Annotated in this window: 57 protein-coding genes (2 of these 57 only partly in view); 28 read left to right on the forward strand and 29 right to left on the reverse strand. The window is 44.0% G+C overall.

Going from position 1 to position 57,671, the window contains the following annotated elements; translation table 11 throughout:
• Positions 1-891: the 3' portion of a thioredoxin-disulfide reductase gene (gene trxB, locus QGN29_RS13985; protein WP_310798494.1), read on the forward strand. Its footprint begins 63 nt before the window's first position; only the last 891 of its 954 coding nucleotides appear in the window; its start codon lies off the left edge, out of view; it ends in the stop codon at positions 889-891.
• A gap of 60 nt (positions 892-951) precedes the next feature.
• On the opposite strand, the gene QGN29_RS13990 is transcribed toward trxB, so the two are convergent.
• Both QGN29_RS13990 and QGN29_RS13995 read right to left on the reverse strand, forming a co-directional pair.
• Complete coding sequence (locus QGN29_RS13990) at positions 952-1,998, reverse strand: cysteine synthase A (protein WP_310798495.1); 1,047 nt, start codon at positions 1,996-1,998, stop codon at positions 952-954.
• 111 nt (positions 1,999-2,109) lie between these two features.
• Positions 2,110-2,847, reverse strand: coding sequence for a DUF748 domain-containing protein (locus QGN29_RS13995; protein ID WP_310798496.1), 738 nt, complete (start codon positions 2,845-2,847; stop codon positions 2,110-2,112).
• Positions 2,848-3,038: 191 nt separating this feature from the next.
• Here QGN29_RS13995 and QGN29_RS14000 point away from each other — a divergent pair, with 191 nt between their 5' ends.
• Positions 3,039-4,430, forward strand: a complete 1,392-nt coding sequence (locus QGN29_RS14000; protein ID WP_310798497.1) for a cytochrome P450 — start codon at positions 3,039-3,041, stop codon at positions 4,428-4,430.
• Positions 4,431-4,481: 51 nt separating this feature from the next.
• Positions 4,482-6,089: a GMC family oxidoreductase gene (locus tag QGN29_RS14005; protein WP_310798498.1), complete on the forward strand. Its 1,608-nt coding sequence runs from the start codon at positions 4,482-4,484 to the stop codon at positions 6,087-6,089.
• 3 nt (positions 6,090-6,092) lie between these two features.
• On the opposite strand, the gene QGN29_RS14010 is transcribed toward QGN29_RS14005, so the two are convergent.
• The 5 genes from QGN29_RS14010 to QGN29_RS14030 all read right to left on the reverse strand — a co-directional run bounded on the left by QGN29_RS14010 (position 6,093) and on the right by QGN29_RS14030 (position 10,253).
• A complete protein-coding gene (locus QGN29_RS14010) occupies positions 6,093-6,851 on the reverse strand; it encodes a response regulator (RefSeq protein WP_310798499.1) in 759 nt (252 codons plus the stop codon).
• A 172-nt stretch (positions 6,852-7,023) separates the two neighbouring features.
• Positions 7,024-7,524, reverse strand: coding sequence for an RT0821/Lpp0805 family surface protein (locus QGN29_RS14015; protein WP_310798500.1), 501 nt, complete (start codon positions 7,522-7,524; stop codon positions 7,024-7,026).
• Positions 7,525-7,638: 114 nt separating this feature from the next.
• Positions 7,639-8,988 carry an ATP-binding protein gene (locus QGN29_RS14020; protein ID WP_310798501.1) on the reverse strand — a complete coding sequence of 450 codons (1,350 nt, stop codon included), beginning with the start codon at positions 8,986-8,988 and terminating at the stop codon, positions 7,639-7,641.
• Between the two features lie 5 nt (positions 8,989-8,993).
• Positions 8,994-9,665, reverse strand: coding sequence for a response regulator transcription factor (locus QGN29_RS14025; RefSeq protein WP_310798502.1), 672 nt, complete (start codon positions 9,663-9,665; stop codon positions 8,994-8,996).
• A 42-nt stretch (positions 9,666-9,707) separates the two neighbouring features.
• A complete protein-coding gene (locus QGN29_RS14030; protein ID WP_310798503.1) occupies positions 9,708-10,253 on the reverse strand; it encodes a PepSY domain-containing protein in 546 nt (181 codons plus the stop codon).
• Between the two features lie 156 nt (positions 10,254-10,409).
• On the opposite strand from QGN29_RS14030, the gene QGN29_RS14035 reads away from it, so the two are divergent.
• From QGN29_RS14035 to QGN29_RS14065, 7 genes are all read left to right on the forward strand, one after another.
• Complete coding sequence (locus QGN29_RS14035) at positions 10,410-12,506, forward strand: NAD-dependent epimerase/dehydratase family protein (protein WP_310798504.1); 2,097 nt, start codon at positions 10,410-10,412, stop codon at positions 12,504-12,506.
• A 1-nt stretch (position 12,507) separates the two neighbouring features.
• Entirely contained in the window at positions 12,508-13,638 is a 1,131-nt protein-coding gene (locus QGN29_RS14040; RefSeq protein WP_310798505.1) for a glycosyltransferase family 4 protein, read from the forward strand.
• Between the two features lie 70 nt (positions 13,639-13,708).
• Positions 13,709-14,656, forward strand: a complete 948-nt coding sequence (ispH, locus tag QGN29_RS14045; RefSeq protein WP_310798506.1) for a 4-hydroxy-3-methylbut-2-enyl diphosphate reductase — start codon at positions 13,709-13,711, stop codon at positions 14,654-14,656.
• Complete coding sequence (thrB, locus tag QGN29_RS14050; protein ID WP_310798507.1) at positions 14,656-15,609, forward strand: homoserine kinase; 954 nt, start codon at positions 14,656-14,658, stop codon at positions 15,607-15,609. Before ispH ends, thrB begins: the two co-directional genes overlap by 1 nt.
• Complete coding sequence (gene rnhA, locus QGN29_RS14055; protein ID WP_310798508.1) at positions 15,599-16,036, forward strand: ribonuclease HI; 438 nt, start codon at positions 15,599-15,601, stop codon at positions 16,034-16,036. The genes thrB and rnhA overlap by 11 nt, the downstream gene beginning before the upstream one ends.
• A 41-nt stretch (positions 16,037-16,077) precedes the next feature.
• Positions 16,078-16,578 (forward strand): protein tyrosine phosphatase family protein, encoded by a 501-nt coding sequence (locus QGN29_RS14060; protein WP_310798509.1) that lies wholly within the window; start codon positions 16,078-16,080, stop codon positions 16,576-16,578.
• A gap of 101 nt (positions 16,579-16,679) precedes the next feature.
• The gene (locus tag QGN29_RS14065) at positions 16,680-17,144 is read left to right on the forward strand and encodes a Dps family protein (protein ID WP_310798510.1); all 465 of its coding nucleotides are present in this window, start codon (positions 16,680-16,682) and stop codon (positions 17,142-17,144) included.
• Between the two features lie 30 nt (positions 17,145-17,174).
• Here QGN29_RS14065 and QGN29_RS14070 read toward each other — a convergent pair whose 3' ends face one another.
• From QGN29_RS14070 to QGN29_RS14080, 3 genes are all read right to left on the reverse strand, one after another.
• Positions 17,175-18,473 carry a DsbA family protein gene (locus tag QGN29_RS14070; protein WP_310798511.1) on the reverse strand — a complete coding sequence of 433 codons (1,299 nt, stop codon included), beginning with the start codon at positions 18,471-18,473 and terminating at the stop codon, positions 17,175-17,177.
• A 123-nt stretch (positions 18,474-18,596) separates the two neighbouring features.
• On the reverse strand, positions 18,597-19,079 hold the full coding sequence (locus QGN29_RS14075) for a peroxiredoxin (protein WP_310798512.1): 483 nt from the start codon (positions 19,077-19,079) through the stop codon (positions 18,597-18,599).
• 50 nt (positions 19,080-19,129) lie between these two features.
• Positions 19,130-19,924, reverse strand: coding sequence for a protein-disulfide reductase DsbD domain-containing protein (locus QGN29_RS14080; protein WP_310798513.1), 795 nt, complete (start codon positions 19,922-19,924; stop codon positions 19,130-19,132).
• Between the two features lie 259 nt (positions 19,925-20,183).
• Between QGN29_RS14080 and QGN29_RS14085 the strand changes: the two genes are divergently transcribed.
• Positions 20,184-22,568: a TonB-dependent receptor plug domain-containing protein gene (locus QGN29_RS14085; protein WP_310798514.1), complete on the forward strand. Its 2,385-nt coding sequence runs from the start codon at positions 20,184-20,186 to the stop codon at positions 22,566-22,568.
• A 51-nt stretch (positions 22,569-22,619) separates the two neighbouring features.
• Here QGN29_RS14085 and QGN29_RS14090 read toward each other — a convergent pair whose 3' ends face one another.
• Both QGN29_RS14090 and QGN29_RS14095 read right to left on the reverse strand, forming a co-directional pair.
• Entirely contained in the window at positions 22,620-23,423 is an 804-nt protein-coding gene (locus QGN29_RS14090; protein ID WP_310798515.1) for a beta-keto acid cleavage family enzyme, read from the reverse strand.
• The gene (locus tag QGN29_RS14095; protein ID WP_310798516.1) at positions 23,416-24,738 is read right to left on the reverse strand and encodes an aspartate aminotransferase family protein; all 1,323 of its coding nucleotides are present in this window, start codon (positions 24,736-24,738) and stop codon (positions 23,416-23,418) included. The genes QGN29_RS14090 and QGN29_RS14095 overlap by 8 nt, the downstream gene beginning before the upstream one ends.
• Before the next feature lie 155 nt (positions 24,739-24,893).
• Between QGN29_RS14095 and QGN29_RS14100 the strand changes: the two genes are divergently transcribed.
• Positions 24,894-25,454 (forward strand): YqgE/AlgH family protein, encoded by a 561-nt coding sequence (locus tag QGN29_RS14100; protein WP_310798517.1) that lies wholly within the window; start codon positions 24,894-24,896, stop codon positions 25,452-25,454.
• Between the two features lie 195 nt (positions 25,455-25,649).
• Positions 25,650-26,591 (forward strand): MBL fold metallo-hydrolase, encoded by a 942-nt coding sequence (locus tag QGN29_RS14105; RefSeq protein ID WP_310798518.1) that lies wholly within the window; start codon positions 25,650-25,652, stop codon positions 26,589-26,591.
• Positions 26,592-26,700: 109 nt separating this feature from the next.
• Here QGN29_RS14105 and QGN29_RS14110 read toward each other — a convergent pair whose 3' ends face one another.
• Complete coding sequence (locus QGN29_RS14110) at positions 26,701-27,237, reverse strand: hypothetical protein (protein ID WP_310798519.1); 537 nt, start codon at positions 27,235-27,237, stop codon at positions 26,701-26,703.
• Positions 27,238-27,425: 188 nt separating this feature from the next.
• On the opposite strand from QGN29_RS14110, the gene efp reads away from it, so the two are divergent.
• On the forward strand, positions 27,426-27,989 hold the full coding sequence (gene efp / locus QGN29_RS14115; RefSeq protein ID WP_310798520.1) for an elongation factor P: 564 nt from the start codon (positions 27,426-27,428) through the stop codon (positions 27,987-27,989).
• A 34-nt stretch (positions 27,990-28,023) separates the two neighbouring features.
• On the forward strand, positions 28,024-28,833 hold the full coding sequence (locus tag QGN29_RS14120) for an inositol monophosphatase family protein (protein WP_310798521.1): 810 nt from the start codon (positions 28,024-28,026) through the stop codon (positions 28,831-28,833).
• A 51-nt stretch (positions 28,834-28,884) separates the two neighbouring features.
• On the opposite strand, the gene QGN29_RS14125 is transcribed toward QGN29_RS14120, so the two are convergent.
• Complete coding sequence (locus QGN29_RS14125) at positions 28,885-29,391, reverse strand: NTP transferase domain-containing protein (RefSeq protein ID WP_310798522.1); 507 nt, start codon at positions 29,389-29,391, stop codon at positions 28,885-28,887.
• A gap of 70 nt (positions 29,392-29,461) precedes the next feature.
• Between QGN29_RS14125 and QGN29_RS14130 the strand changes: the two genes are divergently transcribed.
• Positions 29,462-31,588 carry a molybdopterin-dependent oxidoreductase gene (locus QGN29_RS14130; protein WP_310798523.1) on the forward strand — a complete coding sequence of 709 codons (2,127 nt, stop codon included), beginning with the start codon at positions 29,462-29,464 and terminating at the stop codon, positions 31,586-31,588.
• Positions 31,589-31,707: 119 nt separating this feature from the next.
• A complete protein-coding gene (locus QGN29_RS14135) occupies positions 31,708-31,971 on the forward strand; it encodes a hypothetical protein (RefSeq protein ID WP_310798524.1) in 264 nt (87 codons plus the stop codon).
• Positions 31,972-32,000: 29 nt separating this feature from the next.
• Here QGN29_RS14135 and QGN29_RS14140 read toward each other — a convergent pair whose 3' ends face one another.
• The 3 genes from QGN29_RS14140 to QGN29_RS14150 all read right to left on the reverse strand — a co-directional run bounded on the left by QGN29_RS14140 (position 32,001) and on the right by QGN29_RS14150 (position 33,704).
• Positions 32,001-32,888 carry a dienelactone hydrolase family protein gene (locus QGN29_RS14140; protein ID WP_310798525.1) on the reverse strand — a complete coding sequence of 296 codons (888 nt, stop codon included), beginning with the start codon at positions 32,886-32,888 and terminating at the stop codon, positions 32,001-32,003.
• Between the two features lie 74 nt (positions 32,889-32,962).
• Positions 32,963-33,451 (reverse strand): molybdenum cofactor biosynthesis protein MoaE, encoded by a 489-nt coding sequence (locus QGN29_RS14145; RefSeq protein WP_310798526.1) that lies wholly within the window; start codon positions 33,449-33,451, stop codon positions 32,963-32,965.
• A gap of 1 nt (position 33,452) precedes the next feature.
• The gene (locus QGN29_RS14150) at positions 33,453-33,704 is read right to left on the reverse strand and encodes a MoaD/ThiS family protein (protein ID WP_310798527.1); all 252 of its coding nucleotides are present in this window, start codon (positions 33,702-33,704) and stop codon (positions 33,453-33,455) included.
• Positions 33,705-33,822: 118 nt separating this feature from the next.
• Here QGN29_RS14150 and QGN29_RS14155 point away from each other — a divergent pair, with 118 nt between their 5' ends.
• A complete protein-coding gene (locus QGN29_RS14155) occupies positions 33,823-36,201 on the forward strand; it encodes a S9 family peptidase (protein ID WP_310798528.1) in 2,379 nt (792 codons plus the stop codon).
• Positions 36,202-36,227: 26 nt separating this feature from the next.
• Here the strand turns inward: QGN29_RS14155 and hisI are convergent, their stop codons facing one another.
• Genes hisI through folE form a run of 3 tightly spaced genes read right to left on the reverse strand, consistent with a single transcriptional unit; the run spans position 36,228 to position 37,673 of the window.
• Positions 36,228-36,635 (reverse strand): phosphoribosyl-AMP cyclohydrolase, encoded by a 408-nt coding sequence (gene hisI / locus QGN29_RS14160; RefSeq protein WP_310798529.1) that lies wholly within the window; start codon positions 36,633-36,635, stop codon positions 36,228-36,230.
• A gap of 2 nt (positions 36,636-36,637) precedes the next feature.
• Positions 36,638-37,015, reverse strand: coding sequence for a VOC family protein (locus QGN29_RS14165; RefSeq protein WP_310798530.1), 378 nt, complete (start codon positions 37,013-37,015; stop codon positions 36,638-36,640).
• Positions 37,016-37,031: 16 nt separating this feature from the next.
• Positions 37,032-37,673 (reverse strand): GTP cyclohydrolase I FolE, encoded by a 642-nt coding sequence (folE, locus tag QGN29_RS14170; RefSeq protein WP_310798531.1) that lies wholly within the window; start codon positions 37,671-37,673, stop codon positions 37,032-37,034.
• Positions 37,674-37,889: 216 nt separating this feature from the next.
• On the opposite strand from folE, the gene QGN29_RS14175 reads away from it, so the two are divergent.
• Positions 37,890-38,318 (forward strand): iron-sulfur cluster assembly scaffold protein, encoded by a 429-nt coding sequence (locus tag QGN29_RS14175; RefSeq protein ID WP_310798532.1) that lies wholly within the window; start codon positions 37,890-37,892, stop codon positions 38,316-38,318.
• A gap of 4 nt (positions 38,319-38,322) precedes the next feature.
• On the opposite strand, the gene QGN29_RS14180 is transcribed toward QGN29_RS14175, so the two are convergent.
• Positions 38,323-39,270: a carbon-nitrogen hydrolase family protein gene (locus QGN29_RS14180; RefSeq protein WP_310798533.1), complete on the reverse strand. Its 948-nt coding sequence runs from the start codon at positions 39,268-39,270 to the stop codon at positions 38,323-38,325.
• Between the two features lie 134 nt (positions 39,271-39,404).
• Between QGN29_RS14180 and QGN29_RS14185 the strand changes: the two genes are divergently transcribed.
• The 3 genes from QGN29_RS14185 (at position 39,405) to QGN29_RS14195 (ending at position 42,848) form a co-directional block, all read left to right on the forward strand.
• Positions 39,405-40,541 (forward strand): glycosyltransferase family 4 protein, encoded by a 1,137-nt coding sequence (locus QGN29_RS14185; RefSeq protein ID WP_310798534.1) that lies wholly within the window; start codon positions 39,405-39,407, stop codon positions 40,539-40,541.
• A 91-nt stretch (positions 40,542-40,632) separates the two neighbouring features.
• On the forward strand, positions 40,633-41,574 hold the full coding sequence (locus tag QGN29_RS14190; protein WP_310798535.1) for a hypothetical protein: 942 nt from the start codon (positions 40,633-40,635) through the stop codon (positions 41,572-41,574).
• A gap of 2 nt (positions 41,575-41,576) precedes the next feature.
• On the forward strand, positions 41,577-42,848 hold the full coding sequence (locus tag QGN29_RS14195) for a glycerate kinase type-2 family protein (protein WP_310798536.1): 1,272 nt from the start codon (positions 41,577-41,579) through the stop codon (positions 42,846-42,848).
• Positions 42,849-43,038: 190 nt separating this feature from the next.
• Here the strand turns inward: QGN29_RS14195 and QGN29_RS14200 are convergent, their stop codons facing one another.
• Entirely contained in the window at positions 43,039-43,875 is an 837-nt protein-coding gene (locus QGN29_RS14200) for a sugar phosphate isomerase/epimerase family protein (RefSeq protein WP_310798537.1), read from the reverse strand.
• Positions 43,876-43,906: 31 nt separating this feature from the next.
• Positions 43,907-44,821 carry a sugar phosphate isomerase/epimerase family protein gene (locus QGN29_RS14205; protein ID WP_310798538.1) on the reverse strand — a complete coding sequence of 305 codons (915 nt, stop codon included), beginning with the start codon at positions 44,819-44,821 and terminating at the stop codon, positions 43,907-43,909.
• A gap of 141 nt (positions 44,822-44,962) precedes the next feature.
• Here QGN29_RS14205 and QGN29_RS14210 point away from each other — a divergent pair, with 141 nt between their 5' ends.
• From QGN29_RS14210 to QGN29_RS14230, 5 genes are read left to right on the forward strand one after another with little or no spacing between them, the layout of a single operon-like run.
• A complete protein-coding gene (locus QGN29_RS14210; protein WP_310798539.1) occupies positions 44,963-46,207 on the forward strand; it encodes a nucleoside permease in 1,245 nt (414 codons plus the stop codon).
• Between the two features lie 2 nt (positions 46,208-46,209).
• The gene (locus tag QGN29_RS14215; protein WP_310798540.1) at positions 46,210-47,208 is read left to right on the forward strand and encodes a LacI family DNA-binding transcriptional regulator; all 999 of its coding nucleotides are present in this window, start codon (positions 46,210-46,212) and stop codon (positions 47,206-47,208) included.
• A gap of 26 nt (positions 47,209-47,234) precedes the next feature.
• Complete coding sequence (locus QGN29_RS14220) at positions 47,235-47,765, forward strand: gluconate 2-dehydrogenase subunit 3 family protein (RefSeq protein WP_310798541.1); 531 nt, start codon at positions 47,235-47,237, stop codon at positions 47,763-47,765.
• Between the two features lie 10 nt (positions 47,766-47,775).
• The gene (locus tag QGN29_RS14225) at positions 47,776-49,470 is read left to right on the forward strand and encodes a GMC oxidoreductase (protein WP_310798542.1); all 1,695 of its coding nucleotides are present in this window, start codon (positions 47,776-47,778) and stop codon (positions 49,468-49,470) included.
• Positions 49,470-50,237: a 3-keto-disaccharide hydrolase gene (locus tag QGN29_RS14230; RefSeq protein WP_310798543.1), complete on the forward strand. Its 768-nt coding sequence runs from the start codon at positions 49,470-49,472 to the stop codon at positions 50,235-50,237. The genes QGN29_RS14225 and QGN29_RS14230 overlap by 1 nt, the downstream gene beginning before the upstream one ends.
• A 56-nt stretch (positions 50,238-50,293) precedes the next feature.
• On the opposite strand, the gene QGN29_RS14235 is transcribed toward QGN29_RS14230, so the two are convergent.
• The 3 genes from QGN29_RS14235 to QGN29_RS14245 are packed head-to-tail and all read right to left on the reverse strand — an operon-like array spanning position 50,294 to position 53,734.
• The gene (locus tag QGN29_RS14235) at positions 50,294-51,370 is read right to left on the reverse strand and encodes a glycoside hydrolase family 5 protein (protein WP_310798544.1); all 1,077 of its coding nucleotides are present in this window, start codon (positions 51,368-51,370) and stop codon (positions 50,294-50,296) included.
• Positions 51,371-51,382: 12 nt separating this feature from the next.
• Entirely contained in the window at positions 51,383-52,744 is a 1,362-nt protein-coding gene (locus QGN29_RS14240) for a GntP family permease (protein ID WP_310798545.1), read from the reverse strand.
• Positions 52,745-52,750: 6 nt separating this feature from the next.
• Positions 52,751-53,734, reverse strand: coding sequence for an SMP-30/gluconolactonase/LRE family protein (locus QGN29_RS14245; protein ID WP_310798546.1), 984 nt, complete (start codon positions 53,732-53,734; stop codon positions 52,751-52,753).
• Between the two features lie 87 nt (positions 53,735-53,821).
• Here QGN29_RS14245 and QGN29_RS14250 point away from each other — a divergent pair, with 87 nt between their 5' ends.
• On the forward strand, positions 53,822-54,310 hold the full coding sequence (locus QGN29_RS14250; RefSeq protein ID WP_310798547.1) for a gluconokinase: 489 nt from the start codon (positions 53,822-53,824) through the stop codon (positions 54,308-54,310).
• Here QGN29_RS14250 and QGN29_RS14255 read toward each other — a convergent pair.
• The 3 genes from QGN29_RS14255 to QGN29_RS14265 form a co-directional block, all read right to left on the reverse strand.
• A complete protein-coding gene (locus QGN29_RS14255; protein WP_310798548.1) occupies positions 54,296-55,993 on the reverse strand; it encodes a GMC oxidoreductase in 1,698 nt (565 codons plus the stop codon). The two genes, QGN29_RS14250 and QGN29_RS14255, sit on opposite strands and share 15 nt — an antisense overlap.
• Before the next feature lie 9 nt (positions 55,994-56,002).
• Positions 56,003-56,545 carry a gluconate 2-dehydrogenase subunit 3 family protein gene (locus tag QGN29_RS14260; protein ID WP_310798549.1) on the reverse strand — a complete coding sequence of 181 codons (543 nt, stop codon included), beginning with the start codon at positions 56,543-56,545 and terminating at the stop codon, positions 56,003-56,005.
• A 412-nt stretch (positions 56,546-56,957) separates the two neighbouring features.
• Positions 56,958-57,671, reverse strand: the 3' portion of a protein-coding gene (locus QGN29_RS14265; protein WP_310798550.1) for an NAD(P)/FAD-dependent oxidoreductase. The gene runs 252 nt beyond the window's last position; 714 of the gene's 966 nt are visible here — the last part of the coding sequence; the start codon falls outside the window, past its right edge; the stop codon is at positions 56,958-56,960.

Here is a 57,671-nt window from a genome sequence, read left to right on the forward strand (position 1 = left end):
GCCATCTATGCAGCGCGAGCAAATTTAGCCCCTACGGTTGTGACAGGTCTTCAAGCAGGGGGTCAGTTAACAATCACGACTGATGTGGAAAACTACCCAGGATTTGCCGATCCAGTGATGGGTCCTGAACTTATGGAAGCCATGCGGCAGCAGGCTGAAAACGTTGGCACTAAAATTTTCTATGACACGATTGTTGATGTAGATCTTGAAAGCCAGCCTAAAGTGGCTACTGGGGACAGCGGCACGAAATATACAGCTGATTCAGTTGTAATATCAACAGGCGCGCAAGCGAAATGGCTCGGATTGCCTTCCGAAGAAAAATTTAATGGCTACGGTGTATCAGCCTGTGCCACCTGCGACGGTTTCTTTTATAGAAATAAAGAAGTGATTGTCATCGGCGGCGGTAATACAGCGGTAGAGGAAGCTCTCTACTTAGCCAATATCTGTAGTAAAGTGACCTTAGTGCACCGCAGAGATGAACTCCGGAGTGAAAAAATTCTCCAGGACCGTCTTTTTGCTAACGAAAAGATTGAAGTCAAATGGGATACACAACTTGATGAAGTGCTTGGTGATGAAGAGCCTCTTGGTGTGACTGGCGCGCGCCTTAAAAATACAAAAACTGGTGAAACAGAAGACATCGCCATTCATGGTATTTTTGTGGCCATTGGCCACAAGCCTTCAACGCAGCTATTCAAAGGTAAGCTTCCGATGGATGATGAAGGGTATCTCATCAAGCAGCCAGACAGCACGGCAACTGACATTCCCGGTGTTTACGCAGCAGGTGATGTTACTGACAAGGTATACCGCCAAGCGGTTACGGCTGCGGGAATGGGCTGTATGGCCGCTTTAGAGGCAGAAAAATTTGTCGCTGAATTAGAGCTGAAGAAATAACCTGCCTTGATCTAAAGAAAAGAAAAGCCGCATTTAAAGCGGCTTTTCTTATGGGCAATCCTATTCAAGAGGCGCCTGAATAGACGTCTCACCGGCATGGCCACGACGCAGCCAATCTGGTACGGGAATATCTTTACTATCAAGGAAATCAGGATTGAACAACCGGGACATATAGCGGGTACCACTATCACACAACAGCGTCACTATGGTCTTACCAGGTCCCATTTCTTTCGCTAATTTCATAGCCCCGCCAATGTTTATGCCAGAACTAGATCCTGTACATAATCCTTCCTCAGCCATCAAATCATACATAAGTGGCAAGGCTTCCTGATCTGTGACTTGGTAAGGATGATCAATCACAGCGCCTTCAAGATTGCCTGTAATGCGGCTCTGGCCAATCCCCTCGGAAATGGAATTTCCAGCCCCTTTCAATTCACCATTTTTATAATAGTTATAAAGATTTGCTCCCATGGGGTCCGCCAAACCTATTTGAATAGAGGGATCATATGCTTTCAAGCCCATGGACATGCCTGCGATTGTTCCCCCAGTCCCAGCTGCACAAATAAAACCATCTATTTTTCCGTCCAACTGATTAATAATTTCTGGAGCTGTTGTATGGATATGGGCGTTCCTATTTGCCACATTATCGAATTGATCAGCAAAAATTGCACCGCCGCTACGTTCCTTATCTAGTTTGGCTGCAAGGCGACGCGCCACATGTTGAAAATTATTTGGATTTGAATAAGGCGCCGCAGGAACCTCTACCAATTCAGCCCCGAAAAAACGGAGTGTGTCTTTCTTTTCTTGTGTTTGAGTTTCAGGAATGACAATCACGGTTTGATACCCTAATGCTTTGGCAACTACCGTGAGGCCAATTCCAGTATTTCCCGCTGTGCCCTCAACAATGGTCCCGCCAGGCTTGAGCAATCCTTTCGCTTCAGCATCCCGAACGATCGAGAGTGCTGCCCTATCCTTCACTGAACCTCCTGGATTCATAAATTCAGCTTTGCCATAAATGGTGCAACCCGTCAGTTCTGAAGCCTTCTTCAGCTTGATCAAGGGCGTCTTGCCAATGGCGTCTATTGTTCCAGAGTAAACTGCAGACATAGGTTTTCCTTTCAAACTTTGTCAGGAGATAATAAACTCACAAACAAACTTCAAGAGAAAAAATATTATTTCACGAACAAGAAAATGTGATCAAAGTAGAATAATATTCTATTAATTGTCTTTTTTCTTCTTTTTGAACAGACCCAAAACATTCTTAGCCTTATCCTTTAAGCCTTTCACATCATCGGGTAATTTATCCTCCAAAGACTTTACTTTAGATTTTAATCCTAACTTCACTGCAGCCTTGGCAATTTGAGGCTCTAGAGCATCTAAAGCGTGACGGATCATTTCTTTAGGCGGGATGCCATTTTGATCAACCCCTACATTCTTCAATTCAATATCAGCCAGTTTTAGTTCGTGCTTTTTGCCATCTTCATACTGGAAAGAGGCTTTGATATTACGCAATAATATTGACTTGGCCGAAAGTTTCAAATCAACAGACTCTGAATTCTCCTCAGATGTGCTGAGCTTTTCTTGCAAAGCTTGAAGGTTTGTTTTCCGGTCTTTCATCACAGCATTGAGGTTTAAGCCGTTTAGATCAATTACATCGATTTCCACATGTTGACTGATCAGACTTGCAGGCTTTACAGCAAGAGTGAAGTCATCAAATTTGACCAACTGACCATCCCCATATCCCTGAGGCTGATCTATTGAAAACCCACCAAGCTGTACTTTGCCGACAAAAGGAGACAATTTAACATCCCTCAGAGCGACTTTTGTTCCTAAAATCTCAGTCCCTTCAGAAGAGACACCACTCGCAATCATCTCTTCCCCTTTAAAAGCGAAAACTGCAACGCCAACAAATAGTACAACAATCAACAGACCAATAAATATCAGTATTTTTTTCATAACCCTACTCTTCTCTCCAAGAAATACGCGACCTAACACCGCAGTCTATCACTCTATAATAGAGACAGCAAATGGACATTAGTTGATTAGTTTGACTCTATTCTTAAAAAATATTAAATTATTTTCTAGACTACTGAGTATATTAATTACGTTTCGAGTTGTTCATTTCCATCTAAGCAAAAGGACTTGCAATGACACTTGCCAAGACGTCACAAAACCAGTCTCCCAATTTAGCGTCCTTAAAAGAAGGGCCTTTAAAAGAAGTACCTTTAAAAGAAGTACCGGGCGAAAACGGCTGGCCGATCATTGGTAATACGTTTAAAGTTTTAAAAAATCCTGTGGAATATGGGCAGAAAATGCGCGCTAAATACGGCGATATGTATTATTCAAATACTTTCTTTAAAAAAGTTGTGAATGTGCGCAGTCCTGAGGCTTACCAACAGATTTTAATGGACCGCAATAAGGACTTCTCTTCCGAGCGGGGCTGGAATCATTGGATCGGAAAGGTTTTCCCTCGAGGCCTCATGCTCTTAGATTTTGATGAACATAAAGCACATAGGCATATTATGGCTCCTGCTTTTAAAACTCAGCCAATGAAACATTACTGCGATGTGATGAACCAAGAAATTCCTTTACGTATCAAAGAATGGGCTGATAAAGAAAAAATAGAATTTTACCCCTCTATTAAACAGCTGTCGCTAGATCTTGCTACAAAAGTCTTTTTTGGTGATATCGATGACTCTCTCGCTAAAAAGATAAACACATCTCTTACGGATATGGTCCTGGCTTCGGTCGCTCCTATAAGAGTTGCGCTCCCGTTTACACAAATGTCAAAAGGCATTAAGGGGAGAAAATTTGTCTCAAATTACATTCAGAGTGAAATTCCTAATCGCCGTGCTGGGGACGGTGATGATATCTTTTCTCACATGTGTCGGGCTCAAGACGATGAAGGCAATAGTTTTTCTGATCAAGAAATTATCGATCATATGAATTTCTTATGGATGGCTGCCCATGACACAATAACCAGTTCAACAACAACCCTTGTTCATGAACTGGCTCGGCACCCTGAATGGCAAGATAAATTAAGACAAGAAATTGCTGACCTCGGCCAAAATGAACCAGGGGTAAGCTATGACCGCATGCATGACCTGCCCTTAACAGAATGCGCCTTCAAAGAGGCTCTTAGAATCCACCCCCCAGTCCCCAGTATAGCTAGAGAAACTGTAAGAGATGTTGAAATAGACGGCTTTCACATACCCCAAGGCACTCATATTGGTCTAATGCCTGCAGCGACGCATATGGATGAAGACATTTGGCCAGAACCCGAGAAGTTTGATCCCTTACGTTTCACAGAGTCAGGCGGCGTCAAACAACGGCATAAATATGCTTGGATCCCCTTTTCAGGAGGTGCACACATGTGCATTGGCCTTCACTTCGCCTATATGCAGTCAAAACTAATAATGGCGCACCTCTTGCCCAACTACGAATTAAAAGTCCCGGAGGGGTATCAAGCAGAGTTCCAGATGCTTCCCCTTACAAAACCGAAAGATGGCTTGCCAATCACTTTGAAAAAATTAAGCTGAGCGAAATATTTATTATCTAGGATAAGCCTTTGTATAGGCCCATGAGGATTTATGAAAACAGAATTTGATTTTATTGTAGTTGGCGCAGGCTCTGCTGGCTGCGTTTTAGCCAATCGCCTAAGTGCAAATGGTCAGTATGAAGTCTTGCTTATAGAGGCTGGCAAGGCTGACAAAAGCCTCGCGATCCATGTTCCAGCCATGCTCGGGGAAGAAATCTCTTCTACAAGAAATAACTGGTTTTATTGGACAGAACCGCAAAAACATCTGAATAACAGGAAACTATTTTGGCCACGCGGCAAAGTTCTTGGCGGTTCTTCCTCTTTGAATGGAATGGTTTACATTCGCGGCCATGCACGAGATTATGATGAATGGGCCCAATTGGGTTGTAAAGGCTGGTCTTTCTCCGATGTGCTCCCTTATTTTAAGAAGAGTGAATCATTTGAAGAAGGCGCTGATAGCTATCACGGCGGTGATGGCCCCCTCAATGTTGGGCCTCGTACCAGTGACAACCCCCTAAATGATGCTTTTCTGGCTAGTGGCCTAGAAGCAGGATTTAAAGAAAGCGCTGATTTTAATGGCGCTGACCAAGAAGGTTTTGCACCCTTTCAACAGACGATTAAAGAAGGCCGACGCTGGTCGACTGCCGCAGCTTTTCTCAAGCCTGTTATGGACCGTGCGAACTTAACAGTTCTTACAGGAGCTCTTACTCGGCGCGTCGTGATTGAAAAAGGAAAAGCCGTTGGCGTCGAAGTTGATCATAAAAAGAAAACTCTACTTTTCACAGCTCGACGGGAGACGGTCTTATGTGGGGGTGCAATAAACTCGCCTCAGCTCTTGATGTTGTCGGGCATTGGCGATGAAAAAGATCTTAGAGGTCACGGCATAGCTGTGAATAAACACCTTCCTGCCGTCGGCAAAAACATGCAGGATCATCTCGATACAACAGTCACAGCTTACTGTAAGCAACCCATCACAATGAAACGCTATAAAAACCCCTATCATGCACTGACAGGCTTATGGAAATGGTTCAGAAAAAAACCTGGGTTTATGTCTGACATTATTGTCCCAACGGGTGCATTTTTAAAGTCAGATGCGGCACTAGAGCGTCCTGATATCCAATTCCATATGATCATGGCCATTGCTGATGAGCCGCATGGCTTTGCCTATCCCAAGCACCATGGCTTTGGCATTCATAGCTGCGTCTTGAGACCAAGAAGCACAGGCACTATTAGCCTGAAATCTAGTGATCCTCACGATCATGCTCTCATTGATCCAAATTATTTAGCAGACCCATATGACCTTGAAATTGCAAGAGCAGGAGCCCGAATGTCAGCAAAAGTACTTACTCAACCTGCTTTTTCCCCATTCTTTGAGCGATTTGAAGAGCATTGGGAGGGCATCTTGGATATGTCTGATGATATGCTCAATGACGTTATCCGCGCGAAATCTGAAACGATCTATCACCCGACAAGCACCTGCACGATGGGGGCAGCTGATCACCCTATGAGTGTTGTTGATCCAAGCCTCAAAGTGATCGGCATTGAAAACCTAAGGGTAGCTGATGCCTCCGTGATGCCTAGATTGATCGGCGGCAATACAAATGCACCAACCATAATGATTGGTGAAAAATGTGCTGATATGATGCTTGATGGTACGTGATAATTACCTTTGAGTTTGCCACTCTTTTTTCGCCTCTAAGATTGGTAAGAGTACTCGGAGGAAGTGATCCTGCTGTATGGGCTTTTCCAAAAGAGTGTCCATCCCAATTCTCTGGCATTTCTGTGAAATATTTTTGTCTATCGATGCCGTAAATCCTATGATGGGGATGTTGCAAAGCGGCGCTTGTCCAGATCGAATTTCTTGTGTGGCCTCGAATCCAGACATGGTGGGCATTTTAAGGTCCATCAAAATTAGATCGAAATCACAATCCTCATCTGTCATTTTTTTTAAGACTTCAACACCATCAGCGACAGTCGTTAAGCTGTGCCCCATTGCTGTAAAAAAGGCCTCATAATAACGGCGATTCTCTCTATTATCATCCGCCAATAATATGTTAAATCTCTGCTGAAAACTCTCCGTTTTCTCTTGAATTTCTTCAAAGCCAAAGGGCATAGTAAAATGAAATTCTTGCCTCTTGTCACGGCCTTCACTCTGGCAACCACTGAAGGATAAGACCGCCCCGTCTTCCTCGTAGACCAACTCAATAGAGAGTGCGAAGGATGCTTTTGAGTGAAAGGGGGCCACCGCAAAGAGTTTCTCATGAAAGAGACTGTGTAGCTGTGCACAATCAATCAACAAGGTAGAAGGGATATCTGAGGCAAAGGAGAACGCAACATCGCACCCCTGCAAACAGTCTATGATGGAGGGGTGAGCAAATATAGTCTGCACGGCATTTTCTATGGTGGTTGACTTAATCCTCATATCCCTGAATTCCTTCATACTGGCGTTCTTTCAAATGAGAGAAATATCCTTAGACCAGATCTTCCGAAGAGCATACAAAAAAAGCAAAGACGATTACGCCTTTGCCAGATGCTTTTTTTCCAGATGCCTTTGCATTATGCCTTTTCACGGCACTTTAGCTTTTAAAAAATTTCTATTTGTCGACGATCTCCCAACTTCCGTCAACTTGTCGGCAAGCTTGACCATAGGCCTTCTCTTCCTTGCCTCCAATTGTTACAACCTGAGTATACTCTCTACAGTACCGACCTGTTTGCTCGTCTTTAATCGCCGGCTCAGGAATATAATATCCCCGATGTCCAGAATCTGGATTATACCAGTCAGTCTGTACACCGCCACTTGTTTTCTCAAGTGAAAAGTGACGTGCTTTTCCTGCCAGCAACCGATCGCGCTGGTCTAATTTTTTCCCGACACTATTGCCAATCATTGCACCTGCCATATAGCCAATCACCATGCCTGCGCCGCGATCCCGACCGCCATCAATTTCAGAACCGAGCCATGCCCCAAGACCAGCCCCTATGAGTGTCCCAATACCTTCATTTACACCGTCGCCCTGACATGCTGTCAGGCCAAAGGCCATAGTTACAACTAAAGTCATTTTTTTGAGAGATTTTGTTTCCATTTTAAGAGCTGCCATTCTTCTATCCTTTCAAGGTGCCGATGAACACACTACCGCCTATAGCCTGAATACTATCTGAATGAAGAATGGCATTAGTGCGGCAGAAAAAAGACAAGTAAAGATTTCTGAAAATCAACTTACTTTTGGCAAGGTAAGATAGATCTTCAAACCGCCATATTCTGATTTTGAAGCATGGGAATGGCCACCGTATAATTCTACAACGTCTTGCACAATGGATAGACCAAGGCCAGAGCCTTTAGTTTGAGTATCTAATCGCTGGCCTCTCTTGAAGAGCTCTTCAAAGGCATCCTCTGGAATTCCTGCACCATTATCCTCAACGATCAGCTGAAACATTTCACGATCCATCTCGGACGGAGTGTCTAAACTTCGTGTAGAAATATAGATTTCCTCTCCGCCGTATTTACAGGCATTTTCAAGCAGCACACCAACAATCTCTGTCAAATCTTCTTGCTCTCCGGCAAAAAGTAAGGATGGATCAATGTCTACTGTAATGGTAAATTCTTTTTCATGGAAGACAGTTTTCATGGCCTTTTTCAGTTTCGTTAGAACACTAGAAACCGAAATCCCTCCTCCGCTCATCCGCCCTGCCACTCGAGCGCGCCTCAAGTGATGACTCACATGATTTTGCATCATGTTAACCTGCTCCGAAAGAAGATGAGTATTGACTGGTTTATCACTATTTCCCGCTTCATTCTTCAAAACTGTCAAAGGAGTCTTTAAAGCGTGAGCCAAATTTCCAACATGCGTTCTCGCACGCTCTAAAACTGTTTTATTGTAGGAAATAAGTTCATTAATTTCCTGAACCATTGGATCGATCTCAGCTGGAAACTGGCCTTCAATGTTTGGTCGACGGCCAGACCGTACATCCCGTAATTTATGCCCCAATTGATGTAAGGGACGAAGCCCAAAGAAAATTTGCACGAAAATCACCATCAAAATGGCCAACCCAATCATAAGCAGAGCCCAATTCAATACTCGATCAAAGCGATCTTTAGATTCAAGTATTGATGCTGTGTCCAAGGCTACAACATAGCGAAAAATGCGATCACTTTCTGGCAAAATAATGTCTTGCTGTAAACTCCTTAATTGCTGTTCTTCTGGCCCTAATAAGCCTGAAAATCTTCCTCTTAAGGCTTGTTTAGAAAGGTCCAATTCTAAAGCCTGATCCCACAGAGACCGAGAGCGAAAGGGGTCAGTATCAACTTCAGATATTTGCCAATAAAACCCTGAAAAGGGCTCATCGAAGCGTTGGTCTAGGACTGGTCGATTAAAGCGAAGCTCTCCGGCTTCGCCCAGTTCACTGACCCCTATCATAGTATCCAGCATTACACGCAGGCGCAGATCCATGTCTGACCTTAAACTCTCTTCAAATGTCCATGAAATAACCCATCCAGCCAAGGACAAAGACAATAGGATCACTATTGAAGAGGAAAGTAAAAGACGGGATGCTATGGAATTCAACGCTCTTATCCTTCGTCTTGAACTTCTTCTAATCGATATCCAAGGCCTCGTACCGTGACGATCAACCCTTTATGAAGCTTCTTGCGCAAGCGAGTTACAAAGACCTCAATTGTATTAGAATCTCGGTCAAAATCTTGATCATAAATATGCTCTGTTAATTCTGTCCGACTGATTACCTTTCCTTTATGATGCATCATATAGGCTAGCAATTTAAACTCTTGAGCTGTCAGCTTAACAGGCATCCCTTCATATGTGACCATACTGCTTCGAGTATCCAATGTTACCTCTCCGCAGGTAAGCTGTGAGGTTGTCTGGCCAGCATTCCGGCGAATGAGTGCCCGCAGTCTTGCCATAAGTTCAGCCATATTAAAGGGCTTAGCGAGATAATCGTCGGCCCCAGCATCTAGACCTTCCACTTTGTCTGACCAGCTGTCTCTTGCTGTGAGCAGCAATACGGGAATTTTAACTCCATCACTACGCCACTGTCTTAAAACTGAAACCCCGTCCCGAATAGGCAAGCCTATATCTAAAATTATAGCATCATAAGGTTCAGTTTCACCGAGGAAATGGCCCTCTTCACCGTCATGAGCCAAGTCAACCGTATACCCACTCATTTCCATAGCGGATTTCAATTGCCCCGCTAAATCTAGGTCATCCTCTACAATTAAAATCCTCATATCTGCCTTCCTGTCATTATTATATTTTGTTGTTTTTTTATTTTAACGTTGGCTAATAATTCTGCCCGTTTGAGCATCTACAATCACGCGAACCACTCGGCCTTGCTCTTTACGCAAAACCAACTGGTAAACCCATCCACGATTTGTCTGCACCAAATTCTGCCCGACAATCTTACCATTCAAGCGCTTTTCAGTGTCTCTTTTTATTGTCTTATAAGGTTTAATATCACCGCGTTTTTGCGCTTTAAAAGCACGTTGATGGTCATTATTTTTGCGATCTTGTGCTCTTTTTTCTGGAGCTGACCTGCGTTTCTTCTTTGAATCGACTGGCTGTCTTTTATTCTTTAGACGTTTTTTTGTTTGCGTCGCTTTCTGTCTTTTCTTTCCTGAAGATTTTTCAGAAACTTTTTCAGAAACTTTTTTCCTTTTTCGAGTCTTCTTTTTCTGCTTCTTCTTCTTATCATCAAAAACGATAGTAGCATTCACTGTACCGCCAATAGAGGCTGCAGCCTTCTGTACAGATACAGGGCTCGTTGTAAAAAACAGCATCAAAGCCATTATCATCGATATTTTATTTTTTACACTCATTTGGCCACTATCTCTTATTTGCAATGAACTTAAGCTGAATGGTTTCTTCGTAAAGTGACGAAACTTTAGTAATTTCTTATTGGAATTCCAATAGTTATTATTTACTGTCGCCCTATATGACATTCGGGGGTCATACTAGCACAGGAGCCTTTGAGCATGAAAATAGCTCTTTTAGGGACTGGAGTCATTGCTGAAACGCATGCTGCAGCACTCATAGACTTAGGACTGAACGCAGCAGCCGTTGTTGATCTCAACCTCTCAAAGGCGCAATCCTTTGCTGAGCAATTCTCTATACCCAATGCTTTTTCAAGCCTTGCGGACATGAAAGAAGCAATCTCTATTGATAGTTTGCATATATTAACACCGCCGCCAACCCATGCGGCCTTAGCAGAAGAAGGCCTAAAGGCAGGATATCATGTCTTCCTAGAAAAACCTGCTGCTGTGACCAGCGCTGAGCTTGACAAATTGACCGCCCTTGCTCAGCAGCATGAGGGACAAGCTTTTTCTGTTAATCAAAATTCTCTTTTCATCCCCGCGTTTAAGCAAGCTTACGACTATGTTCAACAAGGGGCAATCGGGCCCATTCAAACTGTATCCTGTTCATTTGCAGCCCCGCTTAGGCAATTAGAAGCTCAACAATTCTCACATTGGATGTTTGCAGAACCCCATAACATTCTGCTCGAGCAAGCGGTCCATCCTTTAGCCCAGCTGCAAGCTATCTCTGGACATGCACAGTCCCATGCATGGGTTAAATCACCGCCCATTCAAATCTCTGGTGGCAAAGATTTCTACCAACAGTGGGGCCTTACTTTTGTGAGTGACAACAAAGTAACAGCACAGCTTAATTTTGTTGTAGGAGTCCCGACCCCGTCGTGGACACTGACGATTGTAGGCATTGATGGATCCATTGAGGTGGACATGATGAAAGGGACCTGTTCGCTATACCAACCAAGTAAATGGCTCGAAGCGATGGACCATCTATTCTCAGGGCGCACAATTGGCAAAGCTATAAGAGCACAGACCAGAAAAGGCTTCATCAATTACTGCAAAAGCATGATTGGCCTGTCAGGGCGGCAAGACAGTTTCTTTTTAGGCATGCGTGGTTCTATAGAAAATTTTTATTCCGCCGTAGATAACCAAGCCTCTTCCCTTCATAGCTTTTCATTCGCAGAACGTCTGACACGGCTCTGCTCTGATCAAGCCGCACCCACTACGCAGAATTCCAGCGATTTAATCATTCATCGCCCAGGGGAGACTCTTGAGAAGGCTGATCTAGCCCTGATTGGGGGTACTGGATTTATTGGTCGGCATCTGACACAGCAACTTCTTAACAGCGGCAAGAAAATTAGAATATTAGCACGAACCATGTCAGGCTTGCCTGACCTTTTCACTCACAAAAATATTACTTTAGTACAAGGGGATGCCCGAGATTCAACAGCTCTTGCGACGGTCACTAAAGATATGCCTGTTGTACTCAACCTCGCTCACGGCGGCGGCGGGCATTCAGCAGATGCCGTTCTTGATGCCATGTGGAGCAGCGCTCAAAAGGTTGCTGAAGCTTGTGTGATGGCAAAAGTAGCGAAACTTGTCCATATTGGGTCTATTGCTGGCCTTTATTTAGGAGACAAGAGGGAAACTATCTCAGGGCGTACACTTGCAGACCCCACCCCAAACACTCGATCAGATTATGCCAGAGCCAAAGCCATCACAGATGAGAGACTCATTGCTTTTTCTGAAGACAACAATCTGCCTCTCGTGATCCTAAGGCCTGGTGTTGTTCTTGGGGAGGGCACAAGTCCCTTCCATAGCGGATTTGGTGTCTTCAATATTGAAAAGCATTGCTTAGGATGGAGCAAAGGCGACCATGTCCTTCCTTTAATCCTAGCAGAAGACGTTGCGAGTGCCTGTATCTTATCCGCAGAAAAAGACGGCTTTACTGGATGCTATAATCTCTCCGGCGATACGCTTTTGGGGGCGAAAGACTATATTAAGGCTCTCGCACAGGCGACAGGACGTCCACTTGTCTACCATGCACAGTCCCCTTTCCAAATATATCTTGAAGAAAATGTCAAAGTTCTCATCAAAAAAATAGCTGGCAAGAAGCAAGGATTTCATTCACTTCGCGAATTTAAATCTCGTGCGATGTTTGCTCATTTTGATTGCTCTGATATCAAGAATGAATTGGGCTGGAAACCGGAATCCGACATGCACGCATTTAAGAGAAAAGCTTTAGAAATTCATAAAAGAGCCTAAGATGTCAGATATACTTCATATTTTTTCAACGTTTGAAGTAGGAGGCCCCCAGCGCCGCTTTATCGACCTGATCAGAATGCAAATGAAGGGCGAGCCTAACTCTTTTAAACATCATATACTAGCTTTAGATGGATGCTATGACGCCTATGCACTTCTTCCAGAAGAGAGTAAAGGCGCTCAAGTCATTAAGGTAGAACCACCTGATCTAAGCAGGGGATTAGTGAAAAATATCCTCACGATCAAAGCTTTTCTTTCTGAGCATAAAGCGTCACAAATTCTAACCTATAACTGGGGCAGTATTGAATGGTCATTAGCCGCTCGATTCTGTAGCAAAAAATCATATATCCATGTGCAAGATGGCTTCGGTCCTGAAGAGCAATCCAGCCAAATATTTCGCCGTAAAGTCTTTAGGCGTCTTGGGTATGGTGGGCGATGCAAAATCATTGTACCAAGCCACTATCTAAAAGAGATGGCTTTGAAGACATGGGGAAGATCACTTTCGTCGCTCTGCTACATACCCAATGGCATTGATCTAGAGCGCTATTCCATTGCCCCTGAAGTTGGACTTAGAAAAGAATTGTCTCTTCATGCCGATCACTGCGTAATCGGCACAGTCTGTGCCATGAGGCCTGAGAAGAACATTGGACGACTGATAGAGGCTTTCTCTCTTGTAGAAAAAGACTATCCCAACGCGCGTCTCTTGCTTGTTGGCGATGGCATGGCCCTTCCTGCTATGAAGATGCTAGCTGAGCGTATTGGATTGAAAGAAAAGATACTTTTTGCAGGACATCAAACACAGCCTGAACGATATAGCTGTTTATTTGATATTTTTGCCCTCTCCTCAGATACCGAGCAAATGCCCCTAGCCGTGCTTGAATCTATGGCAGCAGGTAAAGTCATTGCTGCAACAGATGTCGGTGATGTTTCCACCATGGTTGCCGCTGAAAATCGACCCTACATCTACGGCAAAAGTGCTAAAATATTAGCTCAAAACCTTGGTCAACTGGTTGCCACAAAAGCAGTCCTTTCTTCAATAGGTGAGAAAAATAAAGAAAAAGCCTTTGCAGACTTTAGTGATGCTCAAATGTATAAAAAATGGGCTCAGATATATTCCGAAAGCAAAGACAGGTAAGCCTTGATTTTCCTAGAGACTAAGGCTAGGAAATTGAAACTACAGATTCATATCTCTTGAGGACACACCCATGGAGCAAACTGACATAACAATTCTTCTTGCCAATCCCCGGGGATTTTGTGCAGGGGTGGATCGTGCAATAAAAATTGTTGAACTATCGCTCAAAAAATTTGGGCCGCCAGTATATGTTCGGCATGAGATCGTTCATAACCGTTATGTTGTAGAAAGCTTAGAACAGCAGGGGGCAATATTTGTAGACACCCTTGCCGAGGTCCCCGATGATGCGCCGGTGGTATTCTCAGCCCACGGTGTACCGAAATCTGTTCCCGCAAAAGCAGAGGCCAGAAAAATGGTCTATGTGGACGCCACATGTCCTCTCGTCTCAAAAGTGCACCGCGAAGTAGAGCGCCATGAAAAACTTGGTCGCCATATCCTCATGATTGGTCATGAAGGCCATCCTGAAGTTGAAGGCACCATGGGGCAAGTCGAGACCGGCACCATCAGTCTCATTGAAACAGTAGAAGATGCACAAAAAATTGATTTAGAGACCCCAAACGAGCTGGCTTTTGTGACCCAAACGACCCTGTCCGTTGATGACACCTCTGATATTGTCGATGCCTTGGTTGATCGATTTCCGCAAATTACAGTGCCGAAAAAAGAAGACATCTGCTACGCCACGACCAATCGACAAATCGCTGTCAAAGCCCTGGCCAAAAAATCTGATCGAATTATCGTTATCGGAGCCCCAAACTCTTCTAATTCTAGACGTCTTGTAGAAGTGAGTGAAAAACAGGGCTGTGAAGCTCGTCTTGTTCAGCGTGCAACAGAACTTGATTTTGCTTGGCTGGAGGGTGCTAACTCTATAGGCATTACGGCCGGAGCCAGTGCTCCAGAAATATTAGTGGAAGAAGTTATTGAGGCCTTAAAGGGACGCTGGTCTGCTAAGGTAGAGGTCTTAACAACTGCTGAGGAAAATGTAACTTTTAAAGTTCCTCCGCTCCTTAAGGATGTGAGTTAATGGCTGTTTATACGCAAATCAGCGATACATTGTTGAAAGAGTATCTCTCAGCCTATGACGTTGGAGAGGCAACAAGTTTCAAAGGGATTGCTGAAGGGATTGAAAACTCCAATTACCTGCTACAAACCACCACAGAAAAATTCATCCTCACCATCTATGAAAAACGTGCCGACCCAGAAAATTTGCCCTATTATCTCACACTCATGAAGAGCTTAGCAGAACAGGGGATTAAGAGTCCTTTGCCTATTGAGGATAGAAAAGGCCTTGCTCTTAAGACCCTCAAAGGCAAGCCTTGCTGTATGATCAGTTTTTTAAATGGAGTCAGTAGTGACTTTCCCAACGACCGTCAAAGCTATAATTGCGGCAAGGTTATGGCTGAAATGCATAAGGCTCTTTCTGACTTTCCTGAAACAGTGGAGAACACCCTCTCTGTATCTGGATGGTTAGAACTCTTCAAAGGGCGTGCAGAGCAAGCCGACGCCCTTCACCCTGGAGCTGGGGCTTTTATAGCAAACCAACTGGCTTATCTTCAGGATCAGTGGCCGTCAACATTGCCAAGAGGCACCATTCATGCAGACCTATTCCCTGATAATGTTCTCTTCTCTGGCGACGAGGTTTCCGGAGTGATCGATTTCTATTTTGCCTGCACTGATATATGGGCTTATGATTTAGCCATATCCCTAACAGCTTGGTGTTTTGATTCTGAAAATTGTTTCTTGCCAGAAAATGCGACGGCTATGATTGCTGGCTATCAGTCTGTGCGCCCACTAGAGACAGAAGAAAAAGATAATCTAGTTCTCCTTTGCCAAGGGGCCAGTATGAGGTTTTACCTAACACGTCTCTTTGATTGGTATGTGGATACAACAGACGCCCTCGTGAAAAAGAAAAACCCTCAGGTCTATCTAGAGCGCCTTCAGCATTTCACCCGGGAAGGATTGTCCTATGGGAAGTAACGTTGTTATTTATACAGATGGTGCCTGTTCTGGAAATCCCGGCCCTGGGGGCTGGGGAGCATGGCTTCAGTACGGTCAGCATTCTAAGGAACTCTATGGCGGTGCCTATGAAACCACCAATAATCGAATGGAACTAACTGGGGCGATTGAAGCCTTAAAAGCACTGACACGTTCCTGTGAAATCGATTTATATACAGATAGCACCTATGTGCGAGATGGTATCACTAAATGGATTCATGGCTGGAAAAAAAATGGATGGCGGAATGCCCAAAAGAAACCCGTTAAAAATGCAGAACTCTGGCAAGCATTAGAAGCAGAAGTTGACCGCCATTCTGTCAACTGGCACTGGGTCAAAGGGCATGCCGGCGTTGAAGGCAACGAGATTGCAGATCAATTAGCCAATAAAGGCATGGATCAATTCAAATAATAGGATATACTTCTGTTTCGATTATAAATCAGGAGGATCTTATGCGCTATTTATCTATCACCTTTATCATGTTGATGTCCTTTTCATTCGTAGCTGTTTCAGGCGACGATGATGAAATAGAGATGAAAAATGCTAAATGGATTTCTGACAAAATTCTTGTTGGAGGTCAACCTTCAGAAACTGACCTTGCCAAGCTTAAGAAGCAAGGCATTAAAACAATTGTCACCCTTAGGCCAGAAGCTGAATTTGATCGCAGCGATCTCTTATTGAAGAGTAATTCTCTTGGCATGACATACTTATCATTACCAATCGGTAGCCGTAGCGACATCTCATTAGACAAAGCAAGAATGTTGGACAAAATTCTAGCAGCCTCAGAAAAAGATAAAGTGGCTGTCCACTGTGCCAGTAGTAACCGGGTCGGCGCATTGATGGCATTACGAGCCTTTCATCTTAAAGGGAAGTCTAAAGAAGACGCCCTCAAAGAAGGAGAAAAGGCTGGTCTAAAAAGCTTGAAAGGTGTGGTAGAACCCCTCTTGAAATAAATCTAATTTATCGATCATTAAAATAAATATAATCAATTGGATCGATTTAATTGAAATTGATACTGTCAGGTCAATCGAAACGCTAACAGAAAGATTGACCCATGACACTCAATAACGGCATTGATAGACAATCACAGGCAGTGATTGCTTCACAACTAAAAAACATCTTAGCAGACAGCATTACGCTCTATGCCTTAACTCAGAATGTCCACTGGAATGTGACTGGCCCCTTATTTCAATCTGTGCATGCCATGACTGAGGATCATTATCTAGAACTTGCCACTGCCATTGATGACATCGCTGAGAGAATAAGGGCCCTAGACGTAAAAGTCCCCCTTGACCTAAGTGGCCATAAATCTGAAGGACATAGTGTACTAACGGAAAACTCAGATGCAAAGGAAATGGTTGAAGCGTTGGTTAGGGCCCATGAAACATTAGCTCGCGGATTGAGAGCGAGTATCTCTACTGCGGCCGATGCATCAGATGAGGTGACCGCAGGATTGTTAACAGATCGATTGACCATCCATGAAAAAACAGCCTGGATGTTGAGAGCCCTTCTTCAGTAAAGAAATAGATTCAGTAAAGAAATAGAAAGACTAGGTGGGTGTTTTCTCACCTAGTGCTTCAGCAAGAGCCCAAATGCGGTCTTGCCCCCAAAAAGTTTTCCCGTTTGCTCGCATCACGGGGACTCCCCAACATCCGTACTGAAGGATTTCTTTTCTATTCTCTTCCAGTGCTTCCTGCCATTCCTGCTGCTGCAAAGCGTCACGAACGATCGCGAGGCTGATTCCTGATTTTTCTGTAATTTTCTGGAGTCCCTTATCAGTAGACGCATCAATACCTTCCGCCATAACAGACCGGAAGAACACTCTATAAAAAGCCAACTCCTTACCTCTATCAATGGTCGATAAATACTGACCAATTGCTAATCCATAATGTACAGCTTTACCTAAAGGGTCGGCAAACCGTCCAAAGGCAATATCATGTTGCAAAGCCTCTCTCTTAGCATCCTTAACGATATAAAATTTCTTAGTATCAGGCACTTTCAGCCCTCTGGCTACCATCGGCAATACTGGTTTCAAGTTAAGTTTGACGCCTGTTTCAGCACTAAGCGCAGCCAATTGTTCCAAGGCTAGATAACTGTAGGGACTTCGCAAAGAAAAATAAAAATCTATAACACCTGATGCTGAGGAAACTTTTGAGCGACGGAGTCCGTATCGCCAAAGTCTCTGCAAATCATAATGAACTTCTCCGTCCCCAATAAGTAGGCTATTAAAACGTTGTTCCAAGTGATCAAGACGATCAATGCCCGTATACCATTCTCCAGCATAATAAAGTGATCCACTGGCGTAATGCCCCAGCGAAATCAACAGCCGCTCATTGGCCCTCAGTGTCTCTTCTTCGACAAGCGCAACAGAACATTTTTCTTGAATGCGACTTACAGAGCGACGCCATAAAAGGGCTCCCAATTCTTCTGCCACTGCAAAGAAGTCTGGTTTGTCTTGGATGCTAGCAAGTTGGCGATTAACCATACCTGTTGACAGAACGTCAGGAACTGTTGCATCTGCCGGAAAGCCTAATCCATAGAGTTTGGCGACACGGGAGGCATCAACAATCGAATAGGCTTCAAATCGAATGGGATCAGGATACATAGACCCAGGAAGGCGCTCCAATACTTTGGGGCGTATAGTCACTTGAAAGCGTTGAGCAAGCTCAGGTAGAATTTGCACCATAAGTTGACAATAAGGATCATCAGCTCGGTGAAAGTATAAGAGCTCATGCTCCTTACCTGTAAGCTTTCGTTTCCATTCCTGAAGGCGCCTTTCTAATCCAAGCTTGAAAGAGCTAGTGATCCATTCTGCACCAAATGGTCGGAGTGTTTTCTTAAGTGACATAGCAATCCCTAATGAGTCCTTCTCTGTTTTTAATGCCTTCCAAGGCAGAGAACAACTAAAAAGGCGCGCAATAAAAAAGGGCAGCAAAAAGCTGCCCTATAGATAACCTATTTCTCTGAAGATCTAAAGCAAGGAAACTACATGCTCAGCGCTTGAAACTTTAAAATCACCAGGCGCTTCAATACAAGCATGTTCGACCACACCGTCCGTCACGATCAATGCAAAACGCTGGCTTCTTTGTCCCATACCGAACCCTGAACCGTCCAAAACAAGATCTAAAGATTTTGTATAGTCACAGTTACCATCTGCTAACATTGTGACAACCTCGTCAGAGCCTTGGTCTTTTCCCCAAGCACCCATCACAAAGGCATCATTCACTGACATACAATATACAGCATCTACGCCTTTATCTTTTAGGGCTTGAGCGTGCTCAACATACCCTGGCACATGGCGGGCTGAACATGTGGGCGTAAACGCACCAGGAACAGCAAAAAAGACAACTTTCTTTCCAGCAAATAAATCCGCTGTATTGTGCGGCGCGGGTCCATCCCCTGTCATTTCAACTAAAACACCTTCAGGCATCTTATCCCCTGCTTGAATTGGCATAACATTCTCCTTTTTTTCTAAAATACACCTAATGCTCTATTTAATCTCTTTTAACGCGAAACGTCTATAGCTTTTCCATTACCATCAATAACCGTGATCCGCAATTTTTCATTCTTTAGATCTGGTATATCACCCATACCTGATGTCTTGACAACAAAGCGAACAAAATCACCCTTTGATGTTTTTCCTGCTGGTATAAACATCATTGTTGCAGGTCCCTCAATTAGCAAGTCCGCCTGCTGATAAGCCTCTAACCCCTTCACATCGATGATAACTCGCTGCTTGCCGACTGGGCCAATAATTTTATGAGACATGACTTTAAATTTACTCTCTTCAAGGCTTGTCATCGGGACTTTCGAAAGCCAAGATGCAATCTTTAGATCATAATCAAATTTATCTTTTTGAGGTGGCTGGAATGTATGCTCAATTGGGATACAGATGTCCTTACAAACCATAAAGCTAACATGAATTTCCGTATCACCCCGTTTAAGAGCTTCAGCCTCGATTTGAAAAGGAATGATAACCTTCTTAGAATAACCGTATGTTTGCAGGCCAAATAGCTCAAATCTCTCAGGAATTGGATAAGCCAGCTCTTTTTCAACATCGTTAATTTTAACAATTACAGGCAATCCTGCTTCACCTGGACTGCGCCAGTATGTTTTCCAACCATTCTGCAGCTCTGCTTCCCAAGCCAACCAAACGAGACCAGCATTGCCCGCAACTGGTTTCGTTCCAATCAGGCGCGTCTTCGCTTCTTGGCCATGAGAGACCCACTCAGTTTCCTTTGCATGTGTGGCTGTCGATATAACGCACAACCCTACAAAGAATATGATAATTTTATTCATTGTCTACTCCAGACTTACTCTCTTTGTGGCTATGTAGCAGTATCCCAGTGGTTTGGCTATACACAGGTGATCACATCTTTGTAATCAAAGAAATTGCATAACTCGATTAAACAGTGACAAATTTACAATATTTCTGTCAAATTGGAAAAAAAATTCAACTTTAGTCAAAATACGTACCCTTTTTTCTTGCTGTTCACTTTCTCTCCTTCTTAAGCTTTTTCCTGAGTTGAATACTCATATAACAAACTCGGAGGAATACATGAAAAAATCAACTAAATATTTGATGAGTGCATCGTTAGGGGCGATGCTCATCTCTCAACCTCAGATGGTCATGGCCCAGGATAGTGATGAAGCCGCGGCAGCAGAAGAAATTGCTGTTATTGGTTCAAGAAGCAAAAAACCTCGCACAGCCACTGATTCACCTGTGCCAATCGATGTTTTTGGCGCAAATCAAATCAACGAAATGGGCAATGCTGCCGACATGACGGACAATCTTAAAGCGCTTGTTCCTTCTTTCACAGCATCTCCAGCTACGGGTGATGGTTCAGCTTTCGTAAGACCAACATCTTTGCGTGGACTGGCTCCTGATCAAACACTTGTTCTTCTCGGCGGAAAACGTCGTCACCGCTCAGCTCTATTGCATTTCTTTGCACCGGCAGCTGGTAATGGTGCTCACGGTCCAGACATCGGCATGATCCCTGGCATTGCGCTTAAGCGCGTTGAGGTACTTCGTGACGGTGCTGCAGCTCAGTATGGTGCTGACGCGATTGCTGGTGTGATTAACTTTGTCCCTAGAGACAACAGTGAAGGCGGCCTTGTAACAGCCTCTTATGGTCAGTTCTATGAAGGCGAATCCAGCATTAAGATCGCTGGTAACGTTGGTTTCCCACTCGGTGATAACGGCTTCATTAACTTGAGCATGGAATATGTTGATAATGATGCACTGTCACGCGGCACGCAGCGCCCTGACGCACAAGCTCTTGAAGATGCTGGCGTTCCTGGTGTTGGATCAGACAGCCCCTTTGGTGACGCACCGCTGGTACAAACCTGGGGTCGGCCTGAAACAAGTGGCTTTATGACATTCCTTAATTCTGGTCTAGAGCTCAACGAAGATCACAGTCTTTACTTCATGGGGAACTATTCTGAAAAAGAAGGACGCTATCGTTTCTTCTATCGTAGCCCAACTCACTCATCACTTGCCCCACTACGTGCTGATGGCTTTACAGGTCTCCCTGCAGGTTTCACACCTTATTTAGACGGCGACCAAACAGACTTTAGTGCTATTGGTGGTATTAAAGGTGTCTTTGGTGATGTTGACTATGATTTCAGCATGGCATACGGCTACAGTGAAATGGATTATTTCCTAAATAACTCTGTCAACCCAAGCCTTGGCCTATCCGGCGGCCAAATTGCACAAATGGACTTTGATGTTGGTGCTCTTTTCCAAGAAGAAATGAATATCAACCTTGATTTCTCTAAAGAGCTAAACGACACATTGAACCTTGCTTGGGGCGCCGAATACAGAGACGAGACCTACCAGATTGCATCAGGGGAACCTGGATCATTCATCGGTGCTGGCGTGAGTGGCTTTAAAGGCTACCATCCACGTGATTCAGGTGAGTTCTCACGTGATAACTGGGCTGTCTATGCAGATCTAGAGCAAGATGTGAACGAAGACTTCCTAATGCAATATGCTCTGCGTTATGAAAACTTCTCTGATTTCGGTAGCACAGTGAACGGTAAGATTGCTGCTCGCTACAACGCGAATGAAACATGGACACTTCGTGCCGCTGTATCAACAGGTTTCCACGCGCCAACACCTGGCCAGTCCAATGTTCAGGCTGTGATCACGACATTTGATAGTATCTCAGGTGGTCTTGTTGAAGAAGGCCTTGTGCGCCCAGATAGTGCCGCAGCACTTGGTGCTGGTGGTGCTCCCCTCACTGAAGAAAAGTCTAAAAACTTTAGCTTTGGTGCAACAGGCGTCTATGAGAATACGACATTAACAATTGATTTCTACCGCATTGAAATTGATGATCGTATCTATCGTACAATTAACCTTCCTGGTGCAGCACCTGGACAGACTGTTTCTTTCTTTACAAACAGCCTGGATATGTATTCACAAGGGATCGATGTTGTTTTGAACAGCAGCGTTGACTGGAATGATGACGTTACGACAGACCTCACATGGGCAGCTAATTTCAATAAAATCAAAATCACGGGTCAAAAAGACGTGAATGGTCAACAGCCTGTAAGCAATTCGACCATCGAAGATATTGAAAATAACTACCCAAGCACTCGGATGGTTTTCACTACAAATACAAAATGGGGTGAAGATAAGTGGAACTTAATGGTTCGTGCGAACTACTATGGTAAACACTATGATGAGCGCGGTGAAATTGGTGCTGCAACAAACCCAAGTTTCGAAATTGGATCAACAATCTATGTTGATGCTGAGCTTGGATATCAAGTAAATGAAGGCCTAAAAGTTGTTCTTGGCGCTTCTAATATCTTTGACAGCTATGTTGATGTTATTGATGCACCCTATGCCAACCGTCAGAGCGTAGGACTTCCTTACCCTCGCCGGTCTGCTGCCAACTACGAAGGTGGAAGCTGGTATCTAAGAGCGAGCTTTGCATTCTAAGCTCTCTTAAGAACATAGAAATTGAAAAGGCGCCGAAATGGCGCCTTTTTTTTATAAGGAAAACAGCTTTCTAATCGTATCAGCTGTTGCAAGAGTTCTTCCCGATTTTTGAGCCGCCTCCTGCGCTTTGAGAATCATAAATTGATGATCCTCCAGCGGTACCGCTGCAGAGTGCATAATATTATTCTCAAATCCAACACGAACATGTCCAGAGTGCTCTGCTGCAAAGCCCACTATCTTCTGCTCTCGTGCCCCAAAACCACACATTGTCCAAGGAAGGTCTGTTTTCTTTGCCTGTTCATAAAGACATTGATCTTGTTGATCATTTTGATGTCGCCCTATGACAAATAAAACAAAAGGATTTGCCCGCGCCAGAAGACCTCGGTTCCTCATCCCTATAAATCGTTGATAATCATTCTCGTCATAAAGAATATATTGAGGGAAAACATTCTCTTTTTGCATCCATCTGTTAAGCTCAGCGAAATCTTTCTCATCCGCATCATCAGGACACAATTCTCTGAGGGCTAAAGACACAGCTTCTGGCTTTAGGGATTTAATCACAGCCACTTGCTCGTCTTTCGAATATTGCCCAACGGCTTCCGTTGTGACTTGAAGAATGAGGTGATCTTTTAGAATGACTCTGATCGCTTTCAGCGCCTCGTTGTATATATCGGGATCTAAGCTATGGAGCCCCTTGTGATCACGGATATGTAAATGAAGCATCGAACATCCCGCTTCATTCACCTCTTCAGCCACTCTAACAATTTCAGGAATTGACAGTGGAATAAGGGGATGATCCGCCTTCTGGCGGCGCGCGCCATTTGGAGCGGCCATAATGATCATGGGATTAGACATACTTTATGTCCTTTAACAAACGATCGATTTTTAGGATTGCTTCGTCACTATGACGATCTTCAAGGATATACGGCGGTGCCAAGAGAATATGCTTACTCAAACCATCCTGAGAGGACCCACCACCAGGATAGCAAATTAACCCATGGTTCATGGCGGCTTTTTTAATTTGAGAAGGAAGAGCCACAGCATCTTCAATGGGAGCGAATGTATCTTTATCTTTCACGAATTCAATACCAATCATCAGACCACGTCCACGAATATCTCCCACATGGGGGTGTGCGCTAAACTGATGCTTCAAGGCCTTTCTAAAATACTCACCTCTGGGAGACACATTCTCTAACACCCCTTCGTTCAACAACAGGGTATGAACAGCCAATCCGGCAGCACAGGCCGTGGCATGCCCCACGTACGTATGACCGTGTTTAAAGCCCTCCGTCTGAACAAAATGCTGATGAATTTCTTCTCTGACCAGCGTAGCAGCGAGCGGCTGATACCCTGACGCAATTCCTTTACCTAGAGTGACCATGTCTGGAATGACCCCTTCCTGCTGATGAGCGAAATAGGATCCCGTGCGACCAATGCCGCACATAACTTCATCAGAAATCAGAAGGATTGAATGGGCATTACAGAGATCCCTAACGCGACTAAAATACCCTTCTACTGCAGGAACGACGCCTAACGAAGCCCCCACAATTGGCTCCGCAATAAAGGCTGCAATCGTCTCGGCTCCTTCTTTATTGATAAGGGTCTCTAACTCATCAATCAAATAGGAACAATAGGCCTCCTCAGAAGCATGTTCGGCCCCAAGTCTGAATCTGTAGCAGGCCTTCGTTCGCGGCCAATCAAGCAAAATATTATCCATTGATCGCCTTCTAGGCAGATTGCCGCTAACAGAGAGAGCACCTAGAGTATTGCCATGATAACTATGTTCACGGCTGATGATTTTTACTTTTTTGGGCTGCCCTTTTTGCCGCCAATATTGCCAAGCCATTTTTAAGGCTGTCTCATTGGCTTCAGACCCTCCAGAGGAGAAATACACATAGGAGTTTGCTTCTTGAAATTGCTGGGTGATAAGCTCTGCTAACTGTTCTTGGGGGTCCGTCGTGAAAAAACCAGAGTGCGCATAGGCTACTTGATCAATTTGACGATGCATAGCTTCTATGACCTGAGGATGCCCGTGCCCCATACTGGCCGACGCCGCCCCCCCACTCATATCTAAATACTGTTTTCCCTGTGAATCTGTGAGATACATTCCATGTGCTGAAACTGCTTTTGGATAAAGAGATTTCACATCTCTATAGAAGACTTTTGTCATGTGACTATGTCCATAAAATTTAAACGACAAAGTAAGCCTGACAGCTTTTTTTTGAATGTCAAAACGCTTTTGACAAAACCTGTATATGAACTTGCTATATTTTCGAAAAAGTATAGTCTTGTTAGGGTAACGCCATCTCAAACTGGACAAAAAAAATGACATCCAGCCCCTATCTCAAAGGTCACCTTTTGCTCGCGATGCCGGGCATGTCAGACCCACGATTCGATCGGAGCGTGGTGCTGCTATGTTCCCATGATGAAACAGGCGCCATGGGGGTAGTTCTCAATCAGCCTCTTAGCAACATGTCGCTTTCTTCCCTAATGGAACAGCTTGACATTACGATCGATGAAGAGATTGAAGCCCTTATTCACTGCGGTGGTCCCGTCGAACCTGGTCGAGGCTTTGTCATCCATTCTGCTGATTACAGTCAGGATAGTACAACAGTGATCAACGAAAAGCTTGCTGTGACGGCAACTACAGATGTCCTGAAGGCCATAGCCAATAACGAAGGGCCAGAGCATTATGTTATTGCGTTAGGGTACGCGGGATGGAGTGCTGGGCAGTTGGAAGGTGAAATTCAACAAAACAGCTGGATGACCTCTGCTTCAGATACTGAACTTCTCTTTCATACGGAAGCCGACAACATTTGGCCGCGTGCTATGGCCATGCTTGGCATCGATATATCGATGCTCTCCTTGGACAGCGGCCACGCCTAAATTCCTGAAATACACCATAGTTTCATTTGTACCCCCATCTAAACTAAATGCCATGTTGCTTTCGGCATGCCAGAGACTATTGTGCCGCCTTCTGGGTTATACTGAAGGTATGACTGGCTTGTATATGAAGCCTTCAGCTTCTTAGAAGCTCAGGCACATCAGCCCTAGTCAAAAATAATTTCGAAAGCTACAGCGATGAAATATATAATAAAATTTCTATTTTTAGCATGTCTCATTGGCAACACCAGCATTGCCCCTCATGCCACTGCATCAGATTTTGATATGCCCCCACAACAGCTTGGAAAAAATGTCTACAGTCTTGTAGCTCCTGCCTATGGACGCCCTACAGCAGAAAATAAAGGCTGGAATTCTAACAGCTACTTTATTATTACTTCCGAGGGTGTACTTGTCATTGACACAGGGTCTTCTGAAACAATCGGGCGAGCGATAATAAAGGCGATTCGGTCTATTACAGATCAACCCATCCGCTGGGTGATTAACTCTCACAGCCATGCTGATCATTGGTTTGGCAATGCCGTTTTCAAAGACATCAATGCTGAAATCATCTCCACTGCCAAGGCGGTAGCAACGATGAAGCAAGACGGCAAAGCAGATGCTGCCGCCTTCAACAGAATGACAAAAGGCACCACTGGGACAATTCGATTCACATACCCTGAAACTCTGGCCAAGCATGAACAAATTCGTACTTTCGGTAAGACAAAAGTGAAGTTTATTTTCTCTCAGGACGGCCATTCGCCTGGCGATGTCATGGTCTGGCTGCCAGAGCAACGCATTATAATAGGCGGTGACGTACTAAATTCTGAATGGATGCCTATCATGACACATCATGGGGACTTGAAACATTTAGTCAAAAGCCTCAAAGCCGTCGCATTGCTCAATCCGGCGATTGTTCTCCCTGGACATGGCAAACCAACAAACGGCAACTCTGTACTCCGAGATGCCACGCTGCTTGAAAGTGTCATATCTGTTGTCAAAAAAGGGAAAGCGCACTCCCATACTCCCGATCAAATTTTCCAAACAACATTAGAGGAAATTGGCCCGATCTATCGGACCCATTATAATGATTTTGACAATAATATTAAATATTTGGTCACTATGATCACAAGAAGCATCTAAGCTATACAAATATACTATTGGGTGAGGCTCTGTGGATGTCTCCTCTCCTCGCCCTTTCCTCTGTCAGAGTGAACAGTCCACCTTATCCAAACTGGTAATATGTATTCCTCTAATGAACAGCGCGCCTAACTCGATAAGTTTCCTGTGACAGAGCTTCAAGTATTTCACCCTTAATAGGCAGCCCAATTTTTTGTAAAGAACATGCGATTAAAATAAGGGTATGAAAAGTCATCTCTAGGTGCTGCGCTTCAACCTTTCGCGCAAGAATTTCATAGGCTTTTTCTCTCTGACCACTTTGCAGAGAAAAAAGCATAGATAAAAGGTTAATTTCATCAGGGCTCAGCTTACCACAGCAGCGACATCCCATAATCATATCTGTTAGGCAATGACGTGCGAGTAAACTCATGAAACGATCCATCGCATGAACTACTTCTGCACCCAGAAGACAGCTCAAACTTTGCCACTGATTAAACGTTTCCATAAAAGCCTCTCTTTTAGACTCATCTTCTTTTAAGTGAATAATTTTCACCCATAAACGACAAAGAGCAATCACATATTCAGAGCCGTCTTTAGAAAAAGGCACCCTTTCTTTTGTCTTTTGCCTGCTTGATTCTGGGGTCAATAATTCAGTTTGGTATAATATCATATCTCTCTCCTAGTTAATAATAATTATTAATTGCATTAAAAGAGATGTCAATATCGTTTCCCACCTTTCGGTCATATATTATAATTGACCCAAATACGCATCTCTGCTATGTGCCAGTCAACTATGGTTAAACAGACGATTTAACCGCTTTGCTCTTTAAAATGTTTTATCACGTGAGGATTTAGTCCATGAAAATTGACGGCAATACAATTCGTCCTGGAAATGTCATTGAACATAAAGGTGGCCTATGGCGCGCAGTAAAAATCGCCCATACTCAACCTGGTAAAGGCGGCGCCTACCTTCAAGTAGAACTCCGCAACCTCAAAGATAGCAGCAAATTAAACGAACGCTTCCGCTCTTCTGAAAAAGTCGAAAAAGTATCTCTTAGACAAGTTGATTATCAATTTCTCTTTAGCGATGGTGACATGTATACTTTTATGGACGGACAAACATACGAACAGATCTCAATTTCTGCTGAAGACATTGGGGAGGACACTGTCTTCCTTCAAGACGGCATGACGGTTCAGATTGAATTCCATGAAGAATCACCACTTGGCGTGAGAGTTCCTGAAAAAGTAACCTTAGAAGTCTCTGAGACAGAAGCTGTAGTGAAGGGACAAACTGCGTCATCCTCATACAAACCAGCCACATTGGAAAACGGCGTGCGTATCGGCGTGCCTCCTTTCGTGAAAGCTGGTGATAAAGTCATCGTTAACACAGCCGAGCGCGAATATGCTGGCCGCGGTGAGTAACTGAGTAACCCCAATATATAAAGGAGCCTCCCCCATGGCCCGTCGTTCCCCCTTAATGAATGTAATGGTTTCTGCTGCACATAAAGCTGCACGCCACCTTCGCCGAGACTTTAACGAAGTTGAACAACTTCAAGTCACAAAAAAAGGCCCTGCTGATTTCGTATCAAAAGCGGATAAAAAAGCGGAGAGCATTCTCGTTGAAGAACTTTCAAAAGCTCGCCCTGACTTTGGTTTTCTGCTTGAAGAAGGCGGAGAAATCAAAGGCAAAAGCGATGTCTCTCGTTTCATCATTGATCCTCTTGATGGAACCACAAACTTCCTTCATGCCCTCCCGCATTGGTCTATCTCCATAGCGGTTGAAGAGCGAGGGGAGTTGATAGCAGGGATTGTTTATGATCCCATCAAAGAAGAGCTTTTCTGGGCTGAGCGCGGCATTGGCGCTTACTGTAATGATACCCGCATTCGTGTTTCTGGCAGAGAGAAACTTGATCAATCTATTCTAGCCACAGGCATCCCTTTCATGGGGCGTGGCAATCACGATCTTTTTCTGGCTGAAATGAAAGAAATTATGCCGAACGTGGCTGGCATTCGTAGATTTGGAGCGGCAAGCTTGGATCTAGCTTATGTCGCGGCGGGTCGATATGACGGCTTCTGGGAAGCCTCTCTTGAAGCCTGGGATATGGCGGCAGGCATTCTGATTGTGCGTGAAGCTGGCGGTTATGTCTCAGACTTTAGTGGGAAATCAGAAATGTTAGACAGTGGGTCAGTTATTGCCGGAAACAGTCGTTTGCATGCACCACTTGAGCGTATGGTAAGGCGGGTTCATCGCAACCACGCCAAGTAACGCCCCCCCCTATTCCATAAAACAAAGCCTAAGGTTTCCTTGGGCTTTTTTTTATTGGCAAATTTTTTTGTAGTCTTTCTGTGTATTAATATTCGCCAACTGACCTTGCCATTCTGTCGGGCATACAATGCTTTCACTTGCATAATAGTCAAGTATATCGCGCATTCTATAGTAATTTTCTGTAAGCGGACGAGGCCTATCAAAGATGCATGGAAAGAAAGACTGATCGAAATAAGCACTCAGAGCATGGTTCAAAAGATGGTCAATGCAGACCTTAGAAAGCAAAGGCATATCCACAGACAATACAATATAAGTCTTACTGTAGTCTGCTTTCCTTAAAAAATTTGAGAGCGCCTGCCCAGGACCAGAAAACGGGCGTTCATCTTCAATCCCTTCAGGCCGACCTAAAATATGGATAGTCTCACAATTCAAACGCTGCAACAGATCTTTTGCGAGGCTCAAAAAGCTCTTACCCTGGTAAAGGCACGTAGCTTTATCTTGACCAAATCTTAAAGATCTTCCCCCTGCAAGAATAACCCCTATTCGCGCTGACGTCATGCGATAGCCTTTCCATATTGCCACATGTCTCTAGAGAGGATAGACTAGAATCAGTGGCGGAGGGAAGTCAATGACATCAGAAACAAAGACAGTGTATCGGGCTTGTAATTTATGCGAGGCCATTTGTGGACTGGAAATAAAAGTCAAAGATAACAATATCATATCTATCAAAGGCGACAAAAAAGACCCCTTTAGCCGGGGTCACATTTGTCCCAAAGGCACTGCCCTTCAAGATTTACAAGAAGACCCTGATCGATTGAAATTTCCTGTAAAAAAAGTTGGGGAAGATTTCCTACAGATTACTTGGGAAGAAGCCTATCAAATCATTGCAGACAATATCGCCTCGATCCAAGCCATCCATGGAAACAATGCTGTTGGTATTTATGCTGGGAACCCCTCGGTGCATAATTACGGAACAATGACCCATGGGAGTGTTTTAAGAAAATCCATAGGCACCAAAAACAATTTTTCTGCTTCCTCTATAGATCAGCTCCCTCATCAATTGGTTTCCTATGCCATGTACGGACATCAGTTTATGATCCCGATTCCCGATATTGATCATACAGATTATATGCTCATGTTAGGGGCAAACCCCTTGGCTTCAAATGGCAGCTTAATGACTGTGCCTGACGTGAAAGCACGTCTCAAAGCCATTCAAGAACGAGGTGGCAAGGTGATCGTTATCGATCCAAGAAAGACAGAGACCGCCAAGCTGGCAGATGAACATTTTTTCATCAAACCAGGTACTGATGCTTTCTTTTTGCTCGCTCTCATTCATCAGCTGTTGTGTGATCCCCTTGAAAACCTAGGTCACCTTGAACCCCATTTAGAAGGTTTAGAGGACATCCTACCTCTCGTCACAGACTTCACAGCTGACTATGCTTCTTCTATCTGTGGAATCCCTGCAACAAAAATTAAAACCATTGCCAAAGAGATTACTTTGACCAAAAGAGCCGTCTGCTATGGCCGCATGGGGGTGTCGACACAAATCCATGGAACACTTTGTCAGTGGGCGATACAAGTAATCAACATTCTCGCAGGCAATCTAGATGTTCGAGGCGGCGCGATAGTCCCGACACCAGCCTTTGCCAACATTTCATCGAACGCCGAAAGTGGCCCTGGCAACTACATCCCCGGACGCAGTCGTGTGAGCGGCAAACCTATGGCCGGCGGAGAAATACCCTGTGTGAGTATGGCAGAAGAAATTACTACGCCCGGCGAAGGGCAAATCAAATCAATGGTTACCATCGCAGGCAATCCTATCCTATCAACGCCAGACGGACGTGGCCTTGAAGAAGCCTTTCAAACATTAGACTTCATGGTCTCAATTGACTTTTACATTAATGAAACTACGGCCCATGCGGATGTTATCCTTCCCCCAACTTCAACGCTAGAACATGACCATTATGATGTCGTCTTCAACCGGTTCGCCGTCAGAGACGTAACCCGTTACAACGAGCCTGTGATCATCCCTGAAGACAGCACTAAGCACGACTGGGAAATTATGAATGAACTAGCGAGTGTCATTGCAAAAGCAAAGGATATTGATAGCCAACCGCTTCCCCCACCCCATCAAATTATCGACAGAGGGATCCAATATGGCCCTTACGGCGCTAAAAGTGACCATGACCTCGCCTTATCCCTTGCTAAACTGAAAGCAAACCCACACGGCATTGACCTTGGTCCACTTAAACCAGGCCTGCCCCAACGTCTTGCAAGCCATCACCCAAAAATCATCCTCAACAGCGCTTATATTTTAGAAGATATTGAACGGGTAAAGAGATCTGCAGATGCAAATACCAGTAAGGGACTCTTGTTGATCGGGCGTCGTCATATAAGAAGTAACAACAGTTGGATGCATAACTCAAAAAGATTAGTGAAAGGTAAGATGCGCTCTCACCTTTTTATGAACCCTGAGGACATGAAATCTCTAGGCATTAATGATCGCGCCAAAGTAGAGATCTCTTCTGCCGTTGGGAGTGTCATTACAGAAGTCGAAGCAAATGAAGATATGATGCTTGGTGTCGTAAGCTTACCTCATGGCTGGGGGCACAAAGGGCGCAGAGGCCGACTTTCCACGGCCACTGAAAAAGACGGTGTCAGTTGTAATGACATCACCGATACAACGCTGATTGATGCAGTGAGTGGCAATGCTGCTGTAAACGGCGTCCCAGTGACTGTCAGCGCTTTAGTGTAGATAATAGAACCTTAGTATTACAGTCTATAAATAGCCTTTTGTGCCTTGGTTACCATTTATTAGGACTTTCTTGGTAAACATAGGATCAGTGTTTTGGGAAAACACGTCATGAGAGGTAAATGTTTATGAGTAATTGGGAACTCGTGCTGGGGAATGTGCCCACGGAGCCACTAGCTATGATATCATACTATTTGGCATCAGATAAGGCTGCACAAGCTTTGCATATGATCAAATTATATTCAGCTTCATCCCCTACATCCATTATCAATGGAGCGGCATCAACCATTCTTTCACATGGTGCAATCCGAGGTGAGAAGGAAACAATCATATCAACAATTAATGAAATTATTAATTCTCGCTGCCGTATTGAAGAACCTGCTTAAAAAGTTAAGCAGGTCATTTCATAACTTTCTTAAGCTAAATGTTCTTTAAAGAATGCAAGAGTTCTTTCCCATGAGAGATCTGCAGCATCTTTTTTAAAGCGCCGCGTACTATCATTATGAAAGCCATGATGTGCGTCTGCATACATATGCATTCTAAAGTCTACACCCCCTGCCTTCAAAGCAGCCTCATAGCTAGGCCACATCTGATTAATCCGCTTATCAAGTGACCCCAGTTGGTGCATCATGGGAGCCTTAATGTTTTTGATAGTTTCTAGGCGCGCTGGACTGCCGTAATAAGGCACTGACGCATCAATAAGATCCGGCACTTCTGCCGCGAGCATATTGCTAATAAAACCACCAAAACAAAAACCAACGACACCCGTTTTTTCAGTCGTATCTTCTCTCGTTTTCAAGAATTTCGCCGCAGCTTTAAAGTCCGCTTCAATCTTTGAGCGATCCATGCTGCGTTGCATTTTACGACCTTCATCATCATTTCCTGGATAGCCACCCAGAGGATGAAGTGCATCGGGGGCAAATGCAATAAACCCTGCTTTTGCAAGGCGCCGTGCAACATCTTTGACATAAGGATTAAGCCCTCGATTTTCATGAACAACAAGAACTGCTGGCTGTGGACCGTCAGCCTTTCGGGGTGAGACGTAATACCCTCGACCTTCACCATGCCCATCAGGAGAAAGGAAAGTCTCATAGGTTGCTTTAATTTCAGGATCATTGAAGGAAACCTGTTCCGCCAGCGCATAGTTTGGTAAAATAGCCCCGGCGAGCGCAGCTACTGTTAAACCGCCTACAGCATATTTACCAAGACGAGTCATAAATTCTCGTCTATCAATGCCACCATGGGCATAGCTGTCGTACCAATCAAATACTTCTTCAGGAATGATAATATCTTGATGTGTCATAAAAAACTCCCCTCGTTCATCTTCTTTAAATTAGATCAACTTTTACCTCTGTCCAGTTTTAGATCGCCGTAGAGTTAATGATCGTGTGTGTGCTGATGACCTTTATGGACATGATCTTCGCCACAAAGTTCGCACCCTTCAGTCCACTCACTGTCTCCGTCCACGTAGTGTTCCTTTTTCCAAATGGGCGCTTGATGCTTAATTTCTTCAATCAGAAAACGACAAGCTTGAAAAGCCTCATCTCTGTGAGGTGTTGAAACCGCGATGATGATGCTGAGGCCCTTAACATCTAAACGGCCTTTATAATGCCAGCAATAGACCTTCATCTGCCCCCATTTTTCTCGCGCTTTATGAACTAGAGTAGTGAATATTGTTTTTGTGAGTGGATCAAAACAATCATAGGAGACCCCTTCAACAGAACGCCCCATATTGAGATCACGGACAGCCCCGATAAAACTCGTCTGGGCCCCATGCCCTGGATGCTCAATAAATTTTTCTGCACCATCAGTAGAGAGTCTCTCTTCACTTACACCAACACTAAACCAAGAATTTTGATCTGCCATCTCATCCTCCGTTCACAGGCGGGAGCAAAGCATAGTCCCCAGGGCTATTTAATTTCTCTCCATCTAGAAAAATATGCGTGTCATCAGCTAAGCGCGAGCGATCTAAAAGCAAGAGAAAGGATTCTTGTCCCTGAAAGTGCTGACGAATTTGATTCTTTACCTCATTGACTGTCATACCTTCGCTATACTCTAGCGAAAGTTTATTACTCTCATTAAAATCTCGAAAAGCCCCAAAAAGTTGGAGTGTGATCATGGTCTATCCTTCATCTGGTCATCTATCTTGATATTTATTGCATCTTAGCAAAAGAAAAAGACTTTTCATCCACATATTGCGTTCTATAGTTAAATCAACTCACAAAAGAGGGAATAGTATGAAAAAAGTAATTCTTATAAGCAGTCTGATTGCCTGTAGCTTCTTGTCTTCTGAGGCTCAAACAACAGATAAAAAAATCACACTAAAAAAAGTCATGTCTGACCCTGACTGGATGGGCAGACCTGCGCAAAACTGGCGCTGGCATTATAAGAGCGATAAAATTATATACAGTCAAAAGCGGCTAAACAGTCCTATTCGTGATAGCTTTGTCGATGGCATTGATGCAGGCGATACGCCGAACCAAGTTGATGCACATTCTTTGCACACCCTCTCAAACCGGGCCGTATGGAATGCCGACAAATCAAAGCTTATTTATCTCTCAAATGGCAATATTTTCATGCGGGCTGTAGCAACTGGTAAGCTTAAACAACTTACCTTCACCTCAGAGAGCAAAACAGGTCTTCAATTTTTAAGCACTGGTAAAATTGTTTTCCGAAGCGGCTGGACCTATTACAGCCTAAATCCCGACAACTTTCAATTGGCAGAGCTGGCTAATCTTAAAATTGGCAAACCTCCCAAGAGCATCAAGGATCCAAAATCATATGTTGCCAAGGAACAGCATAAATTAATTGAATATGTAGCCAAGAAACATGCGGAAAAAAAAGCTGCTAAGGCACATAGAGACGCTCTAAAAGAAGCCGCGCCAGCCTCACTTCCTGATTCCATCTATCTCGGTAAAGAGGTAACAATTCGCTGGTCAAGCCTCTCGCCAACGGGAGATAAAATGATCGTCGCCACACGCGAAAAAGGCGATGCCTACAACAAAAAGGATGTTATGCCCAACTATATCACGGGAGATGCATCCGTGGAAGCCGTCAAAGCCAGAGTTAGGGTTGGAACGACGACGCCTCCCAAAGAAAAATTATGGCTCCTTGACTTGAAATCCAGCACAAAATTGCAATTAAGCATCAAAGACTTGGATGGCTTTGACGAAGACGTCCTTGCGTCAGTTAAACAGGAAAATATGCAACGGGACGGTAAATCATACACTTCCCAAAATGCCCCTAGGAATATCGTTTTCTGGAGAGCCCTTTGGTCTCCAAACGGTGCTGATGTCGCCGTAATGATGGAGGCTCATGACAATAAAGATCGTTGGATTGCAACGGTTGACCTTAGCACAGCAAAATTCAAACAAGAACACCGCCTTCATGACGATGCATGGATAAATTATCATCACAATCAGATGGGTTGGCTTCCCTCTTCAGATCAATTTTTCTACCAATCCGAAGAAGATGGCTATGCACATATCTATCTTAAAAAGCCAGGCCAAAAAACTATTCAGCTCACTAAAGGTTCTTATGTTGCAGACAGAATAACTGTGACCAAGAAAGGAGACTATCTTTATTACCGAGCAAATAAGGAACATCCTGGTGTTTTTGAAATTTACCGTGTGGCTCTCGCCTCAGGAAAACATGAGCAACTCACGTCTTTAGGGGGATTGATTGACTATCGTCTTAGTCCTGATGAATCGTCTCTACTGCTTGAGCACTCTAAGACAATCATGCCGCCAGAATTGTTTGTGCAATCAGCGCACTCAAACTCAAAAGCTGTCCAAATTAGTGCTTTCACCAGTGAAGAGTTTAAATCATATTCTTGGCAAACGCCTGAGATCGTTGAGGTAAAATCTGATCACCATGACCGTCCGATTTATGCCCGCGTCTATAGACCCGTCGCTCAACATGACGCTATAAAAAAACGCGCTGTTATGTTTATCCACGGTGCAGGGTATCTCCAAAATGCGCACAAGGGGTGGTCTGGATATTTCCGTGAATTTATGTTCCATCAGATGCTTATTCAAAAAGGATATGTTGTGATGGACATGGACTGGCGAGCATCAAAGGGCTATGGCCGAGACTGGCGGACAGCTATCTACCGTCAGATGGGAACACCTGAAGTTGAGGATATTCGAAGCGGTATTAATTTCATGATAGAAAATGAGAATGTAGATCCAAAGCGCATTGGCGGATACGGGGGGTCATACGGTGGCTTTCTGACGTTAATGGCCATGTTTAAAGAGCCTGATTTATTTGCTGCAGGCTCAGCCTTGCGTCTTGTCTCTGATTGGACCAGTTATAATCATGGCTATACATCTAACATTCTCAACACCCCTCAGGTTGACCCCATTGCATTTGAGCGCAGCAGTCCAATATATTTTGCAGAAGGCTTACAAAAGCCACTCTTATTAAATGCACCTATGGTGGACAGCAATGTCTTCTTCCAAGACACCGTCAGATTAGTACAAAGACTGATTGAACTTGAAAAGACTGACAATTTTGAAACAGCGATTTTTCCGGTCGAAAACCATGGCTTCACAGAGCCATCCAGCTGGTTGGATGAATATCGACGCATATTTAAGTTGTTTGAAAATAATTTATAACGGAAAATAGGCCATGAAGACGGGGCCTATTTTTTTGTGAGGGTTGTCTCTAGTCGGCCCCCCTCATCCTCAAGGCTTATTTCTCGATAAAAGCAAGAGGGGTAGCCCACATGACAGCAGCCCTCTCCCATTTGCTCAACAATCAGCCAAAGACTATCTTGGTCGCAATCTGTTTTGAAATTGATTACTTTTTGAATTTCCCCAGAAGTAGCCCCTTTATGCCAAAGCTCCTGTCTAGAGCGAGAAAAATAATGCGCTTCTTTGGTTATCAGCGTTTGCTTTATCGCTTCCGCATCCATCCAAGCCTGCATCAATATCCCCCCAGTTTTGACACATGTTGTTGTCACGGGAATTAAACCGCGGTCATCAAATTTGGGGGCAAAACCAGATCCTTCTTCCAGGTCGCTTCGGCTTTTTGGCGTATAAAATTCCATTATCACTCTCTAATCTCAACTCTCCAGGGAGGATTTAACCGGTTCTCGCCTGCCCAGTAAAGTTTAATTTTATTCCCAGATGGGTCTTCTAGCATAGCCTCGCGCCAGAGGTAGCTTTTTGTTTCCGGCTCTGTTAAGAAAATATGCCCCTTTTCCTTTAAGCGATGGACCCAATCATCAAGCTCTTCTTCTTCAAAATAGATGATTGCCCCATTGACGGCATTTTCCTCTAGAGAGAGAGAAAAACTGGCGGTTCCATCTTGATCTTCAAATCGCGCATAATGAGGTGTGTCCACAATCTGCAAGAACCCCAGCGACAGATAGAAAGCAACAGCTGCCTGCATGTCAGATACAGGCAATGTTATTTGATTAAGTTTCATTTAAAATATCCCGAGTTCACCCCTGAACAGCGCGCCAAAACCTTTTCTCAAACTTCGACTCGTTGAAACAACCTCTGAAACTATGTGTGACCGTTGTGGTATCATGCTTATGAACGCCGCGCATTGTCATACAGTGATGGGCCGCGTCAATCACAACGGCAACTCCTTCGGCTTGCAACTCTTGTTCTATTGCATCCGCGATTTGTGCTGTCATCTTCTCTTGAACTTGAAGACGCTTTGCAAACAGATCGACCGTGCGAGCAAGTTTCGAAAGGCCAACAACTCTTCCATTCGGCATATAAGCCACATGAGCCTTACCAATGATTGGAACCATATGATGCTCACAATGACTTTCAAAGGGGATATCTTTCACAACAACCATGTCGTTATAGCCCTCAACCTCTTCAAATGTTTTTGATAAAATTTCATGAGGGTTTTGACTATAGCCTTTGAAAAATTCTAAGTAAGCTTTTGTAACCCTTTTCGGCGTTTCTAAAAGACCTTCTCTTTCAGGATTTTCTCCTGCCCAGCGCAACAATGTACGCACAGCTTCTTCAGCTTCCTCTCTGGTCGGCTTCGCAGAGGCGTGATCTGCAGTGGCGTCCTTCAGTTCCAGGTCATCGCCTAAATCAGGCGACCTTTCAAGTACGGCATCCATCTGGATTTCCTTTATGTCTGAGGGTGCAATATGCTGCCCTTTCTGTCCTGTTTACGGGCCTGAGGTATGATCAGATCAGGAATAACTTCCTTGAAACAGGCAATAGCTGCGCCCCATGGGGAGGTACAGCAAATCTATTATATCATAAAATGGTTGGAAAAACAGAGCTTTCAAGTTACACAGCAAATATTCTTACTTTCACCCTTAGAGATACCTATGTCCAAATTGTATACGAAAGACATCCTCCGCCTGACTTTACAAATTCCAAATCAAGTTAGATTGGAGAACCCAGACAAAACAATTGACCGTCGCAGTCGCATATGCGGTAGTTCATTGGCTTTGGATCTTAAGCTCTCGGATACAGGAGATATTTTAGATTTTGGGTGGGACGTAAAAGCCTGCGCCCTTGGTCAAGCTTCAGCCGCGATCATCGGTCCTAAACTCATCCATCTCAGTCTTGATCATCTCATCATTCTAAAAGACCATATGGACGCAATGCTACGGGATGGTAAAAAAGTTGAGTGGGAAACAGTCTTGGAAGGTGATTTTACGAAAATGCAGTATCTAGAAGCTGCAAAAGATCATCCTGGTCGCCTTGGGGCTATCTATCTGCCCATAGATGCCCTCCTCACTCACTATAGATAATCACTTAGTCTTCAAACGTGGTAATGGTTTGACGCTTTCTATTCACCTTTAGTTCAAAGACATCTGGGCGGCTATAATGCCCTGAGCTATCAAAATTCTGCCGTTCTTGCCTTACGAGACCTGCATCTATATCTGCATATATGATCTCTTCGTCAGATCCAATCGGGGCAACGAGCCAGTGCCCATTGGGTGCGGCGATACAACTGCCACCGTTTGCCATTATTGCTTTGGATGTTTTGGTCAATAGATCATAATGCGGGGTGGTTTTCGGGTAATCGCTGGGACGCATGACACCAGAAACAGAAAGGACAAACGACCGTCCCTCTTTCGCTATAACTGGCGTAAGGTCTTTGGTGTTATGACTCCCTCCAGGCCAAGAAGCAATATGTAAACTTTCTCCCTGCGCATATAAACTAGCTCGAGCAAGCGGCATCCAATTCTCCCAACAATTTAGTCCCCCAACTTTAAAGGCACCTATATCATGCACTTTCAGTCCATTGCCATCACCGATGGACCAAGCCAGACGTTCTTCATATGTTGGCATTAATTTTCTTTGTGTGGACTGAAGGTGTCCTTCTTGATCTATATAGGCAAGAGTACAATAGAGGCTATGAAATCCACGATCTTCAGCCCGTTCGATTAGTCCCAAATAACAAGCAATAGATTTTTCCGCACAAACCGCCTGAATGGGGTGAAGGTCACCCCGCGTAATGGAAACGGCCTGATCCATATAATGGGAGTGAATTTCTTTTTGCGCTTGATCCTCAAATTTTGAGGCATGAGTGTCACTGAGCCAAAAAGGATATCCTGGTAGAAGCCCCTCTCCAAATGCGACGAGACTTGCACCATTTGAAGCTGCTTCAGAAATCGCTGTTACGATTTTCTCTGTCGTTTTCACACGATCACCCCAAATAGGAGCAAGCTGAGCGGCAGCCACTTTTAAACAGTCCATAAAACATTCCCTTCATTAAAGATTATCTATACAACATAGGAGGAGTATGGTTTAAGCGGAAAATTAATAAGTTCACAATATTGTCATGATTAAGAGACATATTCATATGTCAATTTTAATGGAGTGAAACTTACATGCCTGCATCAAAGTTAAAAATTGCCTTATTTTCTGGTAATTACAACTATGTAAAAGACGGCGCAAATCAAGCGCTCAATAAACTTGTTGCCTATCTTGAAAAGCAAGGAGTTGAGGTGCGTGTTTATTCTCCCACCTCCAAGACACCAGCTTTTGAACCAGCGGGGACTTTAATCAGTATCCCGTCATGGCCCATACCGACAAGAAAAGAATATCGAATTGCCTTCCGTCTCCCAAAAGAGATCATTGCCAATCTGGATGAATTTGCCCCAGATATCATTCACATATCTTCTCCTGATTGGGCCAGTCAGAAAGCCATCAAATATGCAACAAAGCGAGGCCTGCCAGTGGTTGCCAGTGTTCACACACGGTTTGAGACTTATATGTCTTACTATAAACTTGGCTGGGTCGAAGGGATGATGTCTCGCAAAATTGCTAAAATATACAATACATGTAATGAAATCTTCATCCCAACACCCTGCATGGAGGATGTCTTAAGGCCTACAGGTGTGACAGTCCCAATGAAAACATGGACACGGGGTATTGATTTAGAGCAATATTCGCCAAACAACCGAGACGAAAAATGGCGTCTCTCGCAGGGATTTTCTGCAAATGACTGTGTAATTAGTTTTGTGGGTAGAATCGTGCTAGAAAAGGGCCTTCAAGTATTTGCTGATACAATGAATATACTCAGGAAGAGAGGCCTCGAGTTTAAAGTGGTGGTCGCAGGAGAGGGCCCGAAAAAAGCATGGTTTCACCAACGCATGCCCTATGCACATTTTGTTGGCTTTCAGACAGGCGCAGACTTAGCCAGAACCTATGCCAGTTCAGACATTTTCTTTAACCCCTCTGAAACAGAAACTTTTGGCAATGTCACTCTAGAAGCCATGGCTTCTGCAGTGCCTCAAGTCTGTGCGAATGCTTCTGGTAGTAAATTTCTTGTGGTAGATGGTGAAACTGGGTTTCTTGCCCATAAGAATACAGCTACAGAATATGCTGATAGAATTGAAGTCTTAATAACAGATCCAAATACTCGTAAAAAATTCTCAAGTCATAGCGTCAAGCGCAGTGAGGAATTCCACTGGGATAGCGTTCTGGGGCAGGTTTTAGGGCATTACAGGTCCCTTTTAAGTTAAGGAGCTTGCGCTTCTCAATTCACTATCGAAAGCATTTGGGAAAGCTGTTGCGTTGATATTATTCTTTGAATAGACTTTTGAGATGAAACACATGCTTGAAAAATTACCGAAGGATCTGACAAAAAAGGTCGGTTCCTTATTACAACTCGCCATGATCTGCAGCCTATGCTTTTATGTGTTTTCTAAATTATCAACCATGGGCTGGGAGACGATATTTAACAACTTACCAACCCATCCTCTTTTTTACTGCCTCTTTGCGATCAATTTTATTTTATTACCGCTCAGTGAATCCTTCATATACAGGAGACACTGGCTGACCCTTTTTTCGGCTCCTCAACGTTTTCTCCCCGCTCTAATGCGCAAGCAAGCCTTAAATGATGTTGTTTTAGGTTACAGCGGTGAAGCTTATCTATATTTTTGGGCTCGCAACAATGTCAAACAAGATCATAAGCTATCAGCTTCATTGATAAAAGATAACACACTCCTCTCTGGCGCGTCGTCTTCTACTCTGGCTTTATTCTTCCTTATCGGCTTTTGGCTTATGGGCGATTTTGATGACCTCTTGAACACCTTGCCAGAAGGAGTTGAATATGTTGGCGGTGTCATGATCTTTAGCATTATGATCGTCATCCTTCTCCTCCTCTTTGGCCGCCGCCTCCTTAAAATTAAAGCGCCCGAAATTAGTAGAATTACTAGCATTCATATAGGCCGCCTTATACTATTCGAAAGTCTGCAAGTGCTGCAGTGGTCTTTGATACTTCCTGAGGTTCCTCTTGCCGTATGGGTTGGCTTTGTAACAACAAAAATGATGATTACACGCATTCCTTTTACGCCCAATAAGGAACTCATCCTCTTAGGCTTAGCTGTATCACTGGCAGATTTCGTTCCCTCTCCAGAGGCGGCCGTAGCGGGCATCTTTTTAGCCAACACGCTTTTGAATCAGCTCTCAAATACTGGCGTATTCATCCTTATGTATTTTTCAGGCTTTAGAAGTCAGAAGGAACTTGAAGCCACATCCCCAAAGGACTCATAGAGGTGCAAATCACTCGCAAAACCCTTCTCTCTTTATATGAAACAGCTGTTACAGCTGTTCACCCAACACGCTGCCTTCCCTCTTATATCCCCTCCCCCATAAAAGGGCGAACTCTGGTTGTTGCAGCAGGCAAAGCCTCCGTACAGATGGCTGAAGTTTTTGCAAATGCGTATAAAGGCCCATTCGAAGGGCTTCTCATCAGTCATTATTCGCCAGACCCAACTTTATCGGTTCTTTCACAGTTTGAGCAAATTACAGCGAGCCATCCTATTCCAAATGCCGCTGGACAAAGCGCAGCCATAAGAGCTCTAGAGCTTGCTACGTCCTTGAAAGAAGGGGATCGTCTTATTGTTTTGCTGTCTGGGGGGGCTTCTGCCTTATTACCAGCCCCGTGTCAGGGCATTTCACTAGAAGACAAAATCAAATTAACCCAGCAACTTCTTGCCTGCGGTGCATCCATTCAAGAGATTAACACAGTTAGGCAGCATTGCTCAGAGATCAAAGGCGGCCGGTTAGCATCACAAGCCGCTCCTGCAGAGGTGCTCACTCTGGCAATTTCAGACGTGGTTGGTGATGATCCCGTCTATATCGCCTCGGGTCCAACCCATCACACTCTGACACCCAAAAACTCTGTTGAAAAGATCTTGAATAACTATCAAATCTCTCTTCCTTCTGCAGTAAGAGACGCAATTTTAGAGCGGGAAATTTCCCATTCAAAAAATGTGAATACGCACTACTCTCTTATCGCGAGTGCACGCGTTGCCCTAAACGCCGTTGAAGAGCAGCTTCGTCAGCTAGGATATACGATCCACAATCTGGGATATGATCTGAAGGGCGATGCTATTGAAACAGCAACAGAACATGCCAATCTCATCACCTATCACATCGCTAAGAAAAAGGTCAATCTCAGGGAAGGAAACCTAAGGAAACCGATCGCTTTTATCTCAGGCGGGGAACTCACTGCTATCTTAGGTCCTGCAACTGGAAGAGGCGGCCCAAATACAGAATATCTTCTAAGTCTCTACAGCCAGCTGTCTATCAACAATCCATACTATGCACTCGCCTGTGATACTGACGGTAAAGATGGCACCGGTGAGGCGGGGGCACTTTTAACACCTGACCTTGTAGAAACAATTAAGACGCAAAAGCTTAACGCCTCACAATATATTAAGCACAAAGATAGCTATACATTTTTTGATGAGATTGACGGTTTAGTTATAACAGGGCCAACAGACACCAATGTGAATGACATTCGAATTATTCTCGTACATTAGTTATAAAAGCAGTGACCTGACAAGGCCTCGTGAATCAGGGATACCCTCTTGTGAGGACGACACAAGGATTAGTATCTCTTCTTTGACGCAGGGGCGATAAAGAAGCCGCCGAAATATTCTGCCGATCATATCGGCAGTCTATTGGCACTAATCCTTGCTCTGCCCTCCTCCCACAGAGTAGCAGGGGCCGTTAAAAAGTTAAATTTCTCAGGTGTTTAATAGAGGAAGCAATGCTTGCCATAGCATCTGAAGGATTATCGTGCTCGACAAAATAATGCTTCAATCCGGCTTTCTTAGACGCTTGGAAAACCGTCTTAAAGTCAATAGTCCCTTTTCCAACACTGACCATTTGATTGTCAGCGCTTCTATCTTTTACATGTACCGCAGGGACCCGTCCCGGATAGCGATTGATATATTCAAGGGGATCAACGCCTGCAACAGCGCACCAATAAAGATCAAGTTCCAATTGAACAAGATCTGAATCTGTACTTTCTAGAAGCATTTCATAGGGCACCACACCATCGACTGTTTCAAATTCAAACTCATGATTATGGTAAAGCATTTGCATGCCAGCAGCCTTGGTACGCTCAGCAACCTTATTAAGTTTCTCAAATACACCTTTATAGCCATCAAGAGTACGTAACTGTGGCGGCAACCACGCTAGAACCACATAGTCATGCCCTACCTCAGCTGCATAATCTACAAAGGAATATGGGTCCTTAATGAAAAGATTTACATCCATATGAGCTGAGGGAGCTGTTAACCCATTGTCTTTTAAAATCATGCTAAAGTCTTTGGCGCTTTTCCCAAAATAACCTGCTGTTTCAACTTCATCAAAACCAAGGGCGGCGATCCCTTTTATAGTTTTCTCAACACTCTCGGCCATAAGGTTTCTAACTGTATAGAGTTGAACTCCAATTTTTTTCAGCTTTTCATGATGTCCTGCGAGAGCTGAATTTGGCATAGCTAAAGCCGTTGCTGCTGCTCCTAAGGAGGCTATAAACTGCCGTCTCTGTATTTGTGTCATGTGGGATCTCCCTCCGCTCTATAAATCAGTATTACTTCATGAATTGTCTTAAGTGTTGGCCGCTCTCAATAATTGCCTGCTGGCGACGCTCTAGCGATTCTTCATAATCACTATCCTCCACCTCGATACAAAAATATCCATCAAAGCCTTTTGCGTATAAAGCCGCGACATATTCTTCCCAGTCAATATCACCGCGTCCCGGTATTCTTGGGTCATGATATTCAAGAGGGTTTGCCATTGTTCCAACCTCATCGAGACGGTCATGATCAACTTTAACGTCTTTTGCATGAGCATGATGAAAACGGTCCATAAACTCATCCAAGGGCTTCAAGTGATCCATCTGCATCCAAGCTAAATGGGAAGGATCATAATTTAAGCCGAAATTCTTTGTGGGAAATTCTTTAAACATGCGGCGCCAAATTTGTGGGCTACGGGCTAAATTCTTGCCGTTTGGCCATTCATCATCAGTGAAATACATGGCGCAATTTTCTATGCCAATCTTTACATCTTTCTTGTAAGCATAATCAAGAATCGGCCCCCAGATTTTTTTAAATCGTGGCCAATTTTCATCAATTGTTTTCTGCCAGTCATTACCAATGAAAGTTGTCACCATATTGATCCCCATCTGAACAGAAGCATCAATCAGTTTATAAAGGTGATCCACATAGACTTGTGATTCCTCCTCGTCAGGGCACAAAGGGTTTGGATAATAACCAAGCGAGCTTATTTCCACCTCTTTAGAACGTGCATATTGAACATAATAATCAGCCTTTTCTGCTGTAAAGTCACTGACATCAATATGTGTAACGCCAGCATATTTGCGCTCAGCATCCCCCGGAGGCCAGCACATGACCTCAACACAGTCAAATTTATTCTTTGCTGCAAAATCTATGACTTCTTCAAACGACATGTCGTCTAAAATTGCACTGACAAACCCTAACTTCATCCTATTGCTCACTCTCTAATTTCCCTAGAGTTAATGTAACCGGTTACATTTTTACTTGTCAAGCCTTTATACAAAGAGTAGTCTCTGCACAGGGAAATTTCTTAAAGAAGGCCATTGCCTACTTTAATTGGAGGGAAAATTATGAATTCGAAACTTTATGCTCAACTCAGCACTATGATGTTCTTACAGTTTTTTATCTGGGGCGCATGGTTTGTTACTCTAGGAACTTATCTTTCAGGGATTAATTTCAGCGGGACAGATATTGGCACAGCCTATCTGATGAATAATATTGGCGCTATTATCTCTCCCTTTTTTATTGGCATGGTTGCTGATCGGTATTTCGCAAGCGAAAAAGTCATGGCTGTCTTGCATCTCGTGGGCGGCGTAACGCTATATTATGTTTCAGACATGACAACAGCAGGTTCAATCATTCTTGGACTTCTTTTTTATAATGCCTGCTACATGCCGACTTTAGCACTGGTCAACACAGTGTCTTTTAATCAAATGGAAAGCCCTGACACTCAATTTCCTAGAGTGCGTGTTTGGGGAACAGTGGGCTGGATCGTCGCAGGTCTTGCCATTACATTCATTCTTGCTAATCGCATTGACAATGTTGAAGCGACGTCTGTCCCCATGAAAATGGCTGCTGCCGCTTCAATCCTTCTTGGATTATTTAGCTTCACACTGCCCAACACACCAGCCTCTAATAAGGGAGCATCCGTTACAATAAAAGACATCCTAGGGCTTGATGCACTAACACTTCTAAAAGATCGCTCTTTCGCTATTTTTGCACTTTGCAGTCTATTGATCTCAATCCCGCTTGCCTTTTATTATGCTTTTACAAACCTCTATCTCAACGAGATTGGAATGGAAGGCGTTGCGGCCACCATGAGCCTAGGACAGGTTTCTGAAGTTGTCTTCATGGTCCTGATGCCGTTTTTCTTCCGTCGTCTAGGGGTTAAATGGATGCTTTTAATCGGCATGTTAGCCTGGGTTGTTCGATATGCTTTCTTTGCAGTCGGCGATATGGATGGACTGGCTTGGATGATATACGGTGGAATTCTCCTTCACGGCATTTGCTATGACTTCTTTTTCGTCACAGGACAAATCTATGTGGACAAGAAAGCCGACAAGAAAATTCGTGCCAGCGCCCAAGGCTTTATCGCTTTGATCACTTACGGTGTAGGCCTGGCAATTGGGTCTAGCCTTTCGGGCCGTGTGGTGGATACTTTCACTACAGACGGTGTCAAAGACTGGGTCTCTATCTGGTGGGTGCCTTGCATACTCGCTGCCCTAATCGCCCTACTTTTTGCCCTTATCTTTAAAGATGAAAGTGCTTCTGAAAGCGATACTGGCAATGAGGCTTCATCTGAAGCACAGGCATAATTATGACTACGATCCGACAGGTTTCTAAGTTGGCTGGGGTTTCAGTAGCTACTGTTTCCCGAGCCCTTCAGAAACCCGACATGGTTTCTGAATCGACCCGAAAAAAAGTCATCACGGCGGCTGAGGAAGTCGGTTATCAACCCAACATGATGGCTGTCAAATTTAGAAACAAGAAGTCATTTGCTATCTTGGTTTTGGTTCCTGATGTCTCTAATCCGTTCTTTTCAAAGATTATTAGCGGCATTCAAACCCAGGCGAAGAAAAAAGGCTATAATGTCATCTTAGGGAATACAGCCAACGATTTGGCAACAGAACAAGAATTAGCCAATATGGTCTTTACCAACCAAGCCGATGGCATTATTCAGCTTGCAGCGCGCAATCCACTTATCGATAACATCCGTCATGCAACAGTCCCTATTGTTAATATTTGTGACTGCGTCACCGACGGCAGCATGCCAGTCATAAGACTGGATAATAATGGCGCCGCAAAAGCCATTATTTCTCACTTTGCCGATTTAGGGCATAACAGAATTGCAGCCATTATGGGACCAGATGGCAGCCCCATTACTGAGCAACGCCTAAGTGGCTACCTTGACGGCCTTAAAGAACAGAAGATAGACATAATCGAGTCTCTTATGGAGCGTGGTGATTATTCGATGGAATCTGGTGCAATTGCTGCTGGAAAACTGCTCGCTCATGAAGTAAGGCCAACTGCAATTTTTTGTTTTAATGATGAAATGGCGATCGGCGCAATTCACGAAATTCGTAATCAAGGTTTAAGAGTGCCTGATGATATCTCTGTCGCAGGCTTTGATAATCTTAATTTCTCGAGATTTATGGACCCGCCGCTCACAACCATTCGTCAACCTAATGCTCATTTTGGACAACATGCTGTAGAAATGCTTTTTGAGATGATTTCACAACAAGGACAATCCGTGGAAAGCTTAACTCTCCCTTACGAACTGATTGTAAGAAAAAGCACAACGAAAGCAAAACCATAATCCTTAACGATTAGAAAGGACAATCAATGATTACTCGTAGAAAGGCACTTGTAGGTTTAAGCGCCCTCTTAGGCGTTAGTTTAACGCCTCAATCAATTGCCGCGACTTGGACTGCTGTTCAGGGAGAGACCTACGAATCTTTCCTCACAGAAGAGCAAAAAAAGGCGCTTAGAACTACGTGTGGTCATATGATCCCTACAACAGAATCGCCCGGCGCACTGGATGTTAAGGCTCCCGAGTTCATCGAGCATCTATTGTACAACTGGGCAAGTACGGAAAGGCGCACTGCTCTCGTAAACGCCATTGATTTACTTGTAGATCAACGGATGGCATCTGGGACAATCCGTCAATTGGGCACCTTAGATAAAAACGCCTACTCAGAAAGCGGTCCTCTCTCAGTGGAAGAGAAGAACCAATTTCGTGAGTTAAAGGGATTAATTTTAGCAAGTTATTACAGCAGTGAGGCTGGTGCTAGTGAAGAGCTGGGCTATGAATATGTCCCTGGGCCTTTCCAAGGGGACATCGCTTTATCTGACATTGGCAAAGCGTGGTATTAAGGAGGCGGTCATGACTGAAGAATTTGATGCGATTGTTGTTGGATCTGGTGTTTCTGGTGGTTGGGTTACTAAAGAATTATGTGAGAAAGGATTGAAAGTCCTTCTTGTTGAAAGAGGCCGCCAAGTTGAACATGGTGTTGACTATCCAGGTGAAGGCCGTGCCCCTTGGGAGTTTGATCTTCGAGGCCGCCTGAAAGAGGAAGAGGTTGAAGAAAATCATGAGATCCAAAAAAAATGCTATGCTTTTTATGATGGGACTAGTCAGTTTTTTGTGAATGACAAGGAAAACCCATACGAGCAGGCCAAAGATGCGCCTTTCGATTGGATCCGAGGGTATCATTCTGGTGGTAAATCCCTCTTATGGCACCGCCAAAGTTACCGCTGGGCTGCTAAAGATTTTGAGAGTAACAAGAAAGATGGATATGGGTGTGACTGGCCTATTAGGTATGACGACCTTGCCCCGTGGTATGACTATGTGGAAGAATTTGCTGGCATTTCGGGAAACAAAGACGGTCTAGACAATCTTCCTGATGGCGTTTTTCAAAAGCCTCATGAATTTACAGTCCTTGAAAAATTTGCAAAAGAAAAAATTGAAGAGAATTTCCCGGGACGAAATTTAATTATGGGCCGCTGTGCGCATCTGACAGAGCCGACCGAAGAACAAATGGCGTTAGGGCGCGGTCTCTGTCAAAGCAGAAATGAGTGTCAAAGAGGCTGTAGTTGGGGTGGGTATTTCTCTTCTTTGAGTGCCACTTTGCCTGCAGCTAAGCGAACGAATAACCTCACAATGGTCCATGATAAAATTGTGCATAGTGTTATCTATGATGAGACAACAAAAAAAGCATCAGGTGTTCGTGTTATTGATAGCAATACAAAGGCTGGTGGTACGTATAAAGCAAAAATGGTTTTCCTTTGTGCCTCGACAATTCCAACAACTCAAATTCTGCTTAACAGCAAGAGTGAAACTTTTAAAAACGGCATTGCAAACAGCAGCGGTGTAGTGGGACGTTATTTAATGGATCATATCTTCCACTTTGGAGCAGATGCATCCCACTCCGGCTTCACAGATAGATATTATAAAGGGCGACGCCCGACAGGCATCTATATCCCGCGATATGTTAATTATGGTGACGATGACAGAGACTTTCTCAGAGGTTATGGCTTCCAAGGCGGCTCTTCAAGAACAACCTGGTGGCGGGGCAATTGGCAAGAAGGCGTCGGCGCTGACCTTAAAACCTCTCTGAAGCAGCCAGGGAAATGGCGAATGCATCTTGGAGGATACGGTGAAATGCTTCCATACGAGGACAATACAATAACACTGACAAATAAAACAGACAAATGGGGCATTCCAATATTAAAGATCGACTGCACGCTCCGTGAGAATGAGAAAAAAATCATGAAGGCTGCAGCGGATGATGCCGTGGACATGCTGACTCAAGCAGGTTTTGAAAATGTCCAAGGTCGCTACAATCTTGCAGCACCAGGATTGAGTATTCATGAAATGGGGACCGCACGCATGGGCAGAGACCCCAAAACTTCGGCTCTCAATGGATGGAACCAGGCCCACGACATTGATAATCTTTTTGTAACAGACGGTGCCAGCATGGCTTCCAGTGCTTGTCAAAACCCATCGCTTACTTATATGGCGCTCTCAGCTCGTGCAGCAAATTATGCCGTTGGGCTTCTAAAAGAAGGAAAACTCTAATGATTCGTACATCCTTAACAGTCGGACTATTCCTTGCCAGCCTCACTAGCGTCACTGATGATTCATGGGAAAGTATTTTTAATGGGAAAGACCTCAGCGGGTGGACAGTAAAAATCAAAGGATCAAAAGTTGGCGAAGACCCCTATCAGACATTCTCTGTTCAAGGCGGAGCCATAACAGTTACTTATGATAACTACACACTTTTCAAAAATAGATTTGGCCACCTCTTTTTCATGGAAAATCTGTCCCATTATAAACTCAAATTAGACTATCGCTTTACAGGCGATCAAGTAAAGGACGGTGAAGGTTGGGCCTATAGAAATAGTGGCGTTATGTTGCACGGCCAGCACCCTGAAAGTATGGCAGTGGATCAAGATTTTCCTGTATCTGTAGAGGTGCAATTGCTTGGCGGCAATGGCAAAGATAACCGATCCACAGCCAATATTTGCACACCGGGCACTCATGTTGAAATTGAAGGAAAACTTGAAAAGAACCACTGTATAAATTCAACTTCAAAAACCTATCACGGCGACCAATGGGTTCATCTTGAACTAGAAGTAAAGGGCGGCAAGGTGATCCGGCATAGCATAAACGGAGACAAAGTCTTTGACTATGGAGGGGCTGTCTTAGATTCGACAGATCCTGATGCCAAGCGATTGATTGAAAACGGTTTCCCTCTATCTTTGTCCACTGGCTATTTCTCATTACAATCGGAAAGCCATCCCGTTCAATTTAAAAATATATTCCTCAAGCGATTAGACAAATAGCGTTTCTTTTTCGACTGAGATGACGAAGGGGCTTTCTATCAGAAAAGCCCCTATTACTATTTCTCGAGTAAGACATCTCGCATTGCTGGAATTGGTTTGCCCTGATCGTCAACAAAACCAAACGCCTTACTTTTATAATTCCAATTTGCAGAAGAGATATGGTGCTCTCGGAAAATTTCCATCATATCCTTATACCAAGCCAATCGATCTTTCTCAGAGACAGTGAAGAAGACACCATATTCTCCGCAGTAGAGAGGCAGCCCTAACTTTTTGGCCTTCGCCAATGGCTTTTCCATCATTTTGAGTAAAGTCTTTTTATCGAACTTCTTACCCACATAGTCTTTTACAATACCCTGCTGCTCTGAAGGAAGAGCGTTAAAATCCTTCTTCTTTAAGATCGGGCCAGGATAATTCACAGGGCCGTCATAGGGCTTTAAAAAAGTCCAGGGCGTTTTATAATGACTTAAGAGAAAAGGTTCGTAAAAGTGATAGCTCAAGATGATTTTTCGATCATTTGGAATTTTAAGCTCATCAAACGTATCTGCTGATTGCCAGCGATTTGACCCAATCACAATCCAGCGATCCGCTTCTAGGGATCGGATTTCAGAGAAGACTTTTTGTACCAGCTTATTCCAATCTTCTGGATCGTCAGCTACTGGCTCATTCATTAGCTCGTAGACAAGTTTATCTGTTGGATAGCTTTTTAACTCTTCAGATAAGTCCCGCCACAAATTAATAAATTTCTCTTGTTCATTTAAATCTGTCCAAAGAGGTTTCTTTTTGGCATTAAAATGATGCGATCGCAAAATATGAAGATCAATAACAACTTTTAAATCATGATGTAAACTCCACTTGATAACATTGTGCATAAGTTGAAAGGCCACTGCGTCCTTCTGACCATCTTCAAACCACATTTGTTTTTCATCAATTGGTAACCGCACATGATCAAAGCCAAGAGACGCAATGTAAGCAATATCTTTCTCAGAGAGAAAGTTTCTTCTATCTTCCCCTGTTCTTGAGGTTTGCGAAATATAGTGAGCGAGGTTGGTGCCTTTTCCAAGGATCACTTGATCATTAGCCTGAGATAAAAAGCTGAAGAGACAGACACTAAGAATGAGGACTAACTGTTTCATAGATCGAGCTCCTTAAACGATAAAATAAAGGATTAACAATGTACCAAAACCAGCTAAACTCACAAGGCTAGAGCTCACTGTCCAAGTCTTGGCCGTTTGAACGGGAGTTAGATTAAAATACCGACTTACTAACCAGAACCCACTATCATTTACATGAGAAAAGCCTGTTGCTCCTGCCGCGATCGCAATCACAAGCATTGCTGTTTCTTGAGGGCTTAAGGTAAAGGAGGAGAGAAGCGGTGCCATGAAGCCTGCGGCTGTTATCATCGCAACTGTTGCTGAGCCTTGGGCAATACGAACCACTGCGGCAATAATATAAGCGGCAACGATGGGAGCGAACCCTATAGAAATAATAGAATCCGCGATAATTGTTCCCGCCCCCGTATCAATCAGAATTTGCTTAAAAGCGCCCCCAGCACCAGTGACCAATATGATCACTCCTGCAGGCTCCAATGCCCTCTCTATAGCTTTTTTAAAATCATTTTTCCCTTCAAGCGTCGTTGGCCTAAACAGCTGATAAGCTAAAGCGCAGCTCAATAATAGGGCTGCAAAGGGGTGACCTAAAAATAAAATCACATCAAAACCAACCCCGGAAAGTTTCATCATTTTTATCAGGCTCGCCCCCAAAATTAGCCCCATAGGCAGGGCAATGATGAATAGACATTTTCCGACTAAATTATAAGAGCCGGGCTCGTCTTTTGAAACACTCGTCTCAAGCTGTCGGTTTTCTTCTATTGGAGGCAACCATTTTATTTTTTCTGCGAATCTCACCCATAACGGACCAGCCACAGTGACAGCAACTAGACCAGAAATAAATCCATAAAAGATCACTAAACCGATTTCCGCGCCGAGCAAATTGGCAACAGCAATCGGACCAGGTGTCGGGGGGATAAAAGCATGGGCTGTTGCTAATCCAGCTAGGAGTGGTAAGGCCAGATACATGACAGGTTTTTGAATTTTCTGAGCCAAAGCAAAGAGGATCGGGGCAACAATAATCAAAGCCACATCAAAAAATACTGGAATAGCAATGAGAAGGCCTAAAAAGGCAAGCACCCAATCCAACATAGTCTTAGGTGTCTTGGAGGTGACAAAGTTAGAGAGCTGTTCTATTCCACCGCTTTTGTGAATAAGAACCCCAAGCATAGATCCGAGACCTACGACCACAGCAATGAACCCAAGTGTTCCACCCATACCATTTTGTACGGCTGAGAGGGTTTTATCCACACCAAGACCAGCCAGCAACCCAGCTAACAAACTTGCTGTCAACAAGGCTGGAAAGGGTGATATCCGAAAGCGAATAATCATTACCAACAGTATGATTACCGCTAAAACAGTTGATAGAACGGCCCTATGGTTTATAAAAAAATCAATCATAATGCCTTACCACCCTTTGACTTTGGTCTGAACTTTCAACAACCTGCCTTGTGCTGCAATAAACAGGGTCTGCCCATCCTCGCCAAAGGCACAATTTGCAGATAAACTCTCCAGGCGAATTTGGCCAAGCGGTTTACCTTCTGGAGAGAGAATAAAGACACCCCCAGGGCCGGTAAGAAAGATATGCCCTGAGGTCGCAATTGTCATACCATCTGGCATACCTTTCAACCCTGACTCAAGATAACTTTTCATATCAAACAATAGCTTCTTTTCCTGAACTTTCCCTTCTTCAGACAATCTATAACCGTATAAGTGCGGCGTGTTAGGATCAGAGACAGCCACGTAAAGCATTTTTTGATCAGGAGAGAGAGCCACACCGTTGGGAAAAGACAGGTCTTTATCTATGACTGAGGTTTGCCCATTGTTCCCATGATAATAGACACCGCTGAAATCAATCTCTCTTAAAGGTGAAGTTAAGACACCTTCTAACCCGTAAGGTGGATCTGTAAAATACAGCCCCCCGGACTGGGTCGGTATAATATCGTTAGGGCTATTAAATTTTTTCCCCTTATAGGTCTCAACAACAGCTGATCTCTCTAAGGTCTTTAGATTAAGAATTTCCACACGGCGGAGACCATGGTTAGCCATCATGAGACGATCTCCTCCTAAATAATACAGACCATTTGTACCTGGTTCTCGAAAGCCTGCAGCCTGGCGAGGATCAATCCCACTTGGATCAAGAAAAGGTGTTACGCCCTCAGTTGTCGACCACTGATAGGACCGATTTTCTGGTACATCTGAAAAATATAACTTCTGCCTTTTTTTGTCCCATGCCGGGCCTTCAAGCCACCGATGGCCTTTAGACAAAGTCATAATTGATGCCTCGGTATCTATGACTTCATTCAATGCTGGATCAAATTGAATTATTCTATCTTGAGCACTGATCGATGGACTAAAAAATACGATAATTAAAAAGACAAATCTAGCCATGCCCTCTTCTCCCTATAATCCTTATTTAAAGCTTGCCAACTTCTATTTTTGTTTGCACACTCCCGTTCAAAATACAAAGGAAAGCCAATGATTTTGATCGTTATGGGTGTTAGCGGCACTGGGAAATCCACTATTGCCCAAGCGCTTTCTCAGGCCCTTACCATCCCCACACTAGAAGCCGATGATTATCACCCTCAAATGAACATCGACAAAATGTCTGCCGGTATCCCGCTAACTGAAAAAGATCGCCTACCCTGGTTGCAGGCCCTCTCAACAGAATTAAAAGACTGTGATCAAAAACAACAATCAGTCATTCTCGCTTGTTCCGCTCTGACAGAAAAGTCTAGAGACATTTTGCAGGGCACTCTTTCTTCAGTCACTTATATTCATCTAACAGGATCCAGAGATCTCATCCTCAGCCGTATGGCCTCTCGATCAGATCACTTTATGCCAACGTCACTTCTAGACAGCCAACTCGATACGCTTGAGCCCCCTATTGAAGCAATCAAGGTGGACATCTCCCAGTCTATTGACGAGATAACCACCTTCATTTGTTCTTCCTTAAATGGCGCCTGATTTCATCAACTTATCAGCATGGTCTGCAGCTCTAGCCGTCAGAGCCATGAACGTAAGAGATGGATTTTGGCAGGCCGTTGAGGCAAACGCAGCACCATCTGTCACAAATAAATTTGCCACATCATGAGACTGGTTGTAGCCATTGAGGTAACTCGTTTTAGGGTCATGTCCCATACGAGCGGTCCCGACTTCGTGTATAGCGTTTCCAACTTTAGGGGGACCATTCCACCCTGTAACATTTTTAAAGCCAGCAGCCTCTAAAATGTTAATCGCTTGAACTTTCATGTCCTCTTTCATCTTTATCTCATTCTCACCGTAGGCAGCCGAAATTGAAACCACAGGCATACCTAATGGATCTAATCGCTTATCATTCAGTTCAATCTTGTTATCATAGTTAGGAAGCATCTCACCAAATCCGACAATAGACATGCCCCAAGAGCCTGGGCTTTGGATAGATTTTTTAAAGTCTTCTCCAATGCCCTTTTGGCCCCAACTGCCTTGCCATCCACCGCGACTGGCACCCCCTTGATAACCAAAACCACGAATATATTCATCCGTCTGTTCTGTCACATTCATAAAGCGTGGAATATACAAGCTGGTCGGGCGACGGCCTTTATAGTAAACATCTTCATAGCCATCCATACGTCCAGCAGCCCCAGACCCTGCCACATGATCCATCAAATATCGACCAAGAACACCACTTGAGTTTCCGATACCATTTTCAAAGGTTTCGCTTCTTGAATTTAAAAGGATCTGCGTCGTTGCAATTGTAGAGGCACACATAAAGACAACACGAGCCTTAAAGGTCTTTGTCTCCTTGGTAATAGTATCAATAACCTTAACCCCCGTCGCTTTCTTAGTTTTGGGATCGTAAGTAACACTATGCGCAGTTTTATTTGAAAGCAGGGTTAAATTCCCAGTCCTCTCCGCTGCAGGCAGCGTCGCAGATAAGCTTGAAAAATACCCGCCCCAAGAACACCCGCGCTGACACTGATCTCTTGATTGACAAAGGCCACGTCCCAGTGCCATCTGCTCTTCAGTCGGCTCTGTTAAGTGAGCACAGCGGCCAATAATTAACTTGCGAGAGCCTTTATAGGCTTTCTCAAGGCGCGCCTTAGCATCCTTTTCAACAATATTCATCTCATGTGGTTTTTGATAAATACTATCTGGCAATTGCGGTAAATTTTCTACTGAGCCGCTGATCCCTGCAAATTTCTCAACATAGTCGTACCAAGGCTCAACATCTTTATAACGAATTGGCCAATCAATGCCGTGACCGTCTTTTTTATTAGCTTCAAAATCCATCTCGCTAAACCGATAACTTTGACGGTGCCATAAGACAGATTTCCCGCCGACTTTGGAACTTCTAACCCACTGAATTGGCTTATCTTCAGGAAATTCATATGGGTTTTCACGGTCATTGAGAAAGTGATGCTTTGTATATTCGTTAAAAGCATAACATTCGCTGTTAGTTTCGTAATCTCTTTTGGCTTCGTCTTCATTGACCTGGCCGCGATTAGGCATGTCCCAAGGGGGCGTAAATTCTGTTTTATACTCGCCGTGGGTTAGATCTCCCCCACGATCAAGCACCAATGTTTTATAGCCTTTTACAGTAAATTCTTTAGCCGCCCAGCCACCGGACATACCGGAGCCTACAACAATGACATCAAATTCTTCAGACATAGTATTTCCTTAAGTCGACCAAGTTTTTGGATAATCAGCGAGTGCCACCTGATGATAGGGCCCTGGCACTGGGTCATAGGCAAGCTCTTCTTCCGCCCCGATTTGAGACGTATAATAGCCCATAACAGTGAACTGCTTGGTATATTTATAAAAGTTCGTAATAGGTTTTTCGGCATACATTCGATCATCCAGTTTCGCTACAAGCTGTGTTTGCTTCTTCAAACTCATCTCAAGAAAATTCGGATTTTCTTTCTGAAACACTTTTAAAAGTGCTTTATAGCCTTTTGCTTTCTCTTCTGAATAGACTGAGGCGAATAAGTGATCGATAAAAAATCCGACACCTGCTTTTTCGGCACCGCCTGTCTCAGTATCGGGTATTATGATATCAGCAATCTTAGTGACAACTTCAAACTCTGATTGAGTTAAAAACTTAAGGGCCGAGGGCCCATCAAATGATAAATAGGCTTCATAAGCTGATCCAGCCTGGGCAACAGCTTGCGAGCCCATCAAGGCTGTTAGGCCCATTAAAAATTTACGTTTCGTGATCTTCATTTCACCACATCCTTATGTATTATAAGTACAATTTCCATATGAGTTGAGAGATACAAACAAACCCGACGCAATCACACTCTGTGCCTGACCCCAGACATAAAAAATCCTTTCCGCAAAAGGCATTTAAAACACCCCGCAGATAAGGACCATGACCGTATGCACTATAGCATTATACGTCGAATATTTTCATTCCCCTGGAAATCTCTTTCCCCGCCTAATAAGACTACTTTCCAACTGGATGAAAAGCAGGGTCTCCTCCCCCTTGCAATTCAGCATCTTATTAAGCTTCAGCGCTATGATACACATATAATGTAAGCGTTTACAAGTCATTTCCTGACTATTTTTTTCATCGAAAAACTGTAAATAAACACGCTCATTCAATCACAGAATATCAAGCTCTAATAAGTGAGAGTTAAAGAGAATATGCCAGCCGATACCCGGACAGAAAAGCCTTCTCGACCTTGCCGCCTAGGCACCAATCTCCAACAGCATATAAGGGCAAGTCATTATGCTGCCAAAAGTCCTGACCAAGCGGACTTGTCACAGCCGCATAACGCCAACGATGGACCTGACTGTGACCCACTGAGTGATATGAAACTTGAAGCAAGTTTTCCACTTCAGTGAGCATGGTGCCTTTGACATCATTCAGGTCTTGCTCTTGCATTTTTTCCGCCCATATATTCGTTGATTGTACTATCAGAGACGAGGGCGAGCGACGACCTGGCTTCCGAGAATTGACTGCTATCCATCCAAGTAAATTCTCTTCTACTTTCGCCCCATCAAACTCAGGGAGGGGTAGATTTTCACCCCCAAGCATAAGACTAATACAGCCCTGCATGATAACGGAATTGAACACCCTCTTGTCGTAAATATAATTGGAACATAAATCGAGAAACTGAGGCAGAGGAATCGCTGAGATCACTTTATCATAAGGGCCATAGGATTTTCCAAGCTGATCAGTCAGTGTAAAGCCTTCAGAGGAACGATACTCAATGCCTTGAATATTTATTCCAAGGGTACAGCAAAGCTCTTTAGCCATCTCTTTGCAGAGGCTTGTCATTTTATCGACGCCTACATATCGAGTGCCTGCGCCGTGATAGGGGGTGAAAACACCCCCCTTAATGGT

It is taken from the genome of Temperatibacter marinus, from assembly GCF_031598375.1.
Lineage (GTDB): Bacteria > Pseudomonadota > Alphaproteobacteria > Sphingomonadales > Kordiimonadaceae > Temperatibacter > Temperatibacter marinus.

Coding starts and splice junctions, on each gene's coding strand:
- QGN29_RS13990 (WP_310798495.1), bottom strand. CDS start 1,998: ATGTCTGCAGTTTACTCTGGAACAATAGACGCCATTGGCAAGACGCCC.
- QGN29_RS13995 (WP_310798496.1), bottom strand. CDS start 2,847: ATGAAAAAAATACTGATATTTATTGGTCTGTTGATTGTTGTACTATTT.
- QGN29_RS14000 (WP_310798497.1), top strand. CDS start 3,039: ATGACACTTGCCAAGACGTCACAAAACCAGTCTCCCAATTTAGCGTCC.
- QGN29_RS14005 (WP_310798498.1), top strand. CDS start 4,482: ATGAAAACAGAATTTGATTTTATTGTAGTTGGCGCAGGCTCTGCTGGC.
- QGN29_RS14010 (WP_310798499.1), bottom strand. CDS start 6,851: ATGAGGATTAAGTCAACCACCATAGAAAATGCCGTGCAGACTATATTT.
- QGN29_RS14015 (WP_310798500.1), bottom strand. CDS start 7,524: ATGGCAGCTCTTAAAATGGAAACAAAATCTCTCAAAAAAATGACTTTA.
- QGN29_RS14025 (WP_310798502.1), bottom strand. CDS start 9,665: ATGAGGATTTTAATTGTAGAGGATGACCTAGATTTAGCGGGGCAATTG.
- QGN29_RS14030 (WP_310798503.1), bottom strand. CDS start 10,253: ATGAGTGTAAAAAATAAAATATCGATGATAATGGCTTTGATGCTGTTT.
- QGN29_RS14035 (WP_310798504.1), top strand. CDS start 10,410: ATGAAAATAGCTCTTTTAGGGACTGGAGTCATTGCTGAAACGCATGCT.
- QGN29_RS14040 (WP_310798505.1), top strand. CDS start 12,508: ATGTCAGATATACTTCATATTTTTTCAACGTTTGAAGTAGGAGGCCCC.
- ispH (WP_310798506.1), top strand. CDS start 13,709: ATGGAGCAAACTGACATAACAATTCTTCTTGCCAATCCCCGGGGATTT.
- thrB (WP_310798507.1), top strand. CDS start 14,656: ATGGCTGTTTATACGCAAATCAGCGATACATTGTTGAAAGAGTATCTC.
- rnhA (WP_310798508.1), top strand. CDS start 15,599: ATGGGAAGTAACGTTGTTATTTATACAGATGGTGCCTGTTCTGGAAAT.
- QGN29_RS14060 (WP_310798509.1), top strand. CDS start 16,078: ATGCGCTATTTATCTATCACCTTTATCATGTTGATGTCCTTTTCATTC.
- QGN29_RS14065 (WP_310798510.1), top strand. CDS start 16,680: ATGACACTCAATAACGGCATTGATAGACAATCACAGGCAGTGATTGCT.
- QGN29_RS14070 (WP_310798511.1), bottom strand. CDS start 18,473: ATGTCACTTAAGAAAACACTCCGACCATTTGGTGCAGAATGGATCACT.
- QGN29_RS14075 (WP_310798512.1), bottom strand. CDS start 19,079: ATGCCAATTCAAGCAGGGGATAAGATGCCTGAAGGTGTTTTAGTTGAA.
- QGN29_RS14080 (WP_310798513.1), bottom strand. CDS start 19,924: ATGAATAAAATTATCATATTCTTTGTAGGGTTGTGCGTTATATCGACA.
- QGN29_RS14085 (WP_310798514.1), top strand. CDS start 20,184: ATGAAAAAATCAACTAAATATTTGATGAGTGCATCGTTAGGGGCGATG.
- QGN29_RS14090 (WP_310798515.1), bottom strand. CDS start 23,423: ATGTCTAATCCCATGATCATTATGGCCGCTCCAAATGGCGCGCGCCGC.
- QGN29_RS14095 (WP_310798516.1), bottom strand. CDS start 24,738: ATGACAAAAGTCTTCTATAGAGATGTGAAATCTCTTTATCCAAAAGCA.
- QGN29_RS14100 (WP_310798517.1), top strand. CDS start 24,894: ATGACATCCAGCCCCTATCTCAAAGGTCACCTTTTGCTCGCGATGCCG.
- QGN29_RS14105 (WP_310798518.1), top strand. CDS start 25,650: ATGAAATATATAATAAAATTTCTATTTTTAGCATGTCTCATTGGCAAC.
- QGN29_RS14110 (WP_310798519.1), bottom strand. CDS start 27,237: ATGATATTATACCAAACTGAATTATTGACCCCAGAATCAAGCAGGCAA.
- efp (WP_310798520.1), top strand. CDS start 27,426: ATGAAAATTGACGGCAATACAATTCGTCCTGGAAATGTCATTGAACAT.
- QGN29_RS14120 (WP_310798521.1), top strand. CDS start 28,024: ATGGCCCGTCGTTCCCCCTTAATGAATGTAATGGTTTCTGCTGCACAT.
- QGN29_RS14125 (WP_310798522.1), bottom strand. CDS start 29,391: ATGACGTCAGCGCGAATAGGGGTTATTCTTGCAGGGGGAAGATCTTTA.
- QGN29_RS14130 (WP_310798523.1), top strand. CDS start 29,462: ATGACATCAGAAACAAAGACAGTGTATCGGGCTTGTAATTTATGCGAG.
- QGN29_RS14135 (WP_310798524.1), top strand. CDS start 31,708: ATGTTTATGAGTAATTGGGAACTCGTGCTGGGGAATGTGCCCACGGAG.
- QGN29_RS14140 (WP_310798525.1), bottom strand. CDS start 32,888: ATGACACATCAAGATATTATCATTCCTGAAGAAGTATTTGATTGGTAC.
- QGN29_RS14145 (WP_310798526.1), bottom strand. CDS start 33,451: ATGGCAGATCAAAATTCTTGGTTTAGTGTTGGTGTAAGTGAAGAGAGA.
- QGN29_RS14150 (WP_310798527.1), bottom strand. CDS start 33,704: ATGATCACACTCCAACTTTTTGGGGCTTTTCGAGATTTTAATGAGAGT.
- QGN29_RS14155 (WP_310798528.1), top strand. CDS start 33,823: ATGAAAAAAGTAATTCTTATAAGCAGTCTGATTGCCTGTAGCTTCTTG.
- hisI (WP_310798529.1), bottom strand. CDS start 36,635: ATGGAATTTTATACGCCAAAAAGCCGAAGCGACCTGGAAGAAGGATCT.
- QGN29_RS14165 (WP_310798530.1), bottom strand. CDS start 37,015: ATGAAACTTAATCAAATAACATTGCCTGTATCTGACATGCAGGCAGCT.
- folE (WP_310798531.1), bottom strand. CDS start 37,673: ATGGATGCCGTACTTGAAAGGTCGCCTGATTTAGGCGATGACCTGGAA.
- QGN29_RS14175 (WP_310798532.1), top strand. CDS start 37,890: ATGTCCAAATTGTATACGAAAGACATCCTCCGCCTGACTTTACAAATT.
- QGN29_RS14180 (WP_310798533.1), bottom strand. CDS start 39,270: ATGGACTGTTTAAAAGTGGCTGCCGCTCAGCTTGCTCCTATTTGGGGT.
- QGN29_RS14185 (WP_310798534.1), top strand. CDS start 39,405: ATGCCTGCATCAAAGTTAAAAATTGCCTTATTTTCTGGTAATTACAAC.
- QGN29_RS14190 (WP_310798535.1), top strand. CDS start 40,633: ATGCTTGAAAAATTACCGAAGGATCTGACAAAAAAGGTCGGTTCCTTA.
- QGN29_RS14200 (WP_310798537.1), bottom strand. CDS start 43,875: ATGACACAAATACAGAGACGGCAGTTTATAGCCTCCTTAGGAGCAGCA.
- QGN29_RS14205 (WP_310798538.1), bottom strand. CDS start 44,821: ATGAAGTTAGGGTTTGTCAGTGCAATTTTAGACGACATGTCGTTTGAA.
- QGN29_RS14210 (WP_310798539.1), top strand. CDS start 44,963: ATGAATTCGAAACTTTATGCTCAACTCAGCACTATGATGTTCTTACAG.
- QGN29_RS14215 (WP_310798540.1), top strand. CDS start 46,210: ATGACTACGATCCGACAGGTTTCTAAGTTGGCTGGGGTTTCAGTAGCT.
- QGN29_RS14220 (WP_310798541.1), top strand. CDS start 47,235: ATGATTACTCGTAGAAAGGCACTTGTAGGTTTAAGCGCCCTCTTAGGC.
- QGN29_RS14225 (WP_310798542.1), top strand. CDS start 47,776: ATGACTGAAGAATTTGATGCGATTGTTGTTGGATCTGGTGTTTCTGGT.
- QGN29_RS14230 (WP_310798543.1), top strand. CDS start 49,470: ATGATTCGTACATCCTTAACAGTCGGACTATTCCTTGCCAGCCTCACT.
- QGN29_RS14235 (WP_310798544.1), bottom strand. CDS start 51,370: ATGAAACAGTTAGTCCTCATTCTTAGTGTCTGTCTCTTCAGCTTTTTA.
- QGN29_RS14240 (WP_310798545.1), bottom strand. CDS start 52,744: ATGATTGATTTTTTTATAAACCATAGGGCCGTTCTATCAACTGTTTTA.
- QGN29_RS14245 (WP_310798546.1), bottom strand. CDS start 53,734: ATGGCTAGATTTGTCTTTTTAATTATCGTATTTTTTAGTCCATCGATC.
- QGN29_RS14250 (WP_310798547.1), top strand. CDS start 53,822: ATGATTTTGATCGTTATGGGTGTTAGCGGCACTGGGAAATCCACTATT.
- QGN29_RS14255 (WP_310798548.1), bottom strand. CDS start 55,993: ATGTCTGAAGAATTTGATGTCATTGTTGTAGGCTCCGGTATGTCCGGT.
- QGN29_RS14260 (WP_310798549.1), bottom strand. CDS start 56,545: ATGAAGATCACGAAACGTAAATTTTTAATGGGCCTAACAGCCTTGATG.